Source organism: Saccharothrix sp. CB00851 (genome assembly GCF_001905065.1).
In the GTDB taxonomy this organism is placed as follows: domain Bacteria; phylum Actinomycetota; class Actinomycetes; order Mycobacteriales; family Pseudonocardiaceae; genus Actinosynnema.
Genome location: NZ_LWLC01000025.1, coordinates 1 through 57,671 on the forward strand (window position 1 = coordinate 1; position 57,671 = coordinate 57,671).

Consider the following 57,671-nt stretch of genomic DNA (forward strand, 5'->3'; position numbering starts at 1 on the left):
GATCACCCACCCCAGGGTTAAAACGCCAGCGTCCGGCGAGGACGCTTTTCAGGGCTTTTGATCTTTCTCCCCCCGCCCTCATCGCCCAAGCTCAACCTTGAGGATGCTCTCGTTGCTGTTGTTGGCGATGCTGTCCTTGTCACCACGAGTGCTCGTCGTCAGCCACAGCCCACCATCGGCCGACGGCTCCACCGTGCGCAACCGCCCATACGTACCGGTCAGGTACTGCTGAACGTTGGTCAAGCTCTCCCCGACGATCTCGGCCCGGTACACCCGCGCACCGCGCAGGCAAGCGATGTAGAGGGCGTCCCGGACCACCGCGATCCCACTGCACGAGGCCTCGGCGACAGGGTAGGTCCGCTTCGGCGCAACGAAACCAGCCTCGTCACAGCTACCGGTGGTGCCTTCACACCGAGGCCAGCCGTAGTTGCCACCCCGGACGATCAGGTTCGTCTCGTCCATGACGGAGTTGCCGAACTCCTGCTCCCACAACCGACCTCGCGAGTCGAAGGCCAGCCCTTGCGGGTTGCGGTGGCCGTAGCTCCACACGGCGTTGCCGAACGGGTTGTCCGACGGCACGCTGCCGTCGGGGTTGATCCGCAGGACCTTGCCGGCGAGGTTGTCCCGGTCCTGGGCCCACTCGCCGTTCTGCCCGTCACCGGTGGCGACGTAGAGCTTGCCGTCCGGGCCGAAGCGCAGCCGGCCGCCGTTGTGGTACTTGTTGCGCGGGATACCGGTGAGCAGCACCTGCGGTGTGCCCGCGAGGGTGCCATCGGTGTAGCGGATGCGCACCACCCGGTTGTCGGTCGCGCTGGTGTGCATCACGTACACCCACGGGTCGGCCGTGAAGTCCGAGGCCACGGCGACGCCAAGGACCCCGCCCTCGCCGTCCGTCCCGTCCGCGTTCGGCACGCGCCCGAGGACGGTCTTCGCGCCCGTGGCCGGGTCGAGGCGGACCAGTTCGAAGGTGTCGCGCCGACCGAAGATCACCTGCCCATCCGGCAACGTGGTCAGGCCCCACGGCAGGTCGGTCTCGGTGGTGACCCTGGTGACCGAGCACAACGCCGTGGCGCACGAGCTGCCCGTGGTGACCGCGACCGCCGTGCTCGGGGCCGAGCGGTTGGCCTGGGCGTCGCGCGCCTGCACCTGGTACTCGTAACGGGTGTTCGCGGCCAGGCCGCTGTCGGTGAACGACGTCGTGGTCGCGCCGCTGGTCGAGCCGACCTGGACGCCGTCGCGCAGGACCTCGTACCCGGTGACGCCGATGTTGTCGGTGGCCGGTGACCAGCGGACGGTGACCGAGGTGCCCGAGGCGGTCGCCGTCACGCCGGTGGGCGTGCTGGGCGGTGTCGTGTCGGCCTGGCACTGCGGCACGGTGATCGTGACCGTGGGGCTGGCCTGGGAGACGTTGCCTGCGGCGTCCCGGGCGTTGACGTACAGACCCCACGTGGCACCCGGCGCGACGGTCAGGTCCGCCGACAGCGCCGTGCCCGGCACCGACGTCATGAGCTGCCCGTCGTGGTAGACGTCGTAGAACGCCACCCCGACGCCGTCCGTGGACGCCGACCACGAGAACGTCACCCCGGTGCACGTCAGGTTCGAGGTGCGCGGGTTCCCAGGTGCCGTCGGCGGCGTGGTGTCCGCGCCCAGCCTGACCAACTGCCACTGCTGGTTGGCGCCACCCGTGTCCGGCAGCTGCACGATCCGCGCACCGTTGGCAGTGGAGGAGTTCAGCACGTCCACGGCCTTGCCGCTGGCCCGGTTGAGCAGGCGCACGTACCCGCCGGCGGAGTCGGCCAACCGGAACTGCTGACCGGCGAGCTGGGCGTCGGTCGTCTGCACCAGGCCGGCACCGTCGGCGGTGGACGAGAAGCTCAGGACCTTGTTGCTGTGCCTGGACCTGATCCGGTAGTAGCCGCCGCCGGAGTCGACGAACTGCCACTGCTGCCAGGCGCCGTCGTTGCGGGTGTACTGGGAGATCCGGGCGTTGTTCGCGGTGCTGCGCCCGTAGACGTCCAGCACCTTGCCGCTGTTGCGGTTGACCAGCACGTACGAGGCATTGGTGTCCACGGTCGCGGCCGACGCGGCGGGAACCGGAAGAACGACCGAGACGACCGACAGCGCCACCACCCACACCGCTCGCAGTCGCGCGCGGTGGACGGCGTCTTTCCTGGTCGCGAGGGGATCTCGCATGGTCTTCCTCTCACGGAATGCAAGGCCAATCGCATTGTTATCGCTAACAAATTGAGGCGGCGGAATGCCGCGTCGATGGCGGTCGACGTGCACCGAAAGGGGTTTTGGCCAGACGTGTCAGCCGGTGGTCGCAGAGAGGGCCGAGCCGGGTCTCAAACGCAACGCGAACGACGTGGACGTTCTACGCACACGTGGATCCATGCTTCGCCTCCTTGCGAGCAGGGCGCGTTGCGGTGGCCGCCGGATGCCGGGTCAGGGCGACTGGGAGCGTTCCCAGAAGCACCGTAGCGCAGGCCGTTCACGGTGGACAAGGCCCGCCGGGTCGGTACCCAGACCTCGTTAGCGCTAACACCGCGAACTGAGCGTTGGCCATCGAGGGCGACTTGACCTCTACCGCGGTCGAGGTCGCACGCTCGAGATCCACGTCGTCGAACGGACAGGAGCGAGCGGATGCGGGTGATTCGGGTTGTGCGGTTCGGAGGTCCGGAGGTGATGGTCCCGGGTGAGGCTCCGGACCCGGTGGCCGCGGCGGGCCAGGTTGTGGTCGAGGTGGCGGTGGCGGGCATGTCGTTCGTCGAGACGCAGATCCGACGTGGCGTCGACCAGTGGCACGCCAAGCCGTCGCTGCCCTACGTGCCGGGCAGCCTGGTCGCCGGGCGGGTGAGCGCGGTGGGGGCACGGGTGGATCCGGCCTGGCTGGGGCGGCGGGTCGTGGCCGACACCGGGGAGACCGGCGGCTTCGCCGAGCGCGCGCTGGCCGGGGTCGAGGACCTGTTCCCGGTGCCGGACGGCTTGGGCCTGCCGGAGGCCGTCGCCCTGTTCAGCGACGGCAGCACCGCGTTGGGGCTGGCGGAGAAAGCCGGGATCGGTGCCGGTGACCTGGTCCTGGTCGAAGCGGCGGCCGGTGGCGTCGGCAGCCTGCTGGTGCAGCTCGCCCGTGCCGCGGGTGCCCAGGTCGTCGGGGCCGCCCGCGGAGCGCGCAAGCTCGACCTGATCCGGGAACTGGGTGCCGATGCCGCGGTCGACTACTCCGAACCGGACTGGACCGGGCGGGTGCGGGAGGTGACCGGCGGCGCGGGGCCGGACGTGGTGTTCGACGGGGTCGGTGGACGGATCGGACGGGCCGCGTTCGAGGTCACGGCCCGCGGTGGCCGGTTCTCGGTGCACGGTGCCTCCAGCGGTGAGGTCACGTCCATCGACCCCGCGGAGGCGCGCGACAGAGGCGTCGACGTAACCGGCATCGAGCAACTCCTGGACTTCGGACCGAACGTGGCGCGGTGGGCGACGCGGATGATGGCCGAGGCTGCCGCCGGGGTGGTCCGGCCGGTGATCGGGCAGACCTTCCCGCTGGAACGCGCCGCCGACGCCCACGCCGCGATCGAGAACCGCACGGCCGCGGGCAAGACCCTGCTGCTGATCTGACGGAATCCACGCCCAGAACAAGGTCATGCCACGTCGCACCCCACAGGCAGCGGCACGGTGCCCGTCGTCACCGCCCATCCGCCACCGCCTGCCCGTCACCGCCCGTCCGACGTGTCGCTGACCGTCCCGACAACCGGGACCCGCACAGCACCCGGCGAGAGCGACGCGAGGTCGAAGCGGACCCGCTCGACCGGTTCGGTCTCCGCGTCGATCACCGTCAGCACGGACACCTCCCGGCTCACCTCCCCGCGCGGGAAGTAGGCCACCACCTGCACCCCGGTGGTCGACAACGGTCGTGAAGGCAGCGGTTCCTCCCGGGAAACGCGCTGGCGGAACCACGTCTCGTCGACGTCGGTGGTGGACAGCTCGACCCCTTCCGGTGCGACCGCCCGGCCGAGGACCGTGAAGTTCGAGTCGGTCGGCGAGGACAGCGTCACGCGCCACGTCAAGGTGCCTCCCTCTGCGACCGCGTCGGTGACCGGGGTGGCGGTGACGGTCGGTTCCGGGTCGTCGTTCGGCACCGTCAACCGGTCCGAGTAGTGGCCGACGACCGTGCCCCGCACGGCCTTGACGAGCACCACGCGCCTCGCACCGTGGCTGAAGCGGGTGTTGCCGGTGATCTCGATCGGGATCTCGACCTCGTGCCGACCCGGCTCGATCACCGCCAACCGCTCGGTGTACGCGCGGCCGTCCTCGTCCTGGACGAACACCCGCACCGAGCCCGCGCCGTCACCGGTGACCGAGGCCGGGAACCGGACGGTCCGCGTGCCGCTGTCGCCTTCCTCGACGGTCAGCGCGCCGAGGTCGACGCGCGGCAGCGCCACCGGCCGCGATTCAGGCAGGCCAGGCGCCCAGCCGTGGGCGTCGATCAGCCACGCCTGCCCGGAGCCGCCGTGCGGGACGAGTTCCAGCTCGGCGACGTGCCGCAGGTTGATCCCGCGCGCCGGCAGCGGCACGCGGACCTCCTGCGCCCAGTTGGCGGACAGCCGTTCGGTGGCGGGCAGCCCGTCCAGCGCCACGGTCCCCAGCTGCGCGCGCCGCCCAGCCGCGTCGGTGACGGTCACGGTGAAGCGGTTCGCAGTGGTGTTGGGCGGCACGGCCAGCCTCAACGCCAACTCCCGCGCACCCACCAAGGACACCGGCGCGGCGGGGCGCACGGTCGCCGCCTGGCCCTCGGCGGTCCACCGCAGCGCCACGGCGAACCGGCCGGATTCCGGCACCACGCGGTTGAACCGGACGAAGTGCGGTGACGGCCGGGTGACGGCCGGGTCGACGCACGCCGCCGCCGGGTCGGCCGAGACCTGCGCGCACACCCGCGCCGACCCGCTCGCCGAGGTCGTCCCGTCGAGCACGGCGAACGGGGAACGCGCGCCGCCGACGGCGTGGGCGAGCACCCGCGCCGGGTCGGCCGAGGGCGCGCGGACGCCCGACCCGTCCAGCAGCGGCAGGACCCGCTGGTCACCGGCGACGAACAGGCGTGCCGCCGCGGCGATGTAGGTCGCGCCCGCGGTCTGCTGCTGCGCGGCCGTGAGCCTGGTGGCGGTCCCCGGCGAGCACACCGCGTCGACCCACGTGTCGCGGAAGTCGTCCTGCGCCGGGGCTTCCGCCTGGCCGGGGGTCCACTCGGTGTTGAAGAAGTTGTGGTTCGCGCCGACCAGGTACAGCGCGCTGTGCAGCGCGGTTCCCCGGCTCACGCCGCGGGTCGCGTCCACGAAGAGCTGGCCCTGGAGGTCGGACACGTCGCCGTCGCAGCCGGGCAGGATCGTCACCGACGGCACGTCCGGTGCCGGGTTGTGCCCGAAGATCGTCGGACCGATCAGCAACTGGCCCTTGATCCTCCACCGCACCGGGACGTCGTGGCCGGTGCCGGGAGGCGGCGGGACGAGGCTGTCGATCACGGCCCGGTTGACGCCTTCGCCGCCGCGCGAGTGCCCGACCAGGAACACGTTGCCCAGGTCGGCGACGGGTGCGGCACGGACGATCTCGGGTGCGGAGCCCCGACCGGAGCCCGCCCAGTCCGCCCACTTCGCCAGGTGGGCGCGGACCAGCGCCGACCGCGCACCCGCGCCCGCTTCGACGTCCAGCTCGTCGTGGGCGTTGACCGCGTTGGCCGACACGGACACGGTCACGTAGCCCTGCGAGGCGAGCAGCCGTTGTGCCTGGAGGTAGCCGCGGTGGCTCGGCACCGGTTTCGCGGGCGCCGGGCAGGGCCACTCCAGCAGCATCTGGGTGCCCTGGTAGCAGGTGATGTGCCTGCCGTGCAGGAAGAGCGCCAGCGGGCGCCTGCCCGGCGCACCGGTCGGCGCGACGACGACCGCCTTCACCTCCAGCGGTACCGCGTACCCGGGCACGGTGATCGGGTCGAGCTCGTACTCCCCGGTGCGCGTGGCGAACGGGCCGGGCCTGCCGGGGTCGACGTCCCCGGCGGGCGACAACGCGGGCGGTGCCGCGACGGCCACGGTCGACGGTGGTGTGGGCTCCTCGACGTCCAACCGCCGGCCCGACGCCCGTACCTGGAGCCCGTCGACGGCGTCGACCCCGACCGCGTCCAAGGTGTAGGTGCGCAGGTCGGCGGACGGGCGTGGCACACCGAGCAGCCGGTCGCCGTCCCAGAACTCGATCGCGGCGCCGCCCGGCGGGATCGGACGGGGCGCCGTCCACGCGAGCCCTTCGCCACCGATCGTCCACCCCGGCGGCGGCGCGTCCGGCCCCTGCCGGGCCTGGGCCGCCCCCTCGATCGGCGTGATCAGCACCCCGACCACCAACGCGGGTAACAGGAGTTTCAGCGAGCGCATGTGCGGCCTCCCCGATCGACCGGCGGGCGACCAGTTCTAGCGGTGCCGGGAGACCGGCCACAAGCGTTGTCGAAACTGTTGCGTGCCAACAGCGACAACACTGCCCGAAAGTCCCTGCCGGGCGCGGCGCGTGGTCAACCCGCCCGCAGGGGCAGGACGGCCAGCACGGTGCGCTGGATCGCCACGGCGGCGGCGCCGCGGGCCCACAGCGTGGGTTCGTCGTTGATGAACCGCAGGTCGATCGGGGATGCCTCGGGGTGGCGTGCCTGCGCGATGGTCGTCCGCACGCGTGCTTCGGCGACTTGGGCGAGGCGGATGCCCTCACCGGTGAGGATGATCCGCTCGGGTTGGGCGATGTTGGCGACGGCCGCGATCAGCGTGCCGAACGCGTGGGCGGCCCGGCCGACGATCTGGTCGGCGACCGCGTTGCCCGCTTCGGCAAGGTCGAGCACCTCGTCGTAGGTGACGGGCCGACCGAGGGTCAGCGCGGCCTGCGACTGGATGGCGTCGGTGGTGAGCAGGGCTTTCACGCAGCCGCGGTGCCCTTCGGGGCAGATCGGGCCGAACGGGTCGACGGGGAAGTGGCCGAGCAGCCCGAGCCCGGAGTCGGGGCCGCCGACGAGGCGGTCGTGGATGACCAGGCCGCCACCGACGCCGGCGCCGATGGTGAGCACGGCGAAGCTGTCCACGTCCCGCCCGTCGCCGAACCAGTGCTCGGCCTCCAGCAGGGCGTCGAGGTCGTTGGACACCACCGTCGGCCTGCCGGTCGCCCGGAAGACCTCCGCGCCCAGATCGACGTCCTTCCAGTGCAGGAACACGGCCCTCTGCACACGCGCGAACTCGTGGACCACACCGCCGATGCCGAGGCCGACGGCGGCGACCGGCCGTCCCGGGTCGTCCAGTGACGCGACAAGTTCGGCGATCTTGGCGACGACCGCTTCCACGTCGTGCTCGGTGATCTCGACCGAGGCGCTGTCGAGGATGTCCGCGCGCAGGTTGGTCAGCACGCCGTAGGCGCGGAACCCGGCGAGCTTGATGCCGATGAAGCGCTGCACGTCCGGGTCGACGTCCAACGGCTGCAACGGCCGCCCGCCGCCGCGCAGGTTCGGCGTCTCCACCTCGCGCAGCAGGCCCGCGTCCATCAGCGGCTTGGTCAGCCGGGTCAGGCTCGCCGTCGACAGGCCCAACCGGTCCGCCAGCTCCGACCGGGCCAGCGGGCCGTGGAGCAGCACCTCCAGCGTCACGCGGCGGGCGGAGGGCAGCAGGGGTGCCCAGGGTGAGGCGGCGTCGAGCACCGTGCACTCCTCGTCGAGGTCGGGGTTGACGGGAGGCAATAGTACCGCCGCGAAACTGCCAGGCAAGACCTCCTGTGTGACGAAAACGTGACTAGTTGCGGGTTGACGCGTTACAGTGACATCGCCCTTAATGTTGCGACAAAGAAAACCCCGGTAGGCGACGCCGCCGTCGCGACTCTGGAGGATCGACATGCGCAAGCACCCCCTACGGCTGGCCACCGCGGTGGCCGCCGCCTTGGCGCTGGTGATGACCGGGTGTTCGAGCGGAGGTGACTCCGGGGATCCCGACACGCTCAAGGTGTGGTGGTGGGAGACCGACGACAGCGCGCTGTCGGCCGCCTGGAAGCAGGCTGTCTCGATCTTCGAGAAGGAGCACCCCGGCGTCACGGTCAAGCAGGAGCTCAAGACCTACGAGCAGATGCAGCAGTCCGGTCAGCTCATCCTGGACTCCAACGACACGCCCGACGTGCTGGAGTACCTCAAGGGCAACGCCACCGCCGGCGTCGTGGCCAAGGCGGGCCTGCTCACCGACCTGACCGAGGTGGCCACGACCCGCGGCTGGAAGCTCGACAACAGCGCCCAGGACGTCGGCCTGTACGACGACAACGGGCTGATGGGGTCGGGCAAGCGGTACGGGATCACGAACTACGGCGAGTACGTCGGCGTCTGGTACAACCAGGACCTGTTCGCCCAGCACAACGTGCAGGTGCCGACCACCCTGGCCGAGTTCGAGAACGCGCTGAAGGCCTTCGCCGACAAGGGTGTCACGCCGTTGGCGCTCGGCTCGGCCGACTACCCCGGCCCGCACCTGCTGTACTCGTTGGCCCTGGCCCACATGGACGAGCAGTCCCTCGCCGCGTACCAGCGGTTCCAGGGCGAGGTGGACTGGTCGGCGTGGGAGAAGGCCGCCACCACCATGCGCCAGTGGGTGGAGCGCAAGTACATCAGCACCGACTCCACCGGCATCCCGGCCCAGGACGCGGGCAACGCGTTCATCGCGGGCCAGTACCCGATGTTCGTCTCCGGCACCTGGTGGTCCGGGCAGATCGCCGAGCAGCCCACGTTCAAGACCGGGCAGTTCCTGTTCCCCGGCAACGAGCTGCACGCCGGCTCTGGCGGCAACCTGTGGGTCGTGCCCGCGAAGGCCAAGAACAAGGACCTCGCCTACGACTTCCTGGAGATCACCCAGCGGCCCGAGGTGCAGAACTTCCTGGCCGACAAGGGCGGCGTGCCGGTCGCGGCCGAGCCCGGTTCGGCCAGCTCGGCGATGGGGCTGCTGGTGAGCGACCGGTTCACCGAGCTGCTCTCCGGTGAGAAGGGCGGGCTCGCGCTGTACCCGGACTGGCCGGTGGCCGGGCTGAACGACGTGCTGCTGGCCAACACCACCAACCTCGTCGGCGGTGACGCGACACCGCAGCAGGTGGTGGAGGCGATCAAGGCCGCCTACGACGCCGGCAAGCCGTCCGCGTAACCGCCCGGGAAGGGATCGCCATGTCCTCGCTCACCGCCGTGCGGCGCAGGAGCACGTCCGAACGCCGCAGCGGCTACTGGTGGTACATCCTGCCGGGCGCGGTCGGGTTCCTCGCGGTCGTCGCCGTGCCGTTCGGGATGAACCTCTGGTACAGCCTCACGTCCTTCCGGGGCGTCGGCGACCCGGTGTTCATCGGGTTCGAGAACTACCAGCGGCTGCTGGGCGACCCGCTGTTCTGGGCGTCGTTCCGGCACAGCGTGGCGTTCATCGTGGCCATGGCGATCCTCCCGACCGCCATCGGGGTGGTGGTCGCGGCCGTGCTGTTCAACTACATCTCGCCGAAGTTCGGGTCGAAGGTCGCGAGCTTCCTGCGCGCCACCTACTACCTGCCGCAGATCCTGCCGATCGCGGTCGCGGGCGTGCTGTGGAAGTGGATGTACCAACCCCAGTACGGGATCATCAACACCACCCTGCGCGACCTGGGGCTCGGCGGTCTCGCGCAGAACTGGCTCGGCGACTCCGACCTGGCCATCTACGCGGTGATGAACGTGCTGGTCTGGCTCCAGATCGGCTACACCGTGGTGGTGTTCATGGCCGGGCTGTCCCGGGTGGACCCCGCGCTGTACGAGGCCGCCGAGCTGGACGGCGCGAGCTGGTGGCAGCAGTTCCGCACCATCACGCTCAACCAGCTGCGGCCGGAGATCGCGGTCGTGCTGATCACCACGTCGGTGGCCGCGTTGAAGGTGTTCGCGCCGATCTTCGTGCTCACCCGCGGCGGTCCCGGCACCAGCACGATCGTGCCCGCCTACTTCTCGTTCTCCAACTTCTTCACCACCACCAAGGTCGGCTACGGCGCCGCGGTGGCGTCCGTGCTCGCGCTGATGATCTCGGTCGTCGCGGTCGCGCTGCTGCGCTACCAGACCCGCAACTCCGAAGGGTTCGAAGATGGCCGTTGACAGCCTGGAGAAGACGGCCGTGAGCCCGACGACGCCCGCCCCGCCCGCCGTGCGCAAGGTCAAGCGACGCAAGCGCGGCGTCAGCGGCTGGGTGGTGCTCGCCCTGGTCGCCGGCGTCGGCCTGCTGATGCTGTTCCCGTTCTGGATCGCGCTCATCAACGCGTTCAAGCCCGCGCCCGACTACATCGCCAACGGGCCGGTTTCCGTGCCCACCGAGCTGGACTTCTCCGCCCTGGTCGACTTCTGGGGCGGCGTGGACTTCAACCGCAAGCTGCTCAACAGCGTGGTGATCAGCGGCAGCGTGGCCCTGATCGCGGTCGCGCTGAGCCTGCTGTCGGCGTTCGCCATCGGTATCGGCCGCATCCGGGGCCGGGTGTGGATCCTCGCGCTGTTCATGCTCGCGTTCACGATCCCGCAGGAAGCCCTGGTGTACCCGCTGTTCGTGCTCACCCGCGACCTCGGGCTGTACGACACGATGACCGGTGTCGTGATCATCCTGGCCGTGCTCCAGAGCGCGTTCGGCACCTACATGCTGTCCTCGGTGCTCGGCACGTTCCCGCCGGAGGTGCTGGAGGCCGCCCGGCTGGACGGCGCCACCCGCTTCCAGGTGCTGCGGCTGGTGGTGTTGCCGCTGACCAGGCCGACGATGGCCGTGCTGATGACGTTCTTCTTCATCTGGACCTGGAACGACTTCTTCCTGCCGCTGGTGCTGCTGCCCTCGGCTGACAACCAGACGGTGTCGGTCGCGCTCGGTGCGTTGAGCGGGCAGTACACCAGCGACCCCACCGCGCTGGCCGCCGCCTCGCTCGCCGGCATCCTCCCGGCACTGGTGTTCTTCCTGCTCTTCCAACGCACGCTCATGCGCGGCGTGAACCTCGGCGCGGTCAAGTAACTCCCCACGAAGGACATCCATGACTCTCGAACAGACGGTGACCACGACCGTGGACACCACCCCGTGGTGGACCACGGCCGTGGTCTACCAGGTCTACCCGCGCAGCTTCGCCGACTCCAACGGTGACGGCGTCGGCGACCTCCCCGGCCTGATCACCCGGCTGGACCACCTCGAAAGGCTCGGCATCGACGTGCTCTGGCTGTCGCCGGTCTACGCCTCGCCGCACGCGGACAACGGCTACGACATCTCCGACTACCAGGCGATCGACCCCGCGTTCGGCACGCTGGACGATTTCGACCGGCTGCTGGCCGAGGTGCACGCGAGGGGGATGAAGCTGGTGATGGACCTGGTGGTCAACCACACCTCCGACGAGCACCCGTGGTTCGTGGAGTCCCGGTCGTCCGAGGACAACCCGAAGCGGGACTGGTACTGGTGGCGTCCACCGCGCGAGGGGTTCGAGGCCGGGCAGCCCGGCGCGGAGCCCACCAACTGGGAGTCGTTCTTCTCCGGCCCGGCGTGGACCCTGGACGAGGCGACGGGGGAGTACTACCTGCACCTGTTCGCACCCAAGCAGCCGGACCTGAACTGGGAGAACCCCGAGGTCCGCCACGCGGTGTACGAGATGATGCGGTGGTGGCTGGACCGGGGCGTGGACGGCTTCCGGATGGACGTCATCAACCTGATCTCCAAGGACCCGGACCTGCCCGACGGCACCACCACGGGCACGAGCGGCCTCGGCGACGGGTTCCCGCACTACGGCACGGGACCGCGCATCCACGAGTTCCTCCAAGAGATGCACCGCGAGGTGTTCGAGGGACGGTCGGGCGAGCTGCTGACCGTGGGGGAGATGCCCGGCGTCACCTGGGAGGACGCCCGGCTGTTCACCGACCCCGCGCGGCGCGAGCTGGACATGGTGTTCCAGTTCGAGCACGTCTCGCTCGACCACGGCCCCGGCGGCAAGTTCGACCCGAAGCCGCTGGACCTGCGTGACCTGAAGGCGTCGCTGGGCCGGTGGCAGACCGCGTTGGGCGAGGTCGGCTGGAACAGCCTCTACTGGAACAACCACGACCAGCCCCGCGTGGTGTCCCGGTTCGGCGACGACAGCCGGTACTGGCGCGAGTCCGCCACGGCGCTGGCCACCGTGCTGCACCTGCACCGCGGCACCCCGTACGTCTACCAGGGCGAAGAACTCGGCATGACCAACGCGCCGTTCGCCGGGGTGCACGAGCTGCGCGACGTCGAATCGCTCAACCACTACGCCGAGGTCGTCGCCGCGGGCGGTGAGCCCGAAGCGGTGTTGCGCGGTCTGCGCGCGATGGGCCGTGACAACGCCCGCACGCCCGTGCAGTGGGACGCCTCCCCGAACGCCGGGTTCACGACCGGCGAACCGTGGCTCGCGGTCAACCCCAACCACACCTGGCTCAACGCCGAAGCGCAGTACGACGACCCGGAGTCCGTCTTCAACCACTACCGGCGGCTCATCGAGCTGCGCCACTCGCTGCCGGTGATCGCGCGGGGCGACTTCCGGATGCTCCTGGCCGACGAACCGTACCTCTACGCCTACGAACGCACCCTGGACAACGACCGCCTGCTCGTCGTGGCCAACCTCAGCGGCACACCGCAAACCGCCACCCTGGACGGCGGTTGGTCGGCTGCCGACCTGCTGCTGACCAACGTCGACGAGCCACCGGTCGTGAACGGCCGAATCCCCATGGAGCCGTGGTCGGCACACGTCTTCATGAAGTAAGGCCGCGGTAGTACGACGCAACCCTTCCCAATGACGAGAAGAGGATTCGCCATGCCCGCAGCAAGACTGAGTCGACCGGTGGCACTCGCCGCCGGTCTGGCCCTGGCCCTGGTCGGCGTCGTCGCGCCGGCCTGGGTGGGCGCGGGGATGCCACCGGCCCAGGCCGCGGTGTCCGACAGCGAGCAGCTCAAGACGTGGTGGCACGACAACCACGAGTTCAACACCACCAGCCCGGTGGCGAGCGACAAGGTCAGGCGTTCGTCGTTCTACGACGTCCAGGTCGCCACCGCCGCGGCGCCCGCGACCAGGTACGACTCGTTCACCTACCTGAGCATCGCGCGCAGCGGCAAGGGGAAGATCGGCTACACCAAGGAGGACGGCGCCGAGTTCTCCTCGGCGGCGAACCTGACGATGAGCTGGTCGACCTTCCAGTACGCCACCGACGTGTGGGTGGACGTCTCGCTGCGCACCGGCCAGAGCATCTCCTCGGCCGACCAGGTCAAGATCAAGCCCAGCAGCCTGAACTTCGCCAAGCAGCTCGTCGACGGCGACACCGTGCGCATCAACGTTCCCTACAGCGCGGCGGGCTACCGCTTCTCCGTCGAGTTCGAGCCGCAGCTGTACACGGCGTACAACGACATGTCCGGTCCGGCCAACGACGCGGGCAAGCTCACCACCTCATCGGGCAACGGCAACCGCGCCATCCACACCGAGCCGCGCAACTCCATGATGGTCTTCGCCGAACCGGCGCCCACCGGGGCGGAGCGGGACCGGCTGATCCCGACCTCGGCCTCGGGCAGCACCTACTACCCGCCGCAGGGGCAGGTCACCAACCTGAACACGATCAGCGAGGAGATCGTGTACTTCCGGCCCGGCACCTACTACATGACCTCGAAGTACCACGCGCTGCTGCCCAAGCAGGTCAAGTGGGTCTACCTGGCACCCGGCGCGTACGTGAAGGGCGCCATCCGGTTCCCCGACGACAGCCAGGGCCTGTACAAGGTGACCGGCTACGGCGTGCTCTCTGGTGAGCAGTACGTCTACGAGGCCGACACCGCCAACAACTACGACCACCTCTCCGGTTCGTCCAACTGCCACTCCACCTGCGTGAAGATGCTGCAGTTCCAGTCGGCCGGCGGTCGGCAGCAGCACCTGGACCTGCAGGGCGTGACCATCAACGAGCCCCCGTACCACTCGTTCGTCGTCTACGGCGACGAGCAGACGTTCAGCATGCGGGTCGAGAACTACAAGCAGGTCGGCTCCTGGTACTGGCAGACCGACGGCATCGAGCTCTACCGCGGCAGCACCATGAAGAACACGTTCTTCAACGCCAACGACGACGTGCTGAAGATGTACCACAGCGACGTCACCATCGATAACACCGTCATCTGGAAGAACGAGAACGGCCCCGTCATCCAGTGGGGCTGGACGCCGCGCAACATCGACAACGTCCGCGTCAGCAACACCCACGTCATCCACAACCGGATGTACTGGAAGGACGTCAAGTACAACACCTGCATCCTCAACTCCTCCTCGCACTGGGAGGACATGGGCTCGACCACCAAGGCCGATCCCAACGCGTGGGTGAAGAACATGACCTTCGAGAACATCACCGTCGAGGGCATGACCAACTGCGCGATCCGCGTCTTCGCCCTGTCCAGCACCGAGAACATCCACGTCAAGAACCTCAAGATCGACGCCTGGAGCCACCTGGACCCGTCATCCCAGGTCAGCCTCCTCAAGCGGTACAGCAACAGCAGCGGCCAGAAGGTCGCCCTGGGCAACGAGACGCGTGACAGCCGCGGCCTGAAGCTGGAGAACTACACCGTCGGCGGCACCGTCATCGACAAGGCCGGCACCAACTGGGCCGCCGACCAGCTCGGCCGGATCGGCTTCGACGCCGAGACCTGGGACAACTGGAACGCCTGGGGTCCGGGCGGCGACAACCCTGACCCGGGCACCGGCGGCAGGATCGTCAACGGTGCGACCGCCAAGTGCGTCGACCGCGCGGGCGGCGGCACGGCGAACGGCACCGCGATCCAGCAGTGGTCCTGTGCCGAGGTGGCGTCCATGACGTGGGCGCTCGACGGGCAGCAGCTCAAGTCGGGCGGCAAGTGCCTGGACGTCGAAGGTGGCGCCACCGCCAACGGGACCAAGGCACACCTGTGGGACTGCGGGCCTTGGGACAGCCAGAAGTGGGCTTTCCAGTCGAACGGCACCCTGAAGAACCTCAAGTCCGGCCGCTGCCTGGACATCGAGGCCCAGAGCGCCGCGGACGGCGCCCGCCTGCACCTGTGGGACTGCGGCACCTGGAACAGTCAGAAGTGGACCCTCACCCGCTGACCGGAATCCCCCCGGCACTGCCCGCGCGCACGCGCACGGACCGTCGGTCCACAATGGACAGTCCTATTGGTCCGAACGGGTAGCACCGTAATGTCGTTTGTTGACAACAAAAAATCCGCACCGCTAATCTGAAGACGCCGCCGCCACGGTGTACCGAGCCCCGGTGGAGAGACTCGTTCTCCCGGGCGCTTCCTTCCGATCCTGACGGAGGCACACCATGAAGAAATCGGCCAAGGCGGCCTGGTCCGCCACCGGAGTCGCCGGCCTCGCGCTGTCCGCGGCGTTCGTCGCGTCCTCGCTGCCCGCGAGCGCGAACGTCGTCGCGGTCACGTCCCCCGTGAGCGCGGGACCGGCGGCCCACGGCCAGCAGTACCCGGACGGGCCCTCCTCGGTGGACGGCTCGCCCCTGGAGCGGTGCCGGGTCGGCACGGACTACCCCGTGCCGAGCCGCAACCCGATCCTGGACGAGCCGCTGACCACGGGCTTCACCAGCAACGTCGGCCTGTCGGTCAAGGTGCAGCTCGAAGGCGGCACGTTCTACGGCAACCGCAAGCTCATCTTCACCAACACCAGCAACGCGGCCGTGCACACCGACTGCCTGGTGCTGAAGTTCCGGGCGCCCTCGGGCTCGGTGGACCACCACTACCGGGCGTCGGTCCAGTACGGGCACCCGCAGCAGGACTACGTCGAGGTCCCGCGGGGCAACGGCGAGTCGCACTACATCATCCGGCTCGGCTTCCACGACGTGCCACTGGCCGACCGCAACATCCCGGTCGGGCAGACGTGGACCTACGAGCTGGCGGGCTCCAACCAGGGCTCGATGAGCCTGGAGGCCACGCGTGACTCCGTCGAGGTCCTGGCGGACCTGAACGTCGGCGGCAACCACTGGATCTCGAAGTACGGCACCAAGCGCCTGGGCAACTGACGCCAGGAGACGGCGGCGGTCCCGCAACGACGCGGGGCCGCCGCCCGGCAACCGGAGGATCCTGGTGAAAACCCTTGTCTGCTTGGCGTTGGCCATCACCGTGCTGACCGGCTGCACATCCGCCGGGTCCGGGCACGAGCACCACCAGCACCACCCTATGACGGCGGAGGAGGCCGCGCGGCTGCGCGGGGTCGCCACCACCTACCTCGGCCTGCTCTCGGGCGGTGACCCGACCACCGCCTGGGACATGTGGACCGCGGACGCGCAGCGGCGCGACCCGCGCGAGGCGTTCGTCGACCGGCTCGCCCACTGCGCGCCCGGAGTCCCCTACGAGGTGCTCGGCGTGGTCACCGACGGTCCGGACCTGGCCCGGGTCACCTGGCGGCGCGGCGAGCGCACCGGCGAGCACCTGCTGCGCCTGCACGACGGGCACTGGCGCGTCGACCCCGTCGACACCACCACCTGCGGTGCGCCATGAGTGCCCGCGCGGTCACGTTGTTGCGCGGCTCGCTCGGCCTGGTCTTCGTGTGGTTCGGCGCCCTCAAGGTCGCCGACCTGACACCGGTCGCCGACCTGGTCGCCCGAACCGTGCCGTGGCTGGACCGCCACCTGCTGCTGATCTCCCTGGGCGTGGCGGAGGTCGTGCTCGGGGCGGCGCTCTGGCTGGGCCGACGGCTGCGGTGGGTCGCCGCGGTCGCCTTGGCCCACCTGCTGGGGACGTTCCTGGTGCTGGTGGTCCAGCCACAGGCGGCGTTCCACGAAGGCAACCCGCTGCTGCTCACCACCGAGGGCGAGTTCGTGGTCAAGAACCTGGTGCTGATCACCGCGTGCCTGGTGCTCATGGCCGCGGACCAGCCACAACCATCCGAAGAACCGGTCGTCCGGCGGTGAGGGCCACAACGCCGACCGCGTTCGTGGTCGCCTGCGCCTGAGGCGTCCAAGACACCCCTGCCAGGCCCGACCAGCGCAGGGGTGGGCGGGGTCGCCGGTGGCGGCCTGCGGCTCCGCTCCCGCAAGAGCGGTGGCGTCGTCACGAACCATCCGGGGACGACGCCACCGTGGGCGGCCGTGCCACCTCTTTCGCCCAGCCGTCGCACGCCGCGAGGGCGGGCGCCGTCAGGCAGAGCTCGTGCCGGGGAAGGTGGCCTGGACGGTGGTGCCCTGGCCGGGCGGCGTGCGCAGCTCGTGGCCCGCGTCGGCGACGAAGCTGCGCAGCCGGTCCTGGGTCCGCCGCTGGGCGTCGAACGCCTTCCGGACCCTGGCGGTGAGCAGGGCGGCCTCCGGGCCGGCGACCAGCGCGACGAGGGCGAGCCGCCACCGCGAGCGCCGGTTCACGGCCGAACCGGCCGCAGGCTGTACCTACCCGAAGCTCCAGCGGGTCGAGGCACGCTGGGACCCGGGCGACGTGTTCCACCATCCATGTCGATCAAGCTGCCGTCAGGTCGTCCGACCGCGTGAACGGCGGGGTTTCGCGGAGCGCGGCGGCGTGGCCCGGATGTGGTCGCGGACGCGGCCCAGCACCTGGCTGAGGGTGTCGAGGTCGCGGCGGACGACTCAGGGGAGAGGCAGGTCGGGTGGGATCTGGAGGGCGACGGTGATGAGGGAGTGGACGCGGGTGGCGACCGCGGCCAACAGGCCTTGGACCTCCGGGGACGCGGCCTCCGCCGCGGTCTGGAGGGTGCGCAGGTCCTCGTCGATGCGGTCGAGGATGGCGGTGACGTCGGCGTTCTGGTTGGTCAGCGCGGTGGCGATCTCCTCCAGGGGAACTCCTTGGACCTCCAGGCGTTGTACGAGGTGGATGCGGTCCACGTCGGAGGGGTCGTAGAGGCGGTAGTTGCTCGCAGTGCGCTTGGCGGGCGTGAGCAGGCCGAGGCTGGTGTAGTAGTCGACGGTGCGGGGGCTGACCTGCGCGCGGGCGGCCAGTTCGCCGATCTTGAGGAGGACGACGGTCACTGTCGGCTTCACCTCCGTTCACTCAGTGCCAACCGTACAGCGCCACGTGCTACCGTGAAGTATGCCTGATAGCGCTGATACGGACGGCTGTAGTAGTGGGCCGGGTGGGACCCGGCTGATCATGATCTCTCCGCGTCTGGCGGGTGCGCCGTGTTGATCCTCGCCGGCTTGCTCGCGATCGTGGCCCTCACCGTGGCCACGGGGTACTTCGTGGCCCAGGAGTTCGCCTACATGGCGGTGGACCGGGGTCGGCTGCGGCAGATGGCCGAGGGCGGCGACAAGGCCGCGGGCCGGGCACTGCGGGTCACGCAGAAGTTGTCGTTCATGCTCTCCGGCGCCCAGTTCGGCATCACGGTGACCGCGCTGCTCGCGGGTTACGTGGCCGAGCCGCTGCTCGGCACCGGGCTGGCCGACCTGCTCGGGTTGACCGGTCTGTCGACCGCGGTGTCGGTGTCGCTGTCGATGGTGCTCGCGCTGGTGTTCGCCACGGTGGTGCAGATGGTGCTGGGCGAGCTGTTGCCCAAGAACTTCGCCATCGCCCGACCGGAGCCGCTGGCCAAGGCGTTGAGCGCCTCCACCCTGGTCTACCTCAAGATCGCCGGTCCGGTGATCCGGCTGTTCGACGCGACGGCCAACCGCATGCTGCGCGCGGTCGGGATCGAGCCGGTGGAGGAGTTGCCGCAGGGTGCCACGCCGGAGGACCTCAAGCAGATCATCGGCGACGCGAGCAGCGAGGGTCACCTGAACCCGGAGCTGTCGCACCTGCTGGAACGCGGACTGGGCTTCCGGGAGCTGGTCGCCGAGCAGGCCATGTCCCCGCGGGTGGTGGTGCACTCGGTGCGCGCCGACGAGCCGGTCGCCCGCGTGGTGGAGCTGCTGGACACCGGTCACTCGCGGTTCCCCGTCTTCGGTGACGACCTGGACGACCTGCGGGGCGTCGTCGGGTTGGCCGAGGTGCTGACCGTCGAACCCGACAAGCGCTCGGTGACCCCGATCGGTGACGTCGCCTCACCCGCGTTGGTGGTGCCCGCCACGCTGCCGCTGCCCGCCGTGCTGGAACGGCTGCGCAGCGAACGGCGGCAGTTGGCGTGCGTGGTGGACGAGTTCGGCGGGTTCGCCGGTGTCGTGTCGCTGGAGGACCTGGCCGAGGAGCTGGTCGGGGAGATCCACGACGAGGACGACGTGGTCGAGGCCGTCATCGAGCCGTTGGCCGAGGGGGTGTGGCGGGTGCCCGGCCGGATGCGGGTGGACGAGATCGCCGACGCCACCGGCGTGGAGCTGCCCGAGCACGACCTCTACGACACCGTGTCCGGGCTGGTGCTGAGCCGGCTGGGACGGACCGCCCGGGTCGACGACGAGATCAGCTTCGACGGCGTGTCGGTGCGGGTGACCGAGGTCGCGCGCAACGTGCCCTCGTCCGTCGTGCTGGCCTCGGCCACGGCGGTCCGGGAGGACGCCCGATGAGCACCACCTGGTCGTTGCTGATCTCCCTGGTGTTGCTGGTGGCCAACGCGTTCTTCGTGGCCGCCGAGTTCGCGCTCATCGCCGCCAAGCGGCACCGCTTGGAGCAGGACGCCGAGACCAGCCGCGCCGCCCGCGCGGCCGTGGCCGGTATCCGCGAGCTGTCGTTGATGCTCGCCGGGGCGCAGCTGGGCATCACGCTGTGCACGCTGGGGTTGGGTGCGCTGGCCAAGCCCGCGGTGGCCGACCTGGTCGACCCGCTGCTGCTGGCCACCGGCCTGCCCTCGGGGGTGTCCTACGGGATCGCGTTCACGCTCAGCCTGGTGCTGGTGGTGTTCCTGCACATGGTCGTGGGCGAGATGGCCCCGAAGTCGTGGGCGATCAGCCACCCCGAGCGCTCCGCGGTCCTGCTGGCGCTGCCGTTCCGCGCGTTCGCCCACTCCGTCCGCTGGCTCCTCAGTGGACTCAACCGCACCACGAACGCGTTGCTGCGGCTGGGCAAGGTCGAGCCGCAGGACGAGCTGGCCCAGGCCCACCGGCCCGACGACCTGCGGATGCTGGTGCGCCAGTCCGCCGAGCACGGCCTGATCCCGGAGGGGCAGCAGAGGTTGCTGACCCGGATGCTGCAACTGCAGAACACCACCGTCGCGCAGGTCATGGTGCCCATCGAGGACACGCTGAGCGTGTCGGTGCACAGCAGCGCACTCGCCATCGAACGGCGAAGCCGTGAGTCGGGGCGTTCCCGGTTCCCGGTGATGGACGTGGACGGTCGGTTCCTCGGCCTGGTCCACATCCGTGACGCGGTGCGCGCCATCGCCCAGGGGCGTCGCACGACCGCCCGGGAACTGATGGCGCCCGCGGTGACGCTGCCCGCCGCCATGCCGGTCGCCGGCGCGGTCACCGCGATGCGCGCCGAACGCGCCCAACTGGCGCTGGTGTCCGACCCGGAGGACCGTGTGATCGGCATCGCCGCGTTGGAAGACCTCCTCGAAGAGCTGATCGGCGACTTCGAGGACGAGACCGACACCTTGCTCCGCACGTGAACAACCACCCCTCCCGGAGGAAGCACAGATGTTCAAACGGATGCTCAGCGCGTTCGGCGTCGGCGGACCGTCCGTCGACACCGTCCTGGACACCCCGCACGCCACACCCGGCCAGGTGATCACCGGCCAGGTCCGCATCCAGGGCGGTAGCAACGACGCCAACATCGACCAGATCGTGCTGTCGCTGGTGACGCGCGTCGAGGTCGAGCACGGCGACCACGAGTTCGCCGGCGTGTCGGAGTTCCTGCGCGTCGTCGTCGCCCAGGGCGTGCGGGTGCCCGCCGGTCAGCCGATGGCGGTGCCGTTCCAGCTCCCGATCCCGTGGGAGACGCCGATCACCGCCGTGGGCGGGCGGCAGCTGCCCGGCATGACCGTCGGCGTGCGCACCGAGCTGGTCATCTCCGGCGCCCCGGACAAGGGCGACCTCGACCCCGTGCTCGTCGGCCCGCTGCCGTCGCAGGACCGGGTGCTGGACGCGTTCGGGCAGCTGGGCTTCCAGTTCCGCAGCGCCGACGTCGAAGCCGGCCGCATCCACGGCGTCCACCAGGAACTGGGCTTCTACCAGGAGATCGAGTTCTTCCCGCCCGCCCAGTTCGCGGGCCGGGTCAACCAGGTGGAGCTGACCTTCGTCACCAACCCGCACGAGCTGGTGGTGGTGCTGGAAGCCGACAAGCGCGGCGGCATGTTCTCCTCCGGCTCCGACGCCTTCGGTCGCTTCCACGTGTCGCACGCCGACGCGATGAACACCGACTGGGTCGGTGCCATCAACCAGTGGATGGCCCAGATCGCCGAACGCGGCGGCCACTCGGCCTTCGGTGGTCACGCACCCGGCTACGGCCAGCCCGGTTACGGCCAGCCCGGTTACGGGCACCACGGCCACTACGACGACGACCACCGCCACGGGCACCACCGCGGTCCCGGCATGGGCGCCGTGGTCGGTGGTGTCGCGGCCGGTGTGGTCGGCGGCATGGTGATGGGCGAGATCGTGGAAGAGGTCTTCGAGGACGACGGCGGCATGGACATGGGCTTCGAGGAGTGAGCACCTCGGTCGACTGACCGCACGAGCAGCACGAGGCCGTGGCACCACGAGGTGCCACGGCCTTCGCGCGTTGTGCGACTACCCGACGCCGAGCGGCGTCACGGCGCAGGCGGACTCCGCCGTGACCGTCAGGGCTGCACGGTGAAGGTGTAGGTCTTCTGGCCGGTGGTGACCGCGCCCCCGGCGGCCTTGGTGGCGGTGACCTCGAAGACGGCGGTGTAGGTGCCCGCCGCCTCGAACGCCCAGTTGGCGTGCAGGTGGCCGCCGGGGGTCAGGTCGATGCGGTCGGGCAGGCCGTTGCCGCTGTCGGCCAGCACGTTCGGCGCGCCGACCGCGTCGGTGGTGAAGATGCTGAAGTCGTCGGGCCCGCAGACGTTCACCACGCGCAGGCGTAGCGAGCCGTCGGCGAACACGCCGGGCTCGACCTCCTCGGCGGCGATGCCGGGCCACAGCAGGTTCGGGTCCTCGACCTCGGGCAGCACCCAGACCGGGGCGCCGGGTGCGCCGAGGAAGGCGTAGGCGGGGTCGGCGGGGACGGTGGTCTTCGCCGCGGACTTGACGCCCAGCAGGACGTCGGAGGGTTCGTACTCGGCCTCGGAGGCCTCGTCGTGGACGTGCAGGTGGAACTCGCCGTCCTCGTAGGCGACGCCGAAGACGTCGACGTGGCCGGTGTCGAGCGTGACGACCGGTGCGGCCGTCGCGGGTGCGGCGGCGAGGCCGGACAGACCGGTCACCGCTGCCATGAGCAGGGCGATGCGTGCGGTGGTGCGCAAGGTGGGTGCACTCCAATCGTGCGGTTGGCGCGGTCCGGTAGGACCACGAGTGGAGCGTTGCACATGGCAATCATTGTCAACATCGGCCGGATGGTCTATTGAAAACGGTTGTCGTTCGGAATAGGTTCGCGGTGCACCCACCGGTCGGGTGACGGGTGTCTGGAGGTTCGAGAACACATGCGAGTGCGTGCGCCCTCACGGGCCGCCGCGTCCCTGTGCGCGGTTCTGCTCGCCGTGACCGCGTGCACCTCGGCAGGGGGCCAACGGGATGGCGACGGCCTGTCCGTGGTCGCCACCACCGAAATCCTCGCCGACCTGGTGCGCAACGTCGGGGGAGACCGCGTCCGGGTCGACTCGCTGGTGCCGCCCGGTGGTGACCCGCACTCCTACGAGCCGACCCCGGCCGACGCGAAGAAGGTCGCCGCGGCGGACGTCACGTTCACCAACCACCTGCTGCTGGAAGAACAGCGGCTGATCAAGGCGATCGACGCCAACGCCCGCGAGGGCACGCCGAACGTCTCGCTGGCCGAGGCGTCGGAAACCTATGGCGCGCACGTGATCCCGTTGGTGGAGAACGTGGGCCTGGACGTGCTGTGGCTGGGGCTGCGCGTGCGCGGCGACGGCAAGCAGCGCGGGGCCACCCGCACGTCGGAGGTGCGGCTGACCGCGACCGCGGTGCAGGGGCCGGGCAAGCTCGTGGCCTACCTGACCGAGTCGTTGGGCAAGCCGGTGGTGTACTTCGACTCCGGCGACGGTGTGTCCGATGTGGACTCCACCACGCTGCCGCCCGCCGCGCACACGCACCTCAACTGGGCGTTCACCGCACCCGGCACCTACCGGTTGACGCTGCGCGCGTCGCTGGCCAACGGTGGTGACCAGGTGCCGCTGGGGGAGAGCACGTTCACGTTCGCGGTGGGCGTCGACCCGACCGGTATCGCGAAGACCGTGCTCAACGAGGGGCACACGGACCTGACGGTCGACCTGGACACCGGTGAGCTGTACACGTTCAACGACCGCGCCGGCGGCACCACCCAAGAGGTCGTGCCCGCTTCGGAGGCCGTCATCGAGGTGCCGAACAAGGCGATCACGACGGTGCCGGACGACGCCCGGTTCGCGTTCCTGGGCGCGGGCGGCGCGTCGGTGCACCAGCTGCCGCAAGCGGTGCTGGGCAAGCACGTGCACGGCGAGATCGACCCGCACCTGTGGCAGGACGTGCGCAACGGCCGTGCCTACGCCGAGCTGATCCGCGACACCCTGCGCACCGCCGACCCGGCAGGTGCGGCGGACTACGACCGCAACGCCCGCGAGTACCTCGCCCGGCTCGACGAACTCGACAAGCGGGTCCGCGAGACCGTGTCGGCCGTGCCCCGCAACCGTCGCCACCTGGTCACCACGCACGACGGTTTCGGCTACTTCGCCAGCGCCTACGACCTGACCGTGGCCGGGTTCGTGGTGCCCAACCCCGCGCAGGAACCCAGCGTCGAGGACGTGCGCAAGCTGACCGAGACCATCCGCAACCTGAAAGTGCCCGCCGTGTTCATGGAACCCAACCTCGCCCAGCGCGGCTCGGTGCTCACCCAGGTCGCCCGCGACCAGGGCGTCCAGGTGTGCCTGCTCTACGGCGACTCCTTCGACGAACGCACCCGCAACTACGCGGACATGATGCGCCACAACGCGGAGGAGATCGCCCGGTGCCTCGCCTGATCCGGGTCGTGCTCGCGACCGCCGCCGCGCTCCTGCTCGTCCCACCGGCCGCGCACGCCGACGCGCCGGTCGTCATCGCCGACGGCCACGTGGACCTCGGTCCGCGGCTGGTCGACGGTCGGTGGACCCTCCAGATCCGTGACGACACCGGTGACGGTCCGGTGTGGCGCGAGCCCGCGCACGTGGTGCTCCAGGTAGTGGATGCGGCGAAGACCACCGTGCCCGACGACCCCGCGTACGCGTTCCTCGGCGAGCCCGGCGCCGACGTCTGGGTGCTGCCGCAGGTCCAGGACCAGCGGGTGGTGTGGCCGGGGTGGAACACCCAGGACCCCAGCATCGCCGAGGTCGTCGGCCGGGAGGTGGACTGGCGCCTGCACGGCGTCGAAGGCCCCGGTCGCTTCGAGCTGTTCCTCACCGGCAACTTCGGCGCGCCGGAGACCATCTTCAGCAGTGACCGCCCCTACCCGCAGGAGACCGGCGTCGAGGCGGGCACCCACGTGCACGGCAACTGGGTGTTCACCGCACCCGGCGCCTACTCGCTGGACGTGGAGATGGCCACCGCCGACGGCCGCGCGGACCGCGCGACGCTGCAGGTGCACGTCGGGCCGGGCGATCCGGCGACGGCGTTCACCACCGAGCCCGGCGCACCGCCGTCCGCCACGACACCGGCACCGCCCGCCGACGGCCCGCCTTGGCTGTGGATCGCGGTCGGTGGCGTGCTCGTGGCCGGCGTGGCGGCAGCACTCGTCGCCCGTTCCCACCGGAGGACTCATGACTGACCCGGCGCTGGACATCACCGGCGTGACCGTGCACCTGGGCGGACGCGAAGTGCTGTCCGATGTGGACTTCCGACTGCGGTCCGGCGAGCTGGTCGGCTTGATCGGTCCCAACGGCGCGGGCAAGACGACGTTGCTGCGCACCGCGCTCGGCCTCGTCCCGGTCCACCGGGGCACGGTCGTCGTCAGCGGCCGTACCCCGCGCCAAGCGCAGGGAACGCTGGGTTACGTGCCGCAACGCCACGAGTTCGCCTGGGACTTCCCCATCACGGTCGAGGGCGCGGTCGCCACCGGCCGCACCCACCTGACCGGCTTGCTGCGCCGCCGCACCGCACAGGACCGCGAAGCCGTCGCCGATGCCCTGGGCCGCGTCGGCATGGCGGAGCTGCGGACCCGACCGGTCGGCGAGCTGTCGGGCGGTCAGCGGCAACGGGTGCTGGTCGCGCGGGCACTGGCCCTGCGGCCGCGGGTGCTGCTGCTGGACGAGCCGTTCACCGGTATCGACGCACCCACGCAGGAGTTGCTGAGCGCGTTGCTGGCCGAACTGCGCGACGAAGGCGTGGCGGTGCTCATGACCACCCACGACCTCGCCGCCGCCACCGCGCTGTGCAGCCGGCTGTGCCTGCTCAACCGCACGGTCGTGGCCGACGACGAGCCCGCGGCGCTGGCCGACACCGACATCTGGCTGCGCACCTTCGGCCTGGACCGGGCCGAGCAGCTGCTCAAGGCGTTGGGGGTGACCGGGTGAGCGCGGCCTTGGAGTTCCTGACCGCGCCGTGGGAGTACGACTTCTGGCGGCGTGCGCTGCTGGTGGCGTTGATGTCGGGGTTGGTCTGCGGGGTGATCGGCAGCCACGTGGTGCTGCGCGGCATGGCGTTCATCGGCGACGCCGTCTCGCACGCGGTCTTCCCCGGAATCGCGGTCGCGTTCGTGCTCGGCTCGAACCTGGTGCTCGGCGGCGCGGTCGCGGGCGTGATCACCGCGCTGCTCATCGCGGTGTTCACGCAGAACCGCAGGCTCAAGGAGGACTCGGTCATCGGGATCTTCTTCGCCGCCTCGTTCGGCCTGGGCATCGTCATCCTCAGCACCGCGCCCGGCTACGGCGGGTCGCTGGAGTCGTTCCTGTTCGGGTCGATCCTGGGCATCAGCGACTCCGACGTGGTGTCGGTGGCGGTGATCGGCGCGGGAGTGCTGCTGTGCACGGCGCTGTTCAACAGCCGGTTCGTGGCCGCGACGCTGGACCGCGAACAGGCTCGCGCGGTGGGTCTGCCGGTGTTCTGGCTGGACGTGGTGCTGCACGTGATGGTGACCCTGGCCATCGTCATCTCGTTGCAGGCCGTGGGCAACATCCTGGTGCTCGCCCTGCTGGTCACCCCGGCTGCCGCGGCCCGCCTGCTCACCGACCGCCTCGGCGCCATGATGCTGCTGGCACCGTTGATCGGCGCGGGCGGCAGCGTGATGGGCCTGTACCTGTCCTACGCGTTGGACCTGGCCGCCGGCGGCCTGATCGTGCTGACCCTCACCGCGATCTTCCTGCTGTGCTGGCTGTTCGCACCCCGCCACGGCCTGCTCACCCGAACCCGCGGCACCGCCGCCACCGCCACGCCCGCCGTGCTCGCCGAGGAGAAGTCGTGACCCCGAACCGGACCGGCGCGCTGCTCGGCGTGGCCGCCGCACTGCTGATGACCGCGCCCGCCGCGATTGCCGAACCCGAACCGAGCACCCCGCCCGACGTGCCCACCGCGGACGCCGTGCTGGACGTGGAAGCCGGCTCCCTGGAGTTGGACGCGCCGCCCGACGCCCTGGCGGTCACCGCCGAGGCCGCACGGGTGGAGCTGACCTGGGACACCACCGCCATCGAACCCGGCTCCGTGTTCGGCGACCGGGTCGAACTGCGCGTCTTCCTCACCGCGTCCGAAGTGGAGACGCCCCACGGCGAGCCGGTCACGGTCCCCGTCGCCGCGAGTGGAACGTTGAGCGTCGACGTGCCTGCTCCGGGCGAGCACCTGCTCCACGTCGAAGCCTCGGCCCACGCGCTCGACGGCCGGCCGCTGGCCGTCGAGCGCGACTACCGGCTGGTCGTCACCGAGGTGGCCCGGCCGGAGGTGGTCCGGCCCGAGGTCGCCGTCGAACCCCGGGCGCTCCCGCAACTCCCGGCACTCGCCGCACCACAACCGCAGGTCGCCGCCGTCGCGCAGGAGCCCACCGCCACCGGTCGGGTGACCCTGGAGCGCGGCCACGTGGACGCCGTCGCCCCCCGCCTGCTCCCGGACGGCCTGCACGTCCAGGTCAAGGACGGCACCGCCACCGGCGTCACGACCTGGCGCGAACCCGCCGACGTCGAGTTCCGCGTCACGGCCGCCGCCCGCACCGAACTCCCGGCGCAACCGGCGCTGTCCTTCCTCGGCGGTGCGGGCAAGCAGATCTTCCTGCTCCCGCAGACCCAGAGCGCGGACCTGCTGTGGACGGGCTGGAACACCGAGGAACTGCGCCCGGCGGACGTCGCCGGCCCGGTGACGTGGACGCTGACCGCGGTCGACGGACCCGGACCGTTCGGCCTGTTCACCACCGGCTCGTTCGGCGCACCGCAAGTCATCTTCAACAGCACCGACGGGCTGCCCGACACCCTGTCCGTCCCGCTGGGCACCCACGCCCACGCCAACTGGGCGTTCGCCGAACCCGGCCGCTACCGGCTCACCTTCGCCGTCACGGCGACCGGTGCGAACGGCGCCACGCTGACCGACACCGAGACCCTCACCTTCGTCGTCGGTGACGGCACCGGTGCCCCGGCCCAGCAGCAGCCGGGCAACACCGGCCGACAGACCGGCACGCCCAACCGCCTGGCCTCCACCGGGCCCGAAGCGCTGCCCGCCACCGCCGGTCTCGCGCTCGTCCTGGTCGCGACGGGCACCGCCGCCCTCGTGCTCGCCCGCCGCCGCCCCGCCAAGGAGACCCCGTGACCACCCCGACCCGCGTGAGAGCCGCCGCGGCCGCGCTCGCGGTCACCGCCCTCGCCGCGCTGTCCCTCGCACCGGCCCTCGCCCAGGACTCCACGACCGTCGTGGACGTGGGGCACGTGGACCTGCTCGCACCGGTCATCACCGACGGCGTGCTGGACATCCGCTACAAGGACGGCAACACCACGCCACCGACCGTCCGCGATCCCGAACAGGTCGTCACGCACGTCAAGCCCGAGTCGCGCATCCAGGTGCCCGAGCTCCCCGACTACGCCTTCCTCGGCCCGGTGGGCAGCGACCTGTGGCTCATCCCCGAGATCCAGGACCCGAACGTGGTCTGGGCGGGCTGGAACACCGAGTCCCTGACCGACGACCAGGTCGACCCGGACTCGGTGCGCTGGACCCTCGACGCGATCGGCGGCGACCTGCCCGACAGCGCCGCGCCCGGCAAGCTCACCGTGTTCCAGAGCGGACCGGTCGGCGAACCGCTGCCGCGCGTGTTCGACACCGCGAACCCGCTGCCGCAGCAGTACCCGCTGGTGATCGGCACCCACGCGCACGCCAACTGGACGTTCTCCGCCGAGGGCGTCTACCGGCTCACCTTCACCGTCACGGCCACCACCCCTGACGGGACGCCGCTGAGCGACACCACGACCTACGCCATCGCCGTCGGCGCGGTCGACCCCACCACCGTGAAGCCCGGCACCGGGACCGGTCCCTCGACGACGACCACCACGACTACGACAACAACGACCACCACGACGACGACGACCACCACCACCACCACCACGGGCACGACGACGACAACAACCGCGCCGCCCACGTCGTGCGTGGTCCTCAACGACGGCCACGTGGACCTCATCGCCCCACGGCTGCTCGACGGCACCCTGACCACCCAGGTCAAGGACGGCACCGCCGGTCCCGACCGGGCCGTGTGGCGCGACCCGGCCGACGTCGTGCTGCACCTGGTCCCCGCCGCGCGCAACACCGTGCCCACCGATCCCGCCTACTCGTTCCTGGGCACGCCGGGCGCACCGGTCTGGCTCATCCCGCAGACCCAGATCCCCGGCATCGTGTGGGCCGGCTGGAACACCGAGTCGCTGAGCCCGCAGGACGTCACCGGCGGCGTAGACCTTCGCATGACCGCCGTGGACGGTCCCGGCCGCCTGGGCATCTTCCTCACCGGCATCGCACCGGTCGTGCTGGTCGACTCCGGCGACGGCCTGCCCGACACCACCGCCGTCCCGCTCGGCACCCACGCGCACGCCAACTGGGGCTTCGGCGCGGAGGGCACCTACCGGATCACCATCGAGGTCACCGCCACCCTCGCCGACGGCCGCACGGTCACCGACAGCGACGTGTTCACCATCGCCGTCGGCGACGTCGACCCCACCGCCAACGGCGCCTGCACACCCCCGACCACGACCTCTGCCACCACGGCCACCGCCACCGGCCCGACTTCGACCACGTCACTGGTGGCCGCCGCACCGAAGACCGGCCTGGCTTCCACCGGCGTCGGTTCAGCGGGCACGGCCGTGCTGCTCGCTCTGCTGCTCACCGCCGCCGGCCTCGTCACGGTGCTCCTAGCCCGCCGCAAGCGAGTAAGCTGACGCGGGAGAAGGCACGAGGCCTTGGCCCATCGACGCGCTCGACGCGCTCGGCGACCCACTGCCGGCCTCCGGGATTCACCCGGTCGAGCGATCAACTCCGGCAACTTTTCTGCCGACGATTTCGTTGCCGGGAAAGAAGGAGGCGGCGGCGCGGCACCCGAACCGTCGACTTCGGCCGAGCCCCAGCCGGTTCCGGTGTCCGCCGGGTACGTCGCCGCTCGACCACGGGTCACCGAGTGCGCTGCACCTCGCGCAGGTCGATGATCCGCTCGCAGCGGGCGAGGGTGGCGGGGCAGGGTGGCGGGGCGGTGGGCGATGACCAGGACACCGACGTGGTCACCTGCCGAGGTGAGCGCGGCGGTGATGGCGGCGTCGGGGTCGAGGTTGGCGGTGGCCTCGTCCAGGATGAGCACGCGGGGTCGACGTCCAGGATGAGCACGCGGGGGTCGACCGGCAGCGTGCGGGCGACGGCCACCCGTGCCCGCTGGCCACCGGCCAGGCCCGCGCCGGCCTCACCGACGACCGTGTCGAGTCCGGCGGAGAGCCCGGCGCGCGGACGACCGCGGACGAACAGCGATGACGAAACCGATCACTCCGGGAGCACGGGGCCGCGAGAGCGTAGGGAGCAGAGGGCCGCGAGAGCGTAACCGCATCTGGTAACCGTTCTCAATAGTGATGCTGGTCGTGATCGCGGTGCCTGGCCTGCCCCGTCGTCCCCGCTGCGGGGACGGGCCGCCGGGAAGTGGCGGCCCGTCCGGTCAGCGTCCCTGGCTGGGGTAGGGCAGCAGGGCCATCTCGCGGGCGTTCTTGATGGCCGTGGTGACCTGACGCTGTTGCTGCGGTGTCAGGCCGGTGACGCGGCGTGAGCGGATCTTGCCGCGGTCGGAGATGAACTTGCGCAGCAGTGCCGCGTCCTTCCAGTCCACGTCGGTGATGCCCTCCTTGTGCAGGAGGTTCGCCCGGCGCTTCGGTGCGCGTTCGATCCTGGGCATCCGGCTCACCAGCTCGACTTGTTGACGCCGGGCAGCTCGCCGCGGTGCGCCATCTCGCGGAGTCGGATGCGGGACAGGCCGAACGCGCGGTTGAACGCCCTGGGGCGGCCGTCCACGGCGTCGCGGTTGCGCAGCCGGGTGGGGCTGGCGTCGCGCGGCAGCTTCTGCAGCGCGCGCAGGGCTTCGTCGCGGCGCTCGGGGTCGAGTCGGATGATCTCCTTCAGCTCGTGGCGCCGCTCGGCGAACCGGGCGACGACCTCGCGTCGCTGCCGGTCCTTGGCGATCTTGGACTTCTTGGCCATCAGCGCTCCTCCTTGAAGTCGACGTGGCGGCGCACGACGGGGTCGAACTTGCGCAGCACCAGGCGGTCGGGGTCGTTGCGGCGGTTCTTGCGGGTGACGTAGGTGTAGCCGGTGCCCGCGGTCGACCTCATCTTGATGATCGGCCGGACGTCGGTGGACTTGGCCATCAGACCTTCACCCCCTGGCGGCGCAGCTCGGCGACCACGGACTCGATGCCGCGCTTGTCGACGGTCTTGATGCCCTTGGTCGACAGGGTCAGCACCACGTACCGGTTCTCCGAGGCCAGCCAGAACCGGCGGCGCTGGGTGTTGGGCAGCCAGCGGCGCGAGGTGCGCCGGTGGGAGTGCGAGACCTGCTTGCCGAAACCGGGTTTGCGCCCGGTGACCTGGCAGTGCCGTGCTGACACGCTACCTCCAGTGTGAAACGACAATCGTTTCCGTTAGGCTAGCCCACATGGGAACCGAGGTCCTACTGGTGGCCGGGCTCGCGCCGCACGACGTGGCCGAGGAGGTCTGGCGCGCGTCGCCGGGTTCGGTGTTGGTGCGCCACGACCTGCGCGACCTCGCGCACGGTGTAGTGCGGCGGTGGGTGGACGGCGATCTGACGGTGTTGGAACTCGCGCACGGGTGCGTGTCGTGCACGCTGCGCCTGGAACTGCTGCCGCTGCTGGAGCGCCTGGGCGGTCGGGTGGTCGTGCACCTGGACCCGGCGTTGGAGCCGGAAGCGGTGTGCTTCGCCCTGCGCGAGGTGGACATCCGGGTCGAAGCCGTGGTCACCGTGGTGGACCGGGAGACGTGGTTGGCCGACGCGACCGGTGACGACACGCTGGACGACCGCGGTCTGGGTGCGGCCGAGGCTGATGACCGCACGGTGGCGCAGGTGGTCGTGGGGCAGGCGGAGTTCGCCGACGCGATCGTGCTCACCGGTGCCGGTGCCGACCCGGTGCTGGACGCCGTGCTGGACCGGCTCAACCCGCTCGCGCCCCGACGCCGCCGGGAGGCCCTGGACGTGGCCGAACTGCTGACCGCGATCCCCGAGGGCTCCCGCCGCGGTCGTTTCGACGACGGCTTCGGGCCGTTGTTGCCCGGTCAGCCGCCGCTGGAACCGGCGCACGGCGCGTCCGTCGTGCACTTCACCGCGCGGCGCCCGTTCCACCCGATGCGGCTGCACCGGGCCGTCGACGTGCTGCTCGACGGTGTCGTGCGCACGCGCGGCCGGGTGTGGGTCGCGAGCCAACCGGACGTCGCGCTGTGGCTGGAGTCCGCCGGAGGTGGCCTGAACATCGGCAACCTCGGTGGGTGGCTCGCGGCGGTGGAGGACTGGTCCGACGTGCCCGCCGAGCGCCGGGCGATCGCCGCCGCGACGTGGGACGCCGAGTTCGGCGACCGGTCGCAGGAAGTCGTGGTCATCACGGCCTCGGCGGACCCGGAGGAGATCACGACGGCCCTGCGCGAGGCGCTGGTGACCGATGAGGAACTGGCGTTGGCCGACGAACTGGAGTTCGTCGACCCGTTCGCCGAGTGGCACGACGAGATGGAGGAGTTGTGAAGCAGGGCATCCACCCCGACTACCACCCGGTGGTCTTCCAGGACCAGGCGACGGGCAAGGCGTTCCTGACCCGGTCCACGGCCACGTCCACGCGCACGGTCGAGTGGGAGGACGGCAACACCTACCCGCTCATCACCGTCGACATCACCTCCGACTCCCACCCGTTCTGGACGGGCAACCAGCGGGTCATGGACACCGCCGGCCGCGTCGAGAAGTTCAACCGCCGCTACGGCAAGAGGAACCGCTGACATGGCCGTCCCCAAGCGCAAGACCTCCCGCAGCAACACCCGCCACCGCCGCTCCCAGTGGAAGGCCACCGCTCCCGACCTGGTGCCGGTGACCACTCTGGACGGCCGCAAGCTGATGGTGCCCCGCCGCCTGGTGCCCGCCTACCGCCGCGGACTGCTCTGATCCGACGACCGTGGCGTGGAGGAGGCCCCATCCCCGGCTTCCTCCACGTCGCCGGATCACGCTCGCGCCCGGAAATTCCGTTGACCGGCGGTCGGCGGGCTGAACATCATGGCCGCCATGCAGCAGTGACCAGTGACGCTCGGAGAGGTTGACGGCGGGTTCGACTCACGTCCCGCCGCCCTCCGCCGTGCCGCTCGAAGCCCGCACCGCCTGATCGGCGCGGGCCGTTCGCCACTGGTTCCGAGGCGATGGACCCGCACCACGCCTCCTGCACGAGCACTGGAGTCCACCGCAGCCATGAGCGACCTCCGCCGTACCTTCCTGCCCTTCGAGCTCGACGGCTCCGGCATCCACCCCGAAGCGCTCTGCGACCTGGGTTCGCGCGCCGTCCGCACACCGAAGGCGCCCGTCCGCATCCACGTTTCGCTGCTCGAACGCGACCGGCGGCGGATGTTCGAGGGCGACGAGCACGTCCACGGTCCGTCGTCCGGCCGCGGGCGTCACGCCACCCGCCAAGGCCGCGTGCGGGCCCGCCGGGAGCGGCACCTGGGCACCGGCACCCGGTATGCCGTGCTCCGCGCTCGTCTGCGGGGTCGGGGTCGCCGTCAACTGTGAACGTCCGAACGTTCGGGGGTTGACGGGTTCGGACGGCCTGATTACGTTCGCTCGGGCTCTGGGCGGCCGTGTGTCACGATCGTTCGCCCTCGATCGGGGGATTGGCGTCAACGGCAGTGAACGCGGCCAGTGATCAGACCGGCAACCAGGCGGAGTCCTCGATCGCACCGGGTGGGCGGTTCGCCTGGCTGGTGGCCGCCTACGGGGTCTCCACCTGCGGCAACTACCTGAACTTGGTCGCCCTCGCGCTGTTCACCTACGAGGTGACCGGCAGTGGGCTCGGGGTCGGGTTGGTGGCCGCCCTGCGCCTTGTCACGGGGAGTCTCGCCGGGTTCGCCGCCGGTGCGCTGGCCGCGAGGTTCGACCGGCGTCGGCTCATGATCGGCGCGGATCTCGCGCAGGTCGTGGCGATGACGGTCCTCGCGGCCACCACCCGCGCCGCCGACGTCGTGGTGCTCGGTTGCGCGGTCGCCGTGCTCGGCGCGGGCAACAGCCTGTTCACCGTGGCACTGCGCTCGGCGGTGCCGGACGTGGTGGGTGCGGCGGCGAGGGTCCGGGCGAACGGCATGCTCGTCACGGCGAAGTCCGTGGCCATGGTGTGCGGTTTCGCCGGTGCCGGTCCCCTGATCGGCATCGGCGGTTTCGCGGCCGCGTTCGCCTTCAACGCGGCGACGTTCGTCGTGTCGGCCGTCGCGCTGGCCCTGATCCGGTTCCGCGCCCACGAACCGGCGGACGTGGCACCGGCCACCGCCGGGGCCGGGCTCACGCTGGCGGGTCTGGCGCCGGTCGTGCTGTTGATGCTGGTGCTGCGAGGGGTCGACGCGTTCGCGTCGTCCTCGCACAACACCGCCCTCCCGGTGTTCGCGGCCACCACGCGACCGGACGGGGCCGCGACGTTCATGAGCTACTTCTGGGTTGCCTGGGCGGTGGGTGTGTTGTGCGCCCACCGCGTCGTGACCCGGTGGGGTGGCCTCGGCACCGCCCACCGCCTGGAGCGGGCTTTCGGCTTGGCCACGTGCGCGATGGCGGTGTCGTTCACCCTGGCGTTCACCGGGCTGCCCGAGATCGCGATGGCGCTCGTCGTCCTGGTCGCGGGCCTGGCCGACGGCGTCACCGAGATCGCCTACGTGTCACGCCTGCAAGAAGCGCCCGACCACCTGCGCACGCGGCTGTTCGGCCTGTCCGCGACGATCGAGACCTCCGGTTTCGCCCTCGGCATGGCGGCGGCGGGCGCCTTGCTGGAAGTCCTCCCCGCCCTCGCGGTCGTGGGCCTGCTGCACGGGCTGGCGCTGTGCGCGGCGACGGCTTTTCTGTTGTTCACAACCCGCTCGTCGGCCCACGGGTCGAGCGGTGGTACCAGGAGGCGGGAACGTGCCCGTGCGCACCACTTACCAAGGTCCTGAGCTCGAACCGACCGAGGACGACCCCGGCTCCGCGGTGGCGGCGCTGACCCGCGCCGCGCGGACGCGACCGGACGCCGGGGTGGTCATCGTCGGCGCGGACGGCACGGCCGACCTGCTGACCTACCCGCGGCTGCTGGACCGGGCACGACGAATCCTCGGTGGCCTGCGGGCGCACGGCGTGAGGCCGGGGGACCCCGTCCTGCTCTGCGGACTGCCGCTGGACGACTTCTTCCCGTCGTTCTGGGCGTGCGCACTCGGCGGATTCCGACCAGCCATGATCGCCGAGCCCGTCGAGGAAGGCTCGCCCGTCGCGGAACGGTTGTCGCACACCTGGACGTTGCTGGGGGAGCCGCTGGTGCTCGCCGGTCCTCCGACGGCACGGTCGCTGGCCGGGTTCGCGCCGGACGTCCGAGCGGTCACGGCGGACGAGTGCGCGGAGCACGAACCCGCCCGCGAGCACCCGGAGGCGGCGCCGGACGACGTCGTGCTGCTGATGCTGTCCTCCGGCAGCACGGGCGCGCCGAAGGCGATTTCCCTGACCCAGCGGGCGTTGGTGCTGTTCGCGGCCAGTTCGAGGCGAGTCCTGGACGTGCGGCCCGAGGACGTGACGCTGAACTGGTTACCGCTGGACCACAGCGGGTCCTTCCTGCTCTACCACCTCATGGCGGTGTTCGTGGGCTGCACGAACGTCCACGTGCCCACCGAAGTCGTGTTGGCCGACCCGCCGCGCTGGCTCGACCTGATGGCGGAGCACCGCGCGAACCACAGCTGGGCGCCGACCTTCGCCTTCCAGCTGATCGCCGACGCGGTCGCGGACCGGGAGCCGGACTGGGACCTCTCCGGCCTCAAGTCCCTGATGTGCGGTGGAGAGCAGATCCTGTTACCGGTGTTGCGACGGTTCCTCACCGCGTTGGCGCCGTGCGGTGTCGAGGAACACGTCGTGGTGCCCGCGTGGGGCATGGCGGAGACCACCACGGCCATCACCTACGGCAGGCTGGACCGGCCGGGCACCGTGCTGCGCGTGCTGACCTCCAGCCTCGCCGGCCCGCTGGTGCACGCCGACGACGCGGCGCCCGACCAGGACTGCACCACCTTCGTCGCGGTCGGGGAACCGGCGCACGAGACGAGCCTGCGCGTGGTGGACGAGCACGGCTCGGCGCTGCCCGAGGACCGGATCGGCAGGCTCCAGGTCCGGTCGGCGCGGGTCACCCCGGGCTACCTGAACAACCCCGAGGCGACCGCGGCGGCGTTCGTGGACGGTGGCTGGCTGGACACCGGCGACCTGGCCTTCCTGTCCGGAGGACAGCTCGTCATCACCGGGCGGCACAAGGACGTGATCATCCTCAACGGGCACAACCACTTCGCGCACGAGATCGAGAGCGTGGCCGCGACGGTCCCCGGTGTCCGGATCGGCGACGTCGCCGCCTGCGGGATCCCGGACGAGCGCACCGGCAGCGAATCGCTCGCCGTCTTCTTCGTCAGCGTCGGCACCGACGACGCGCGGATCGCCGGTGAGGTCAAGCGCGCCCTGTACGGCAGGCTGCGGTTGACCGCGGCGCACGTCGTCCCGGTCGCGGACTTCCCGCGCACGCCCGCGGGCAAGGTGCAACGCGCGAAGCTCCGCCAACGCCTGCTGTCCGGTGGTCCGAGGCGCGACGCGGTCGGGTTTCGACGGGTGGTGGCCGATGCCGTCGCCAAGGCGGCCGGGCGACGGGTCGGTGACCGGGAACCGTTCTACGAAGCCGGGTTGTCGTCGGTGTCCCTCGTCGCGCTCCGGCAGCACCTGGAATCCGAGTTGGACCGGGGAATTCCGCCGGCGCTGCTGTTCGAGCACCCGACGATCGCCGAGCTCGCCGAGCACCTGACCGGTGACCGGCCGTCGGTGCCGCCGCCCGCACCGGACGCGCCGCCGGACACCAGGATCGCGATCATCGGGATGGCGGCGCGGTTCCCCGGAGCGGCCACGGTCGAGCAGTTCTGGGCCAACCTGCGCGCGGGCGTGGACAGCACCCGCACCTTCACCCCCGACGGGGCCGCAGCGGCGGGTGTGCCGCCGGAGCTGATCGCCGACCCGGACCGCGTGCTCGCCATCGGGGCGCTCGACGACATCGACGCCTTCGACGCGGAGTTCTTCGGGATGACACCGCGTGAGGCGGAGTTGACGCACCCGGCGCAGCGGCTGTTCCTCCAGTGCTGCTACCACGCGTTGGAGCAGGGCGGTTACGCGGCCGGCACGGATGCCCGGATCGGCGTGTACGCGGGCTCGGGCATGAACCTCTACGGACACCAGAGCGCACCGGCGACCGGGACGGGCTTGCAGGCGACCATCGGCCGGGAACCGGACTTCGTCGCGACGAGGGTGGCCTACCGGCTCGGGTTGACCGGACCCGCGATCGGCGTGCGGACCGCGTGCTCGTCGTCGCTGGTGGCCGTGCACCTGGCGGTGCAGGCGCTGCTGAACGACGAGGCGGACCTGGCGTTGGCGGGCGCGGCCGCCGCGCACGTACCCCAGGAGGCCGGTTACCGGTGGGAAGCGGGCTCGATCCTGTCGCGCTCCGGGCGTTGCCGGCCGTTCGACGCGCGTGCCGACGGCACCGTCGGCGGCAACGGCGTGGCCGCGGTGCTGCTGAAGAGGTTGGACCGGGCGCTCGCGGACGGCGACACCGTCCACGCGGTGATCCTCGGGTCGGCGGTCAACAACGACGGCGCGAGCAAGGTCGGTTTCGCGGCACCCGGTGTGGCGGGCCAGGTCGACGTCGTGCGGCGCGCGCTGCGTCGCGCCGGGGTGCCGGGTGACTCGCTCTCCTACGTCGAGGCGCACGGCACGGGCACCGAGCTGGGCGATCCGGTGGAGTTCACCGCGTTGTCACGGGTGATCGGCGCGGACACCGAACGCCGCGGGTTCTGCGCGCTGGGATCGGTGAAGGGCAACGTCGGCCACCTGGACAGTTGCGCGGGCATGGCCGGGCTCGTCAAGACGGTGCTGATGCTGAAGCACGGCGAACTGGTGCCCACGCTGAACCTCGAACAGCCCAACCCGCAGCTGCGCCTGGTGGACAGCCCGTTCGTGCTCGGCACCGCGCTGAGGAAGTGGACGACCGAGGGCGTGCCACGACGGGCGGGCGTGAGCGCGCTCGGCGTGGGCGGGACCAACGCGCACGTGGTGCTGGAGGAACCCCCGGTCCGGGAGGAACCGGCGCCGTTCGCCGATCCGGTGATCGTGCCGCTGTCCGCCCGTGACCCCCAGTCGCTCGCCGTGCTGGCCGACCGGTTGCGCTCCCACCTCGCCGCCCACCCGGAGCTCCGCGCGGTCGACGTGGCCACGAGCATGGCGCTGGGCCGCCCGCACCTGCCGCACCGGCTGGCCGTGGTCGGTTCCGACGCGGCCGGGTTGGCGAACCGGCTCGCCGAAGCCGGACGTCGGGGCGAGCGCGAGCCGTTGGGGGAACTCGTGTTCGCGTTCCCGGGGCAGGGCGTCGCCCGGTTCGGCATGGCGCGTGAGCTGTACTCGGCGTTCCCGGTCGTGCGCCGGGTGCTGGACGAGTGCGAGCAGGTGTACGTGGCCGAGTTCGGGGCCGGCCTGATCCGGCTTCTCCTCGACCCGGACGCGCGGCCCGACGAGGTGTGGCCGACCGAGACCGCGCAACCGGCGCTGTTCGCCTTCCAGGTCGCGCTGGGCCGGCTGTGGGAGAGCTTCGGGGTCCGGCCGGCCCTCGTCACCGGGCACAGCCTCGGCGAATACGCGGCGCTGTGCCTGGCCGGTGCGCTCTCCCTCGCGGACGGCGTGCGGCTGACCGGGGCGCGTGGCCGGCTGGCGGCGCGGTGCGAGCCGGGTGGCATGCTCGCGGTGTGGGCCGACTCCGCGGTGGCCGAGCGGATCGCCCGTGCCGGCGGCGTGGAGGTCGCGGCGGTCAACGGTCCGCTCGCGCACGTGCTGGCCGGTTCGGTGGACGGCCTGCGCCATGCTGAGCAGCTGCTCGACCGGGAAGGGCTGCAACGGCGGCGGTTGCCGGTCGACGGCGCCTTCCACACCGCCCTGCTCGAACCCGTGCTGCCCGCGTTGCGGGAACGGGTCCGGTCGGTGTCGCTGGGGCCGACGCGGATCCCGTTCGTCAGCGGTCTCGACGCGCAGGTCCGCCCGGTGGGGTGGCGACCCGACGCCGACTACCTCGTGCGGCAGGCCAGGAACCCGGTCCGCTTCGACCTCGTCCTGTCCACTGTGGACGAGTACTCGTGCCTGGAGATCGGACCCGGCGCGGTGCTCACCAACACCGCCGAGAACGACCGCTGGTCGGCGGGTCTGCGCGTCGGCGAGCACCCGGTGGCCGCGCTGTTGGGTGCACTGGGCGAGCTGTACGTCCGGGGTGTCGACGTGACGTGGCCCGAAGTCGTGCGCGGTGGCCGTCGCGTGCCGCTGCCTGGGTACCCGTTCACCTCCACGCGGTTTCCGACCGTGGCAGCGGGCGAGCGGCCGGTCCCGGCGCGCGAACCGGTGGCGACCGAGGCGCACGACGCGGTGCGCGAGGTGGTGGCCGAGGTGTTCGGGATGCGCCGTGAGGCGGTTCCGCCCGACCGCTCGTTGTTCGAGCTCGGTGCGGACTCCCTGACGTTGATGAACCTGAGCAGGGAGCTGGACCAGCGGTTCGGCGTGCGCGTGCCGATGCGGACCATGTTCACCGGCGCCGACACGGTGCGCAAACTCGCGTCGCTGGTCGAACCCGACCCCGAGGAGGGTCCGGTGCCCGAGCCCGCACCGACGACCGACGCGCGGGACCTCATCGCCCGCCAGCTGTCGCTGAGCGAACGGCTGGTGGGTCTGATGGAACGGCAACTGGCCCTGTTGTCGGTCTCTGACACGGGCGTGGCGAACACCCCGGCTCAGGCACCTCCGGTGAAACACCCGGCGTCACGCACTCGGCCGGAACCGGAACCGGAGCCGGAGCCGGTGCGGGCCCCGCGGCCGGGAGTGACTTGCGACTTCAGCCTCTACTTCTTCGGCGACTACCCCGAGCAGCACGAGCGCGACAAGTACGCGCTGATCAACGCGGCGACCGAGTTCGCCGACCGGCACGACTTCCACGCGGTGTGGTTGCCGGAACGCCACTTCCACTCCTTCGGCGCGTTGTTCCCCAACCCGTCGGTGCTGGCGGCTTCGCTGGCGGCGCGGACCGAGCGGATCCGACTGCACGCCGGTTCGGTCGTGCTGCCGCTGCACAACCCGATCCGGGTCGCCGAGGAGTGGTCGGTGGTCGACAACCTCTCCGGCGGACGGGTGGGCCTGTGCGTGGCCAGTGGTTGGCGTGCGACGGACTTCGCGTTGGCACCGCAGAACTACGGGCAGCACCGGGAACTGGTGCACACGCAGCTGGACACCGTTCGCAAGCTGTGGGCCGGTGAGGCGGTCACGACGACGTCCGGCAGCGGCGACGAGGTCGACGTGCAGCTGTACCCGCGACCGATCCAGTCGAGCCCTCCGCTGTTCCTGGCGGTCGTCGGCAACCCGGACAGCTACCGGCGTGCTGCCGAGGAAGACCTCGGCGTCGTCACCAACCTCATGGCCCAGACCGTGGACGAGCTGGCGGACAACATCGCGCTCTACCGGCGAACCCGAGCCGAGCGGGGACTCGATCCCGCGGCGGGCCGGATCGTGGTGCTGGTGCACACCTACCTGGGCGCCGACGCCGAGCAAGCGCGCGCCGAGGCGTTCCAGCCCTTCTGCGACTACCTGCGCTCGTCGCTGTCGCTGTTCAACCAGGTGACCAACAGCCTCGGCTTCGACATCGACCTGGACGACGCGCCCGCCGAGGACGTCGACTTCCTGTTGGAGCAGGCGTACCGGCGCTACTGCGCGTCACGGGCGTTGATCGGCAGCGAGCGGACCGCCGCCGAGGTGGTCGACCGGCTCGTGGCCGCCGGTGTGGACGAGATCGCCTGCTTCGTGGACTTCGGTGTGCCCGCCGACGACGTGCTCGCCGCGCTGCCCGCGCTGGACCGGCTGCGGATCCGGTACCGGTCACGGCCGTTGCCGCTGTCACCCGCGCAGCGCCGGATCTGGTTGCTGGAGCAGATGTACCCGGACAGCAGCTCCTACCACGAACCGAAGGCCATCCGGTTCGACGGTCCGCTGGACGTCGACGCGCTCGTCGGAGCGCTGGGCCGTGCCGTGAACCGGCACCCGGAGCTGCGCACGACCTTCGGTGACGTCGCGGGGGAACCGCACCGGCTGGTGCTGCCGGAGATCGACCTCGACTGCCCGGTCCTGGACTTCACCGGCTGTGACGAGCAGGACGCGTTGCGCGCGGTGCTGGACACCGAGGGCAAGCGGGTCTTCGTGCTGTCCGAAGGACCTCTCATCCTGGCCCGGCTCCTGGAGCTGGGGCCGGAGCGGCACCTGTTGTTCCTGTTGGTGCACCACATCGTGTTCGACTCGTCGTCCACCGCGGTGCTCGTGCGCGACCTCGCCGCCTACTACCGGGCCTGGCCGGAGCACCCCGCGGACCTGCCCCCGGTGGCCGTCCGGATACCGGTCGAGGCCGACCCTGCGGCCCGCGAACGCGATCTGGCGTTCTGGCGGCGGGAGCTGGCCGACCTCCCGGTGCTGCGGCTGCCGACCGACCGACCCCGGCCCCGGCTGCGGACCGGTGCGGGAGCGAGCACGACGCGGGAGTTCGGGCCGGACCTGCTGCGCGACCTGCGCCAGTTCGGTGCCGAACAGCGCACGACGGTGTTCATGTCGCTGCTCGGCGCGATCGGCGTGGTGCTCGGCACGTTCAGCGGCCGGTCGGACGTCGTGGTGGGCACGGCGGTGGCGAACCGGCCGCCGGGTGCCGAACGGGAGGTCGGACTGTTCCTCGACACGGTCGCGGTTCGCCTGGACCTGTCGGGGGACCCGGCGTTCACCACCCTGCTCCACCGGATCCGGGAGCGCACGACGGCCGCCTACGAACACCGGGAGGTGCCGTTCGACGAGCTGGTCCGTGCGCTGAACCCGGAACGTGACGCGGCCGGCAACCCGCTGTTCCAGGTGATGGTGGAGTTCGAACAGGAAGGCGAGGTGGAGTTCGACCCGCCCGGGTTGTCGGTGCGGCTGCTCGACGTGCCCAGCGACCGCGCGCCGTTCGACCTCTCCCTCTACTTCACCCAGCACAGCGGTGGCGTCCGGTGCGCCGTCGAGTACGACACGGACCTGTTCGACGCGAGCACCGTGACGCGGCTGCTGGACTACGTCGACCAGGTGCTGCGCCACGCGCTGAGCGCTCCGGCGAGCCGGCTGTCCGAGTTGACCACGCTCACCTCGGCGGACCGCGCGGCCGTGAGTTCCTGGCAGGGCGCCCCGGTCGAGCCACCCGACGTGTGCCTGCACGAGCTGGTCGAGCGCCGAACCGACCGTGCCCCGGACGCCGTCGCGTTGCTCGGCGACGGCGTGGAGGTGCGATACCGGGAGTTGGACGAGCGCGCCAACCAGATCGCGCACCGGTTGCGTGCGCGTGGCGTCGGGCGTGGTGACGTGGTCGCGGTTCTCCTGCCACGTGGCCACGACCTCATCACGGCGGTGCTCGGGGTGCTCAAGAGCGGCGCGGCGTACCTGCCCCTCGACCCGGGCCTGCCCACCGCTCGGGCGGCCTTCTACGTCGAGGACAGCGCGGCGAAGCTGCTGCTCACCACCGCGGCGATGTCGGCGGCACACCCGGCTTTGGCCGAAGTGCCGGTCCAACTGGTCGAAGACGTCGACCGAGGGCTGCCCGTCGGCCCGGTCCCCGGCCGCACCGGCCCGGACGATCCGGCGTACTGCATCTACACCTCGGGCTCCACGGGTCGACCCAAGGGCGTCCTCGTGCCGCATCGAGGTCCGGTGAACCTCGTGCGTTGGCACCTGGGCAGGCACGAACCGCTGCGCACCGCGCAGTGGACCTCGCTCTCCTTCGACGTGAGCGTGCAGGAGGTCTTCACGACCCTCGCGGCCGGCGCGACGCTCGTCCTGGTGGACGAGGAGGCGCGCCACGACTTGGCCACCGTCGTGGCCCGGTACCAGGTGGAACGGCTGTTCCTGCCGTTCACGCCCCTGAAGTACCTGGTGGAGGCACAACCCGAACTGCCTTCGCTGCGCGAGGTCTGCTCCGCGGGAGAACCGCTGGTCCTCACCCCCGCGCTGCGGCAGTTCCTGGCCAGGCACCCCGAGTGCCGCCTCTACAACCAGTACGGGCCGACCGAGGCGTCCGTCATCGTCACCTCGCACCGCGTGGACCCGGAGGGCGAGCCGCACCCGCCCATCGGCACGCCGATCGACGGCGTTCGGCTGAGGGTCGTGGACGCGTCGGGGAGGGACGTCCCGGTCGGCGTGGCCGGTGAGCTCCACATCGGTGGCCTGCCGGTCGCCCTGGGGTACGTCGGCCAGGACTCGACGGCGTTCGCCCCCGACCCGGACGAACCCGGTGCGCGGGTCTACCGGACCGGCGACCTGGCCCGGTGGCGGTCCGACGGGACGGTCGAGTTCCTCGGCAGGCTGGACGACCAGGTGAAGATCCGCGGCCACCGGGTGGAGCCCGGCGAGGTGGAAGTCGTGCTGGCGGGCCTCGACGGCGTCGCGAACGCCGCGGTGGTGGTCCGGTCCGACGTCCGGGGTGAGCCGGAGTTGGTGGCCTACGTCGTGCCGGAACGTGAGGCGACCGACGTGGCCGCGTTCGGGCGGGAACTGGCGCGGGTCCTGCCGGACTACCTCGTACCGCGGCGGTGGGTCGCCCTGGACCGGTTGCCGTACACGGTGAACGGCAAGCTGGACCGCGACCGGCTGCCCGGTCCCGGGTCCGACACCTCCGACGAGGGTGACGCCCCCGCCACCCGTGCCGAACGCCTGTTGCACGACCTGTGGCAGGCGGAGCTGGGCGTGGCCGCGGTGCCGGTCACCCGGTCGTTCTTCGAACTGGGCGGGCACTCGCTGATCGCGCTGCGCGTGGTGAACCGGATGGCCCGGGAACACGGCGTCGAGGTGTCCATGACCGAGTTCTTCCGCACCCCGACCGTCCGCGGCTTGGCACGTCGCCTCGAAGCGCACCAAGGCGCCGCGGTGGTCGACACCGCCCCGATGCCGTCGAGCATGCGTCGGCTGTGGCGACGGCACCACGAGCGGACGGACCCCTCGGTCTACAACGTGGTCCAGCGCGTCGACATCGACGGCGAACTCGACCCCGCCGCGTTGGCGCGGGCGTTCCGGGAACTGGTGCGCAGGCACGCCGCGTTGCGCGGCCGAGCGGTGCGACGCGACGGTGACCTCCTGGTCGAGGTGCTCGACACCGTGGAGGTGGACCTGCCGGTCACCGACCTCGCGGGCGGTCCGCGGGAGGCCGACCGGTGGTGTCGGGCGCAGGGTGACGCCGCGTTCTCCCTCTCCGAGGCTCCGCTGTTCCGGCTGCGGCTCGCCAGGCTCGACGGCGCGCAGTGGGTGCTGGTGGTCGTGCTGAACCACGCGATCTGCGACGGGTGGTCGCTCGGCATCCTGTGGCGTGAGCTGACCGAGCTGTACGCCGCGGCACGGTCCGGTTCCGAGGCGGCCCTGCCGCCGGCGGGCCTCCCGTACACCGACTACGCGCGTTGGGAACACCAGCGGCTGAACGGAGAACGCCGGGCTGAGCTCGAACGGTTCTGGCGGACCGAGCTCGACGGCGTACCACTGCGACCGGCGTTGCCGGTGGACCGGCCGCGCCCGGCACGGTTGTCCGGCCGCGGGGGACTGCACGAGTTCGTCATCGGCGGCGAGGTTGCCGATCTCGTGGGACGAGTCGCCGTCGACCTCGGCACCACCCCGTACACCGTGCTGGTCAGTGCCTACGCCGTGTGGTTGGCCGCGTTGTGCGAGCAGCCCGAGGTGGCCGTGGCGGCGTCGAGCGCGAACCGGTTACGGCCTGAACACGAAGACATCGTCGGTTTCATCGGCGACGCGGTCCTGCTGCGGGCGCGCGTGTCCGAGGCGGCCGACTTCGCCGAACTGGTCGCGCAACTGCGGAGCACCCTCTACCGGGCGCTCGACCACCAGGAGCTGCCGCTGACCGAGGTCGTCCGGCTGCACGACCCGGACGCGGCGGACTCGCTCTTCCCGACCACGCTGTTCACCGTCGTGACCACACCGCCACCGACGTTCCCGCACGCGACCTCCGTGGTGACGACGCCGACGCGACCAGGACTGGCGCGCAACGAGCTCTACGTCGTCCTGGTGCCGTCGGACCACGGGATCCACGTGGTGATCGAGTACTCGACGGACCTCTACGACGACGCGACCATCGTGTCCATGGGTGCCACGTTCAGGGAAACGCTGACGTCGCTGCTCAGCGACCCCGGACAACCGCTGAGGTAGGAACGCGCGGGCCCGAGGGGTTTCCGCCGGATCCCGTGCCGAGGCGGGCGATGACGTCCGCCTCGGGGGTCCGGCGTCCACTGCTGCCGGCCGTACTCGGCGGCGGAAGATCCGATCCACCATTGCGCTCGCCGCCGGCCGGGATCCGCCGAAGCGGGCCACCGGGTGCCGGCCGGCTTGGCGTGGATCGAGGCCGCGAAGCTGGGCAGCCTCGACGGGGCGAACGCGGTCAGCCGGGTCGCGGCACCGCACATCAGCGACCAGAGCGAGGTCCTGCGCCAGTTGACCGGCCCGATCGCTGTGCTCGGCAGAGAGGTGTTGATCACCGGTTCCGCGCCTGGCTGACTGGGGAGGCGCCACCACATGAGGATCAAGTGAGGAACCCATGACAACCGTCTCCGTCGTCGTCCACTCGCGGCATGGCCGCGGACTGGCACTTGCCGGGCACATCGCCGCCGGCGCGGAGGAGGTCGACGGAACGCTCGTCCACCTCCTGCCGCTGAGCCCGGAACAGGTCACCAACGGCCGCTGGGCCGACGCCGACACCTCGGCGCGCCTGGCGGAGTCCGACGCGATCATCTTCGGCTCGACCACCTACATGGGCAGCGTGTCCTGGGTCTTCAAGGCGTTCATGGAGGCCGCCTTCGACGAGTGGCTCGTGCAGGGCTGGAAGGACAAGATCGCGGGTGGGTTCACCAACTCCGCCTCCCAGAGCGGCGACAAGCTGCTCGCGTTGCAGCAACTGGTCGTGTTCGCCGCCCAGATGAACATGCTCTGGGTCCCGGTCGGCGACCCGCCGGGCAACAACTGGAGCGGCGGTAGCCGCGACGACGTCAACCGGCTCGGCTCCTGGCTCGGCGCGATGAGCCAGAGCAACGTCGACCAGGGCGCCGACCTGGCCGGCAGCCACGGCGACATGGTCACCGCCCGCCGCTATGGCGCCCGCGTGGCGCGGGTGGCCGGCCGCTGGGCACACGGCGAGCCATACGTCACCGAGCGCATCACCGAGGTCGAACTGCGCGACCTGAACGCCCGCGTGCGCGCGGACGCACCCGCACGCTGACCGGCTTCGCCGGGCGGGCCGGTCGGCCGCGGTGGAGTCGAAGTGTTCGCCGCGGCCGACTTCTCGCTGTTCATCGCCTTGACCCACCCGGACGCCGACGCCGACGAGTTGGACCTGGTGACCGCCTGGCACGTCGCGCTGTGGTTCGTCGACGACCTGTTCCTGCCGCTGTTCCGCCGTGACCACGACCGGGCGTCGGTCGCGCAAGGAGTCGACGATCGTGGTGCGGGGTTCGCGAACCCCGCACCACGCGCCGATCAGGCGGTCCCGCCGGTGACCGCGTTGCCGGTCTTGGTGAGGTGGTAGGTGGTCGTGGCCCCGCTCCAGAAGTGGAAGGTCAGCGTGACGGGACCGTCGTCGACCTCGGCGAAGAACCCGGGTTTGAGGATGATCGCGTCGGCCGCGTAGTCGGGCTGGAAGTGCTGCCAGAACTCCTTGAACGGGGTCCAGTCGGCGGGTCCGGCGGGGCTGCCGTCGGCGTACTTCGCCTCCATGGTGGCCAGCTGGTCACCGTGGAACCGGGTAGGGATCGCGAACGACGCGGTGGTGCCGGTAGCGCCGCCCTGGATCGGCTGGTCGGCGGTGATGACGTCGATCTGCCACGGCACCCCGGCGGAGAACCTGGCCTCGATCGTGGCGTTCACGCCGTAGGCGCGGCTACCCGCGAGTCGGGTGAGGGCGGTGGGCGTCAGGGTCAGGGTGTTGCCGGACACCGCGTAGTCGGCGCCGTTGGCCAGTTCGGTGGTGCCGTGGCGCAGGCCCCGGAACGTCGTGCCGTTGAGGTTGAGCGTCAGGGACTTGGCGGTGATGGCGCCGGTGCGGGGCAGGTAGACCTGGTCGGAGGAGGCGGTGCCGGAGCGCGTGGTCCAGCTCGTCTTGATCAGGTCGTGCAGGCCCTGGTCGCGCCAGCGCAGCGCGCGGCGGTCGAGGAACTGGCCGGCGTCCCAGATCATGGTGGTGAGCTCGCGGGTGCGGGCGTGGTAGCCGACCGCTTCGAGGAACTTGAGGAACTCACCGCGTTCGATGACGCCGGGACGGTTGTGGTCGTAGTTGAGCAGGGCCCACTCGCCGATGATCACCGGGATCCCGCGGGCGACGAACGTGTTGTGCACGCGGTCGAAGGTGCCGATGAGGTCCTGTTCGACCTCGGCGTTGTAGCGGGTGAAGCCCGCGATGTTCACGCTGAACGGCCAGAAGCCGTAGAAGTGCACCGTCGCGGCGATGTTGGTGTCGCGCTACTGCTGGTAGCTCTGGAGGAACGCGTCCAGGCGGCCCTGGTCGGCGTTGGTGTGCAGGGTCGGCAGCACGAGCAGGCGGGTGGCGTTGCCTCCGCCGGAGCCGCGCACGACGCGGTGGAACTCGGCGTTCAGCTCGTGCAAGACCTGGTAGTTCTGCTCGTCGTTCGCGGTGCCGGCGAACTGGGGTTCGTTGATGTTCTCGAACACCAGCCTGGGGGAGTGGTCGCGGAAGGCCGTGGCGATCTGGGCCCACAGGGCGTTGTAGCGGGCCAGCACGTTCGCGCGGTCGGTGGGGTAGGTGTTGATCCACTGCCACGAGTCGTGGTGCAGGTTGACCATCACGTAGAGGCCCTCGTCCAGCGACCAGTCCACGATGTCGCGGACGCGGTTCAACCACGTCGGGTCGATGGTGTAGTCCGGTGCGGGGCCGTGGTGGTTGCTCCACGTGATCGGCAGGCGGATGCTCTTGTAGCCCTGGGAACGCACGTGGCGCAGCAGCTCGCGGGTGGTGAGCGGGTTGCCCCACGTGGTCTCGTCGGGGATGGCGTCCAGCGTGTTGCCCAGGTTCCAGCCGGGCTGCATCGCGGCCACGGTCGCCATCGGGCTGTCCGGCTGCGGCTCCGTGCTGCCCGTGCACGTGACGCCGTTGAGGGTGAACGTGGTCGGTGCGGAGTTGTCGCCGGTCCACGACCCGTTGAAGCCGAAGGGAACCGAGGCGCCGGTCGCGATGGAGGCGTTGTAGCTCGCGTTCACCGCGGTGGTCCGGCTGCCGGACGAGGTGACCGTGGCGTTCCACGACTGCGTGACCCGCTGCCCGGACGGGAATGCCCACCCCAGGCGCCAGCCGCTGATCGGGTCACCCAGGTTGGTGACCCGCACGGTGGCGGTGAAACCGCCCGGCCACTGGGACGGGACGGCGTAGTCGACGCGGCAGCCGGTGGCGGCTTGGGCGTTGGTGGCCACGACCGTGCCCGCCACCGCCAGGACGGCCAGGACCCCGGCGACCACGCCGAGGCGCCGGGGTGTTGTTCGTGTTCGGTGCGAGCTCAAGACGTCACTGTCCCTTGCTGTAGTGGGGATTCCGTGCCGGACGGCCCGGACGGCGACCGCGTGGCGGTGGGGTGCGGTTGCCGACCGGGTGGGGTCACCTCGTGGCGACGCAGCTCAGGGGCGGGGGTCGCACCGAGAAAACTTTCGCGACGGCGTAGAGATACTTTCTGTGGCCGGACACTACTCAGTCGCTCGGCGTGGCGTCAATCAGCGCCGGCTCACCTCTGTGGGTGTGGTTCGAATTTCCACCTGCGAATCATCGAATGCTGTGGTCGAAGGACAATCGAACACGGCATTCCGTCGGCGGCAGTTGACCTCTCGCCGGTTCGGACGATAGAAAATTTCTGATCAACTGTGAGAAACTTGCCCAGCGCGGCGGTGTCGATCGGAGACGGCGTCATGAACAGCCCGATCATCCCGGGGTTCCACCCCGACCCGAGCATCTGCCGGGTGGGCGAGGACTACTACCTCGCCTGCTCCAGCTTCGAGTACTTCCCGGGCGTGCCGATCTTCCACAGCCGCGACCTGGTCGACTGGGTCCAGATCGGCAACGCGCTGGACCGGCCGAGCCAGCTGCGCCTGCCCGCGGCGACGACCTCGTCCAGCGGCATCTACGCACCCACCTTGCGCCACCACGACGGCCGGTTCTGGCTGGTCGTCACCAACGTCACCGGCGACGGCAACCTGCTGGTGCACACCGAGGACCCGGCCGGCCCCTGGTCGGACCCGGTGCCGCTGACCGGCGTCGCCGGCATCGACCCCGACCTCGCCTGGGACGAGGAGGGCAACTGCTGGTGCACCGTCGCCGGGATGACGCAGTTCCGCATCGACCCGGCCACCGGCCAGACCTCGGGCGAACCCGTCAAGCTCTGGTCGGGCACGCCCGGTGCCCAGGCACCCGAAGCGCCCCACCTGTACCGGATCGGCGACCACTGGTACCTGCTGATCGCCGAAGGGGGCACCGAACGCGGCCACGCCGTCTCCATCGCCCGCGGCCCCTCGGTGAACGGGCCGTTCGAACCCTGCCCGGACAACCCGGTCCTGACCCACCGGGGCACCAACCACCCCGTCCAGAACACCGGGCACGCCGACCTCGTCCAGGCGCCCGACGGCTCGTGGTGGATGGTGCTGCTCGGCGTGCGCCCGCGGGGAGGCACGCCCGGCTGGCACGTGCTGGGCCGGGAGACCTTCCTCGCGCCGGTGCGATGGGTCGACGGATGGCCCGTCGTCGGCGACTTCACCCCGGGTTCGACCGACTCGGTCTTGCCCGTCCGGGACGACTTCGACAAGGCCGACCTGCACCCCCGCTGGATCTCGCTGCGCCACCGCCCCGAAGGCTCGTGCGCCACCGACACCCGGCCCGGGTGGCTCACCCTGCGCGCCGCCGGTGGTTCGCTCGACGACCTCGACCTCACCTTCGTCGGTCGCCGCCAGCAGCACCTGTCCTGCCGCGCCCGCACCGCGATCGACGCGGGTGGAGGCAGCGGTGGACTGGTGGCGCGGCTGGACGAACGGCACCACTGCTCGATCGAGGTGGACGACGGGCAGGTCAACGCCTACGCGCGCATCGGACCGCTGCGCTCGTCGCTCGGGACCGCGACCGCCGAAGGCGAGGTGGTGCTGGAGATCTCGATGACGGCGACGGGCGAACCCGGCGATCCCCGGACCGGCCCCGACGTGGTGACCCTCGCGGTCATCGAGCCGGACGGCGCCCGTACCGAACTGGGCTCACTCGACGGGCGCTACCTGTCCACCGAGGTGGCGGGCGGCTTCACCGGACGGGTGATCGGCATGTACGCCACCCGCGGCACCGTCCACTTCGACTGGTTCGACTACGAGCCGGTCGACTCGGACGGGCGCTGACGCGCCTACCGGGCGCGGGGCGGGGCGGTGCTCTGCCGAACGGTCAAGGTGGTCGCGAGTTCGAGCCCGACCTGCGGAGGCGTCTCGCCACGCCCCAGGGACAAGGCCAGCTCGGTCGCGGCCACCGCCATCTCCACCAGTGGCTGGTGGACCGTGGTCAACGGCGGGTCGACCAGGTCCGCCACCGGCAGGTCGTCGAAACCCACCACGCTCAGGTCGCCCGGGATCCGCAACCCGGCCTCCCGGGCGGCCTGGTAGACCCCCAGCGCCTGGAGGTCGTTGCCCGCGAAGATCGCGGTCGGGCGGTCCGGCCGCTCCAGCAGCTCGCGCGCCGCGACGTGACCGGCCTCCCGGGTCACCTTCGCGCGCACCACCAGCGCGGGATCGACCGGGAGGTCCGCGGCCTCCAGCGCGGAGCGGTAGCCGTCGAACCGCGCGCGGAAGCACAGCACGTCGTCCGGACCGCCGACCATCGCGATCCGGCGGTGACCCAACCCGGTCAGGTGACGAGTGGCCGACCGGCCACCCGCCCAGTTCGTCGCGCCGACGAACGGAACGTCGTCGGGCAACTCGACCGTGGGGTCGAACACCACGAACGGGATACCTCGCGCCCGGAGTCGGTCACGCTCCTCCTGCGACAACTGCGCCACCGTCACCACACAGGCCGGCTTGCGGTCCAGCGCGTCGTCGATCCAGTAGCGGATCGCGTTGCCCTGCGGCCCGAACTCGGACAGCACGACACCCACCCGGTGCTTGCGCGCCGCCCGCTGCACCCCGCGGATGATCTCCACGCCCCACATGCTCTCCAGCTCGTCGAACACGAGGTCCACCACCGGACTGCGACTCGGCGAACTCGACTTCTGGTAGCCGTACTCGTCGATGAGCGCCTCGATGCGCGCCCGCGTGTCCGCCGACACCCCGGAACGCCCGTTCAACACCTTCGACACCGTCGGCACCGACACCCCGGCCGTCTCCGCGATGTAGGAGATCGTCACCGGTTTGGCGGGATCCGCCTGCGGGCGCTGCCCATCGACCACCGGTTCGCCCGAGGTGTGCGACAAGCTCCCACTTCCTTTCCGACGTGTCCACCATCCTATCTTTCGGCACCGATCCACGAAAGTTTCCGACAACCGGGCTCAGGCGAGGGGGATGTCGTGCCCCGGTCCTCGCTCGTCCTGCGGGCGGGGGCCGGCGTAGCGGCGGTCGGCTTCGTCGATGCGCACGTCGTTGATGCTTGCTTCGCGGCGGCCCATCAGGCCGTTGTCGGCGAACTCCCACAGCTCGTTGCCGTAGGAGCGGAACCACTGACCTGCCGCGTCGTGCCACTCGTACTGGAAGCGGACGGCGATGCGGTTGCCCTGGAAGGCCCACAGGCTCTTGCGCAGGACGTAGTCCAGCTCGCGCGCCCACTTGTCGGTGAGGAACCCGACGATCTCGTCGCGGCCGGTGAGGAAGACGTCGCGGTTGCGCCAGACCGAGTCCTCCGTGTACGCGAGGGCGACCCGGTGCGGGTCCCGGGTGTTCCAGGCGTCCTCGGCGGCCTGGACCTTGGCCAGGGCGCTGTCGAGGTCGAACGGCGGGAACGGTGGGCGGGCGTCGGTCATGGCCGGGCTCTCCTTCAGGGTGCCGTGAGCGGCGGGTTGTCGTGGGCAGGGGTCACGGAGTCGGCCCGCAGCGGCAGCAGTCGGCCGGCGACCACGTGCCGAGGGGTGAAGCGGACGCGGCGGCCGGTGCGGTCGTCGTCGCCAGGGGCTCCCGGGCTGGTCCACTCCACCTCGGCCCGGCCGGACAGTTGCAGCGTGCGGCCGGTGGCGAAGTCGAAGAAGAGCAGGGCGGCATCCGGGTCGGCGTGGATGTTGCCGAGCGTGGTGAACATGTTGTTGCCCGCGTAGTCGGGCCACCACAGCGACCCCTCCTCGGCGCGGACGAAACCGGGCGCCCCGCCGCGGTGCGAGGCGTCATTGCCGCGGGTGGGGTGGGTGGTGCCGACCAACAAGGTGTCGGAACGGCGGATCAGCTCGACGTCGTCCGGTGTCAGGGCTCTCCCGCGGCGGACCGGCGCGGGGCTTCGGGTCGCGTCAGGTGCGGCCCGGAGGCGTCGGACCTGGATGTACTGGGGGCAGTTGCCGAACGCCTGCGCCACCTCGACGCGCAGCCCGTCGTCACCGGCGGAGGTCACGGTGCCGTTGACGCGCAGCCGCCTGCGCGCGGCGAACTCGACCGCGATCATCCCCACCGGCTGGTCCGCGGGCAGGCCGCGGAGCGGATCCCCGTCAGCCGGTGACGTCCGCGCCGTGAGAGCGGTCGGGGAGTCGACGTGGAGGAATCCCGGTGGGCCGGTGAGCGGGGAGATCCACAGCGTGCCGTCGGTGTCGCGTGCGGTGATCGCCGCGAACGTCCGGTCCGCGAGGAACCGCGCCGCCCCGACGCCCAGCCCGGCGGGCGCGACCATCGCCGAGAGCCGGGCGGCGTCCCGGGAGACGCCCGCGCGGCGCTGCACGGCCAACTCGCCCTCGTGGAAGCCGGCGGTCTCGGTGCGTGCCAGGTCGGTCATGCGGGCCGCACTCCCTTCGGACATCATTCTGACACTTGGACGTGCCAGTAATCGTTAGAACCAGCCTGGCACGCCGCTACGGCTGCTGTCAACGGATGGAAGCCGCTGCAACCGTTAGAAGTGCGGTAGCCTCGACGGCGTGGACACGGACGCGCCACTGCTCGGCGAGCCGCTGCCGGTCGAGCTGATGAACACAGTCTGGGCCGACCGGGACGGCGTGCACGACGCGCTGCGCGACCGCGACGGCGCCCGAGCCTGGCTGCACGCGCTCTGCCCCAGAACGGACCTGCTGACCCCGAACGACCTCGACGAGCTGACCGCGTCCGACCTCGACCACCTGATCGGTGTGCGGGACGCGCTGCGCCGACTGGCCGCCGAGGTCACCGAGGACCCACGCCCGACCGCGGCCTCCGACCCGCGCGAACTCGAAGCGGCCGTGACCGTGCTGAACGAGGCCGCGGGCAACACACCCCGCTGGTCCGCGCTGTCCTGGACACCCGGCCGACCACCCGCACGGCACACCCGCACCGGCGGTCGGGCCGTCGCCGCAACCGTCTCCGCCATCGCCGAGGACGCCATCGCGCTGTTCAGCCAGGACACCCGCCACCAGTTGCGCGCCTGCCTCGGACCGGGCTGCGTCCTGTACTTCCTCAAGAACCACCCCCGCCGGGAGTGGTGTTCGGCGGGCTGCGGCAACCGCGCCCGCTCCGCCCGCCACTACCAACGCCACCGGGGCACGACGGCCTGACCGCGCCGGCCACCCCCGGCCGACCGGGTCTCGGTAAACCGCGACGAAAGCGGCCGGTGCCACGATGCCGGGGCCGTTGGGCGGTCGAGGGATCGGCCGGGGTTGGCCAGGGGGATCACATGGGGCGTTGGCGGCGTGCTGTCGCGGTTGTCGTGGTGACCGCACTGGCATCGGGGACGGTCGTGGATGCTGTCGAGGCCGTTCCGGGAACGAGACCCGACCCCGTGACCGCCCTGCCCCAGCAGCGGTGGGAGTCGGATCCGGCGGCGTCCCGGGTCGACCGGGCGGACGTCAACCGGCACCTGCCCCCCTCGTTGCGGTCCTCCTACCCGGCGCATCCCGTGCCGGAGGTGCCGAAGGGCGGCAACAAGGCCGAAGTGGCTCCGGTGGTGTCGGAGTTCTCGGCTGCCGCCGTCGGGCTGCCGGTCGGTTCCGGCACGGCCGACACCAGCACGTACGTCCACGGCTCGTCGTCCGCGGGCGGTGGCGCCGAGCTGCGGGTCGGACGGCTGGGAGGGCAGGCCGCGGCCTCGTACGTGAAGTTCGGCGGGCTGGTCGACCGGTTGCGGTTCCACACGATCTACGGGGTTCAGCTCCAGGTGGTGAACTACGACTCGGCCTCCTGCACGCCCAAGGCGATGACGGTGCACCCGGTCACCCAGTCGTGGTCCGCGGGGGCGGGGTACTCGTACCCGGGACCGAGCGTGGGTGGTGCGCTCACGTCCAGCTCGTTCGCCCACGGGTACGTGGCCACCGGGCAGTCGACGTCGAACTGCCCGGCCTCGACGCGGCTGATCGACCTCGGGGTGGCCGGACGGGACCTGGTGCAGCGCTGGGTCGACGGCCGACAGGCCGACCACGGGCTGTCGTTGCGCGCGTCCGCCACCGACGACTCCGCGTGGAAGAGGCTCGGCGGCAGTTCCACCGCCAACCCGCCCAAGCTCTTCGTCACCCATTCGCCCTACAACGCCGGCTACGGCATCCCCAAGCCCGTCCCGGAGCCGCCGGTCCTGCAGAACCAGGCGGGCAAGGTCAAGGTCACCGTCACGAACCGGTCGGCGGAGGCGTGGGCGCCCGGCACGTACTACCTGGCGTACCGCGCCTACCGCACGGACACCGGCGCACCGGCGGGCCAACAGCGGTCGGCGGACCTGACCGCCTCCGTGGCCCGCGGTGCGACCGTGACGCTCGACGCGACCATCCAGCCCTTGCCGCCGGGACGCTACTTCCTGGACTTCACGATGGTCCGCACCGGCGGTGTCGTGTTCACCGACCACCAGGTGCCACCGGGCCGGATCGTGCTGGAGGTCTTCGACATCCCGCCCGTGGTGCGCGAACTGCACCCGCCGAACGGCTACCAGGCACCTACCCTGACCCCGCAGCTTTGGGCACGGGCACTCGACATCGACGCACCGCCCGGCTCGTCGCTGCGCTACCGGTTCCAGGTGTGCGAGCGAACCGCGTCGGGCGACCCCACGGCGTGCTTCGACTCCGGTGACGTGACGAGCACGGCGTGGACGGTACCGGCCGCGAAGCTCAGGTGGAGCAGGGCCTACCTGTGGCGGGTCTTCGTCAAGGACGCCGGCAACGAGGTCTCCTCGCCCTACTCGGCGGTCCTGACCAGCGTGCCGCAGCCCGCCGTCACCTCACGGGTGGCGGGCTCGCCGTACGGCACCCGGGACAAGGAGTACGACGCCCAGATCGGCAACTTCACCACCGCCGCCCTGGACGCGCCGGTCGTCACGGTCGGACCCGACCTGAACGTCCTGCGCACCTACAACAGCCTCGACCCGCGCCGCGACTCGATGTTCGGCGCGGGCTGGGTGACCCGGTACGACATGCGGGTCCGCCCGGACGACGACGGGTCCGGCAACGTCGTCGTCACCTACCCGGACGGCCAGGAGGTCCGCTTCGGCCGCGACCCGGACGGCACGTTCGTCCCACCGGACGGCCGCACCGCCTCCCTCACCCTGGCCGCCGACGGCTGGCGGCTGCGGGACAAGAGCAACACCACCTACCAGTTCTCCACCGCCGGTCGGCTGTCCCGCATCACCGACGCCGCCGGACGCGCGATCGTGCTCACCATCGACACGACCAACGGACGGCTGATCAAGGCGCACGTCGCGAACAGCCAGTCCAACCAGAACGGGCGCGCGCTCCGCTTCACCTGGACCGGCAACCACGTGACGAGCGTGTCGAGCGATCCGGTGGACGGCGTCACGGCCACCTGGAACTACACCTACACCGGTAACCTGCTGACCAAGGTCTGCGCCCCGGGCAACGCGTGCACCACCTACGACTACACCCGGGGCTCGCACTACCGCACCGCCGTGCACGACGCCCGACCCGAGTCGTACTGGCGGCTGGGCGAGGCGCAGGGCACGTCAGCGGGCAGCGACGTCGCGGTGAACCTCGGCAAGGACGCCGCGACCTACCGGGACGTCACCCCGGGCACGGCGGGCATCGCCGGGGACAACGCCGCCCAGTTCAACGGCTCCTCCTCGGTGGTGGACCTGCCGAAGGGCGCGGTGAAGAAGAGCCGCGACCTGGCGGTGGAGCTGTGGTTCAAGACCTCCGCCACGACCGGCGGCCCGTTGATCGGCTACCAGGACCACGCGACGAACCCGACCACGGCCGTGCCGATCCTCTACGTCGGCGCGGACGGCAAGCTGCGCGGCCAGTTCGCGACCGGCGCGATCGACCCGATCACGTCCGCCCTGCCCGTGAACGACGGCCAGTGGCACCACGTGGTGCTGTCCGCGATGGGCGACACCCAGACCCTCTACCTGGACGCCGCCCGGGTCGGCGCCCGCACGCGGACCATCGACCACAGCCTGCTGACGATCAACCAGGTCGGCGCGAGCCACGCCACCGGCACGTGGCCGCAGTGGGGCACGGGCGCGCGCCGCCACTTCTCCGGCGTCATCGACGAGGTCGCGGTCTACTCGCACCCGGTCGGACCGGGTGCCGTCGCCGACCACCACCGCTACGGCAGGACGCCGTCCGACCTGGTGACGAAGGTGACCCTGCCCAGCGGCAAGGTCTCCGCCGAGGCGAAGTACGCGAACGAACGCATCCACGAGTACACCGACCGCAACGGCGGCACGTGGAAGGTCGGCGCGCCGGCGGTGTTCGGCGGCGACCGCGACCTGCGCCGCTCCGTGCAGGTGCTGGACCCGGCGAACCGGCCGCACCTGTTCGAGTACGACGCCCTCGCCGGGCGGCTGCTGCGCTCCGGCCTGCCCGCGGGCCTGGAACTGCGCGAGGAGGACCGCCCCGGCGAGCCGGTGACCCCGCCGGAGCCGCCGGAACCGGTGTGCAGCGCGCCGGACCCGGGTGACCCGCGGTTCTGCACGATCATCCCGGACGACGCGGGCGGGCCGGTGTTCGTGCGGCACCCGTTGGACGGCATGTCCATCCGCACCTACGACTACGACGAGCGCGGCTACCAGAAGGAGGTCCGCAACGAGAACGGCGACCCCGTCCGGATGACCTACGACGAGCGGGGCAACGTCACCTCGCACACGACGTGCCGGACGAACACCGAGTGCCACACCGCGTACAGCAGCTACCGGACGACCGTCACGGACCCGTTCGACCCGACGAACGACCTGCCGCTGGAGACCCGCGACGCCCGTTCGTCCGGCCCGACGGACAACACCTACCGAACCACCTACACCTACACCACGCGCGGAGACCTGGCGTCCCAGACCGGACCGGGCGGCGCCAGGGTGGATCACACCTACACCACCGGCGGTGAGGTCGCGGTCGGCGGCGGCACGATGCCCGCCGGCCTGGTCGCGACCACCACCGACCCGCGCCGCCAGGTGACGCGCTACCTGTACTACGCCAACGGCGACCTGGCGCGCGTCACCACACCGAGCGGCTTGATCACCGACCACACCTACGACGCCCTCGGCAGGCGCGTCACCGAGAAGGTCACCTCGGACGCGTTCCCGTCCGGCGTGATCACCCGGTACGCCTACGACACCGCGTCCCGCCTCACGTCCACCACCGAGCCGCCCACCACCAGCGCCGTCGACGGCACGCGCCACCAGCGCAGGACCGCCTACCGCTACGACGTGGACGGCAACCAGGACCGCGTCGAGGTGAGCGACCTGCTCGGCGGCGACCCGACGCGCGTCACCACGACCGACTACGACGACCACAACCGCCCGAAC

The 57,671-nt window shown here is 71.1% G+C and carries 44 protein-coding genes and 2 pseudogenes (1 of these 46 running past the window's edge); 30 read left to right on the plus strand and 16 right to left on the minus strand.

All coding sequences use genetic code 11. The features are described 5' to 3' along the window. Positions 1-78 precede the first annotated feature (78 nt). A complete protein-coding gene (locus A6A25_RS24335) occupies positions 79-2,193 on the minus strand; it encodes a PQQ-dependent sugar dehydrogenase (RefSeq protein ID WP_073893572.1) in 2,115 nt (704 codons plus the stop codon). A gap of 450 nt (positions 2,194-2,643) precedes the next feature. Here A6A25_RS24335 and A6A25_RS24340 point away from each other — a divergent pair, with 450 nt between their 5' ends. Continuing rightward, positions 2,644-3,615, plus strand: coding sequence for a zinc-binding dehydrogenase (locus A6A25_RS24340; RefSeq protein WP_073893574.1), 972 nt, complete (start codon positions 2,644-2,646; stop codon positions 3,613-3,615). 95 nt (positions 3,616-3,710) lie between these two features. On the opposite strand, the gene A6A25_RS24345 is transcribed toward A6A25_RS24340, so the two are convergent. Together A6A25_RS24345 and A6A25_RS24350 are read right to left on the minus strand one after the other, a co-directional pair. Next, on the minus strand, positions 3,711-6,410 hold the full coding sequence (locus A6A25_RS24345) for a hypothetical protein (RefSeq protein WP_198932842.1): 2,700 nt from the start codon (positions 6,408-6,410) through the stop codon (positions 3,711-3,713). A 134-nt stretch (positions 6,411-6,544) separates the two neighbouring features. After that, entirely contained in the window at positions 6,545-7,771 is a 1,227-nt protein-coding gene (locus A6A25_RS24350; protein WP_198932843.1) for an ROK family protein, read from the minus strand. 124 nt (positions 7,772-7,895) lie between these two features. Here A6A25_RS24350 and A6A25_RS24355 point away from each other — a divergent pair, with 124 nt between their 5' ends. From A6A25_RS24355 to A6A25_RS24390, 8 genes are all read left to right on the plus strand, one after another. Then, positions 7,896-9,176 (plus strand): ABC transporter substrate-binding protein, encoded by a 1,281-nt coding sequence (locus A6A25_RS24355; protein WP_073893575.1) that lies wholly within the window; start codon positions 7,896-7,898, stop codon positions 9,174-9,176. 20 nt (positions 9,177-9,196) lie between these two features. Next, a complete protein-coding gene (locus A6A25_RS24360; RefSeq protein WP_073893577.1) occupies positions 9,197-10,132 on the plus strand; it encodes a carbohydrate ABC transporter permease in 936 nt (311 codons plus the stop codon). Then, positions 10,122-11,024 (plus strand): carbohydrate ABC transporter permease, encoded by a 903-nt coding sequence (locus A6A25_RS24365; RefSeq protein WP_083668629.1) that lies wholly within the window; start codon positions 10,122-10,124, stop codon positions 11,022-11,024. Before A6A25_RS24360 ends, A6A25_RS24365 begins: the two co-directional genes overlap by 11 nt. A gap of 19 nt (positions 11,025-11,043) precedes the next feature. Next, positions 11,044-12,771: a glycoside hydrolase family 13 protein gene (locus tag A6A25_RS24370; RefSeq protein ID WP_073893579.1), complete on the plus strand. Its 1,728-nt coding sequence runs from the start codon at positions 11,044-11,046 to the stop codon at positions 12,769-12,771. A gap of 51 nt (positions 12,772-12,822) precedes the next feature. After that, positions 12,823-15,114 carry a family 49 glycosyl hydrolase gene (locus tag A6A25_RS24375; protein ID WP_198932844.1) on the plus strand — a complete coding sequence of 764 codons (2,292 nt, stop codon included), beginning with the start codon at positions 12,823-12,825 and terminating at the stop codon, positions 15,112-15,114. A gap of 217 nt (positions 15,115-15,331) precedes the next feature. Then, positions 15,332-16,039, plus strand: coding sequence for a hypothetical protein (locus A6A25_RS24380; RefSeq protein ID WP_073893580.1), 708 nt, complete (start codon positions 15,332-15,334; stop codon positions 16,037-16,039). A gap of 64 nt (positions 16,040-16,103) precedes the next feature. Next, positions 16,104-16,517, plus strand: coding sequence for a hypothetical protein (locus A6A25_RS24385; RefSeq protein ID WP_143193364.1), 414 nt, complete (start codon positions 16,104-16,106; stop codon positions 16,515-16,517). Beyond that, positions 16,514-16,930: a DoxX family membrane protein gene (locus A6A25_RS24390; protein ID WP_073893584.1), complete on the plus strand. Its 417-nt coding sequence runs from the start codon at positions 16,514-16,516 to the stop codon at positions 16,928-16,930. The genes A6A25_RS24385 and A6A25_RS24390 overlap by 4 nt, the downstream gene beginning before the upstream one ends. Positions 16,931-17,155: 225 nt before the next feature. Here A6A25_RS24390 and A6A25_RS24395 read toward each other — a convergent pair whose 3' ends face one another. Further along, entirely contained in the window at positions 17,156-17,374 is a 219-nt protein-coding gene (locus tag A6A25_RS24395) for a cell wall metabolism sensor histidine kinase WalK (RefSeq protein ID WP_241828888.1), read from the minus strand. Positions 17,375-17,593: 219 nt separating this feature from the next. Continuing rightward, positions 17,594-17,992 carry a helix-turn-helix domain-containing protein gene (locus A6A25_RS24405; protein WP_073893586.1) on the minus strand — a complete coding sequence of 133 codons (399 nt, stop codon included), beginning with the start codon at positions 17,990-17,992 and terminating at the stop codon, positions 17,594-17,596. Between the two features lie 168 nt (positions 17,993-18,160). Here A6A25_RS24405 and A6A25_RS24410 point away from each other — a divergent pair, with 168 nt between their 5' ends. From A6A25_RS24410 to A6A25_RS24420, 3 genes are read left to right on the plus strand one after another with little or no spacing between them, the layout of a single operon-like run. Beyond that, positions 18,161-19,456 (plus strand): hemolysin family protein, encoded by a 1,296-nt coding sequence (locus A6A25_RS24410; protein ID WP_241828889.1) that lies wholly within the window; start codon positions 18,161-18,163, stop codon positions 19,454-19,456. Beyond that, complete coding sequence (locus tag A6A25_RS24415) at positions 19,453-20,496, plus strand: hemolysin family protein (RefSeq protein WP_073893590.1); 1,044 nt, start codon at positions 19,453-19,455, stop codon at positions 20,494-20,496. Before A6A25_RS24410 ends, A6A25_RS24415 begins: the two co-directional genes overlap by 4 nt. 28 nt (positions 20,497-20,524) lie before the next feature. Then, complete coding sequence (locus A6A25_RS24420; protein WP_073893592.1) at positions 20,525-21,535, plus strand: sporulation protein; 1,011 nt, start codon at positions 20,525-20,527, stop codon at positions 21,533-21,535. Between the two features lie 128 nt (positions 21,536-21,663). On the opposite strand, the gene A6A25_RS24425 is transcribed toward A6A25_RS24420, so the two are convergent. Continuing rightward, on the minus strand, positions 21,664-22,308 hold the full coding sequence (locus A6A25_RS24425; RefSeq protein WP_073893594.1) for a choice-of-anchor M domain-containing protein: 645 nt from the start codon (positions 22,306-22,308) through the stop codon (positions 21,664-21,666). Positions 22,309-22,485: 177 nt separating this feature from the next. On the opposite strand from A6A25_RS24425, the gene A6A25_RS24430 reads away from it, so the two are divergent. The 6 genes from A6A25_RS24430 to A6A25_RS24455 are packed head-to-tail and all read left to right on the plus strand — an operon-like array spanning position 22,486 to position 29,355. After that, positions 22,486-24,012 carry an anchored repeat ABC transporter, substrate-binding protein gene (locus tag A6A25_RS24430; RefSeq protein ID WP_073893596.1) on the plus strand — a complete coding sequence of 509 codons (1,527 nt, stop codon included), beginning with the start codon at positions 22,486-22,488 and terminating at the stop codon, positions 24,010-24,012. Next, on the plus strand, positions 24,000-24,791 hold the full coding sequence (locus A6A25_RS24435) for a choice-of-anchor M domain-containing protein (RefSeq protein WP_198932845.1): 792 nt from the start codon (positions 24,000-24,002) through the stop codon (positions 24,789-24,791). Before A6A25_RS24430 ends, A6A25_RS24435 begins: the two co-directional genes overlap by 13 nt. Next, positions 24,784-25,536: an anchored repeat-type ABC transporter ATP-binding subunit gene (locus tag A6A25_RS24440; protein ID WP_073893598.1), complete on the plus strand. Its 753-nt coding sequence runs from the start codon at positions 24,784-24,786 to the stop codon at positions 25,534-25,536. The genes A6A25_RS24435 and A6A25_RS24440 overlap by 8 nt, the downstream gene beginning before the upstream one ends. Further along, positions 25,533-26,423: an anchored repeat-type ABC transporter permease subunit gene (locus tag A6A25_RS24445; protein ID WP_073893600.1), complete on the plus strand. Its 891-nt coding sequence runs from the start codon at positions 25,533-25,535 to the stop codon at positions 26,421-26,423. Before A6A25_RS24440 ends, A6A25_RS24445 begins: the two co-directional genes overlap by 4 nt. Beyond that, on the plus strand, positions 26,420-27,748 hold the full coding sequence (locus A6A25_RS24450; protein WP_073893602.1) for a choice-of-anchor M domain-containing protein: 1,329 nt from the start codon (positions 26,420-26,422) through the stop codon (positions 27,746-27,748). The genes A6A25_RS24445 and A6A25_RS24450 overlap by 4 nt, the downstream gene beginning before the upstream one ends. After that, positions 27,745-29,355, plus strand: coding sequence for a choice-of-anchor M domain-containing protein (locus tag A6A25_RS24455; protein ID WP_073893604.1), 1,611 nt, complete (start codon positions 27,745-27,747; stop codon positions 29,353-29,355). The genes A6A25_RS24450 and A6A25_RS24455 overlap by 4 nt, the downstream gene beginning before the upstream one ends. A gap of 484 nt (positions 29,356-29,839) precedes the next feature. Here A6A25_RS24455 and A6A25_RS46675 read toward each other — a convergent pair. From A6A25_RS46675 to rpmB, 5 genes and pseudogenes are all read right to left on the minus strand, one after another. Next, a pseudogene (locus A6A25_RS46675) lies at positions 29,840-29,929 on the minus strand (hypothetical protein); the annotation flags it as partial. Positions 29,930-30,113: 184 nt separating this feature from the next. Further along, a complete protein-coding gene (gene rpsR, locus A6A25_RS24465; protein ID WP_143193365.1) occupies positions 30,114-30,347 on the minus strand; it encodes a 30S ribosomal protein S18 in 234 nt (77 codons plus the stop codon). 5 nt (positions 30,348-30,352) lie between these two features. Next, positions 30,353-30,649 carry a 30S ribosomal protein S14 gene (gene rpsN, locus A6A25_RS24470; protein WP_073893610.1) on the minus strand — a complete coding sequence of 99 codons (297 nt, stop codon included), beginning with the start codon at positions 30,647-30,649 and terminating at the stop codon, positions 30,353-30,355. Then, complete coding sequence (gene rpmG / locus A6A25_RS24475; protein WP_053715063.1) at positions 30,649-30,816, minus strand: 50S ribosomal protein L33; 168 nt, start codon at positions 30,814-30,816, stop codon at positions 30,649-30,651. The genes rpsN and rpmG overlap by 1 nt, the downstream gene beginning before the upstream one ends. Then, positions 30,816-31,055 carry a 50S ribosomal protein L28 gene (gene rpmB, locus A6A25_RS24480; RefSeq protein WP_073893612.1) on the minus strand — a complete coding sequence of 80 codons (240 nt, stop codon included), beginning with the start codon at positions 31,053-31,055 and terminating at the stop codon, positions 30,816-30,818. The genes rpmG and rpmB overlap by 1 nt, the downstream gene beginning before the upstream one ends. Before the next feature lie 47 nt (positions 31,056-31,102). On the opposite strand from rpmB, the gene mrf reads away from it, so the two are divergent. From mrf to A6A25_RS44875, 9 genes are all read left to right on the plus strand, one after another. Beyond that, positions 31,103-32,197 (plus strand): ribosome hibernation factor-recruiting GTPase MRF, encoded by a 1,095-nt coding sequence (mrf, locus tag A6A25_RS24485; RefSeq protein ID WP_073893614.1) that lies wholly within the window; start codon positions 31,103-31,105, stop codon positions 32,195-32,197. Further along, the gene (locus A6A25_RS24490; RefSeq protein WP_073893616.1) at positions 32,194-32,445 is read left to right on the plus strand and encodes a type B 50S ribosomal protein L31; all 252 of its coding nucleotides are present in this window, start codon (positions 32,194-32,196) and stop codon (positions 32,443-32,445) included. Before mrf ends, A6A25_RS24490 begins: the two co-directional genes overlap by 4 nt. A gap of 1 nt (position 32,446) precedes the next feature. Further along, on the plus strand, positions 32,447-32,608 hold the full coding sequence (rpmF, locus tag A6A25_RS24495) for a 50S ribosomal protein L32 (protein ID WP_073893618.1): 162 nt from the start codon (positions 32,447-32,449) through the stop codon (positions 32,606-32,608). 297 nt (positions 32,609-32,905) lie between these two features. Further along, positions 32,906-33,223: a hypothetical protein gene (locus A6A25_RS24500; protein WP_073893620.1), complete on the plus strand. Its 318-nt coding sequence runs from the start codon at positions 32,906-32,908 to the stop codon at positions 33,221-33,223. 101 nt (positions 33,224-33,324) lie between these two features. Continuing rightward, positions 33,325-34,626, plus strand: coding sequence for an MFS transporter (locus A6A25_RS24505; RefSeq protein WP_198932846.1), 1,302 nt, complete (start codon positions 33,325-33,327; stop codon positions 34,624-34,626). Further along, positions 34,595-44,974, plus strand: a complete 10,380-nt coding sequence (locus A6A25_RS24510; RefSeq protein ID WP_198932847.1) for a non-ribosomal peptide synthetase/type I polyketide synthase — start codon at positions 34,595-34,597, stop codon at positions 44,972-44,974. The genes A6A25_RS24505 and A6A25_RS24510 overlap by 32 nt, the downstream gene beginning before the upstream one ends. A gap of 177 nt (positions 44,975-45,151) precedes the next feature. Beyond that, positions 45,152-45,319, plus strand: a complete 168-nt coding sequence (locus A6A25_RS44235; RefSeq protein WP_158073806.1) for a hypothetical protein — start codon at positions 45,152-45,154, stop codon at positions 45,317-45,319. A 40-nt stretch (positions 45,320-45,359) separates the two neighbouring features. Continuing rightward, a complete protein-coding gene (locus A6A25_RS24520) occupies positions 45,360-46,037 on the plus strand; it encodes a flavodoxin family protein (RefSeq protein ID WP_073893624.1) in 678 nt (225 codons plus the stop codon). A 42-nt stretch (positions 46,038-46,079) separates the two neighbouring features. Then, positions 46,080-46,343, plus strand: a complete 264-nt coding sequence (locus A6A25_RS44875; protein WP_073893626.1) for a hypothetical protein — start codon at positions 46,080-46,082, stop codon at positions 46,341-46,343. On the opposite strand, the gene A6A25_RS45720 is transcribed toward A6A25_RS44875, so the two are convergent. Then, entirely contained in the window at positions 46,295-46,990 is a 696-nt protein-coding gene (locus A6A25_RS45720) for a X2-like carbohydrate binding domain-containing protein (protein WP_241828895.1), read from the minus strand. The two genes, A6A25_RS44875 and A6A25_RS45720, sit on opposite strands and share 49 nt — an antisense overlap. After that, positions 46,985-48,283, minus strand: a pseudogene (locus tag A6A25_RS45725) (cellulase family glycosylhydrolase); the annotation flags it as partial. The pseudogene A6A25_RS45725 and the gene A6A25_RS45720, both read right to left, overlap by 6 nt. A 441-nt stretch (positions 48,284-48,724) precedes the next feature. Between A6A25_RS45725 and A6A25_RS24535 the strand changes: the two are divergent. After that, positions 48,725-50,188 carry a glycoside hydrolase family 43 protein gene (locus tag A6A25_RS24535; RefSeq protein WP_073893716.1) on the plus strand — a complete coding sequence of 488 codons (1,464 nt, stop codon included), beginning with the start codon at positions 48,725-48,727 and terminating at the stop codon, positions 50,186-50,188. Between the two features lie 5 nt (positions 50,189-50,193). On the opposite strand, the gene A6A25_RS24540 is transcribed toward A6A25_RS24535, so the two are convergent. The 3 genes from A6A25_RS24540 to A6A25_RS24550 form a co-directional block, all read right to left on the minus strand. After that, entirely contained in the window at positions 50,194-51,249 is a 1,056-nt protein-coding gene (locus A6A25_RS24540) for a LacI family DNA-binding transcriptional regulator (RefSeq protein WP_241828890.1), read from the minus strand. 75 nt (positions 51,250-51,324) lie between these two features. Continuing rightward, positions 51,325-51,792: a nuclear transport factor 2 family protein gene (locus A6A25_RS24545; RefSeq protein WP_073893628.1), complete on the minus strand. Its 468-nt coding sequence runs from the start codon at positions 51,790-51,792 to the stop codon at positions 51,325-51,327. A 14-nt stretch (positions 51,793-51,806) separates the two neighbouring features. After that, on the minus strand, positions 51,807-52,742 hold the full coding sequence (locus A6A25_RS24550; RefSeq protein WP_073893630.1) for a pyridoxamine 5'-phosphate oxidase family protein: 936 nt from the start codon (positions 52,740-52,742) through the stop codon (positions 51,807-51,809). Positions 52,743-52,881: 139 nt separating this feature from the next. On the opposite strand from A6A25_RS24550, the gene A6A25_RS24555 reads away from it, so the two are divergent. Together A6A25_RS24555 and A6A25_RS24560 are read left to right on the plus strand one after the other, a co-directional pair. Next, complete coding sequence (locus A6A25_RS24555; protein ID WP_073893632.1) at positions 52,882-53,490, plus strand: CGNR zinc finger domain-containing protein; 609 nt, start codon at positions 52,882-52,884, stop codon at positions 53,488-53,490. Between the two features lie 224 nt (positions 53,491-53,714). Beyond that, positions 53,715-57,671, plus strand: partial view of a polymorphic toxin-type HINT domain-containing protein gene (locus tag A6A25_RS24560; protein ID WP_073893634.1) — the 5' portion only. The gene runs 4,887 nt beyond the window's last position; the window shows 3,957 of its 8,844 coding nt (coding positions 1-3,957); the start codon lies at positions 53,715-53,717; its stop codon lies off the right edge, out of view.

What these genes read in the sequence shown, in the direction of transcription:
- A6A25_RS24335 (WP_073893572.1), bottom strand. Translation starts at nt 2,193, where the DNA reads ATGCGAGATCCCCTCGCGACCAGGAAAGACGCCGTCCACCGCGCGCGA.
- A6A25_RS24340 (WP_073893574.1), top strand. Translation starts at nt 2,644, where the DNA reads ATGCGGGTGATTCGGGTTGTGCGGTTCGGAGGTCCGGAGGTGATGGTC.
- A6A25_RS24345 (WP_198932842.1), bottom strand. Translation starts at nt 6,410, where the DNA reads ATGCGCTCGCTGAAACTCCTGTTACCCGCGTTGGTGGTCGGGGTGCTG.
- A6A25_RS24355 (WP_073893575.1), top strand. Translation starts at nt 7,896, where the DNA reads ATGCGCAAGCACCCCCTACGGCTGGCCACCGCGGTGGCCGCCGCCTTG.
- A6A25_RS24360 (WP_073893577.1), top strand. Translation starts at nt 9,197, where the DNA reads ATGTCCTCGCTCACCGCCGTGCGGCGCAGGAGCACGTCCGAACGCCGC.
- A6A25_RS24365 (WP_083668629.1), top strand. Translation starts at nt 10,122, where the DNA reads ATGGCCGTTGACAGCCTGGAGAAGACGGCCGTGAGCCCGACGACGCCC.
- A6A25_RS24370 (WP_073893579.1), top strand. Translation starts at nt 11,044, where the DNA reads ATGACTCTCGAACAGACGGTGACCACGACCGTGGACACCACCCCGTGG.
- A6A25_RS24375 (WP_198932844.1), top strand. Translation starts at nt 12,823, where the DNA reads ATGCCCGCAGCAAGACTGAGTCGACCGGTGGCACTCGCCGCCGGTCTG.
- A6A25_RS24380 (WP_073893580.1), top strand. Translation starts at nt 15,332, where the DNA reads ATGAAGAAATCGGCCAAGGCGGCCTGGTCCGCCACCGGAGTCGCCGGC.
- A6A25_RS24390 (WP_073893584.1), top strand. Translation starts at nt 16,514, where the DNA reads ATGAGTGCCCGCGCGGTCACGTTGTTGCGCGGCTCGCTCGGCCTGGTC.
- A6A25_RS24415 (WP_073893590.1), top strand. Translation starts at nt 19,453, where the DNA reads ATGAGCACCACCTGGTCGTTGCTGATCTCCCTGGTGTTGCTGGTGGCC.
- A6A25_RS24420 (WP_073893592.1), top strand. Translation starts at nt 20,525, where the DNA reads ATGTTCAAACGGATGCTCAGCGCGTTCGGCGTCGGCGGACCGTCCGTC.
- A6A25_RS24430 (WP_073893596.1), top strand. Translation starts at nt 22,486, where the DNA reads ATGCGAGTGCGTGCGCCCTCACGGGCCGCCGCGTCCCTGTGCGCGGTT.
- A6A25_RS24440 (WP_073893598.1), top strand. Translation starts at nt 24,784, where the DNA reads ATGACTGACCCGGCGCTGGACATCACCGGCGTGACCGTGCACCTGGGC.
- rpsR (WP_143193365.1), bottom strand. Translation starts at nt 30,347, where the DNA reads ATGCCCAGGATCGAACGCGCACCGAAGCGCCGGGCGAACCTCCTGCAC.
- rpsN (WP_073893610.1), bottom strand. Translation starts at nt 30,649, where the DNA reads ATGGCCAAGAAGTCCAAGATCGCCAAGGACCGGCAGCGACGCGAGGTC.
- rpmG (WP_053715063.1), bottom strand. Translation starts at nt 30,816, where the DNA reads ATGGCCAAGTCCACCGACGTCCGGCCGATCATCAAGATGAGGTCGACC.
- mrf (WP_073893614.1), top strand. Translation starts at nt 31,103, where the DNA reads ATGGGAACCGAGGTCCTACTGGTGGCCGGGCTCGCGCCGCACGACGTG.
- rpmF (WP_073893618.1), top strand. Translation starts at nt 32,447, where the DNA reads ATGGCCGTCCCCAAGCGCAAGACCTCCCGCAGCAACACCCGCCACCGC.
- A6A25_RS24500 (WP_073893620.1), top strand. Translation starts at nt 32,906, where the DNA reads ATGAGCGACCTCCGCCGTACCTTCCTGCCCTTCGAGCTCGACGGCTCC.
- A6A25_RS24520 (WP_073893624.1), top strand. Translation starts at nt 45,360, where the DNA reads ATGACAACCGTCTCCGTCGTCGTCCACTCGCGGCATGGCCGCGGACTG.
- A6A25_RS45720 (WP_241828895.1), bottom strand. Translation starts at nt 46,990, where the DNA reads ATGATCTGGGACGCCGGCCAGTTCCTCGACCGCCGCGCGCTGCGCTGG.
- A6A25_RS24535 (WP_073893716.1), top strand. Translation starts at nt 48,725, where the DNA reads ATGAACAGCCCGATCATCCCGGGGTTCCACCCCGACCCGAGCATCTGC.
- A6A25_RS24545 (WP_073893628.1), bottom strand. Translation starts at nt 51,792, where the DNA reads ATGACCGACGCCCGCCCACCGTTCCCGCCGTTCGACCTCGACAGCGCC.
- A6A25_RS24550 (WP_073893630.1), bottom strand. Translation starts at nt 52,742, where the DNA reads ATGACCGACCTGGCACGCACCGAGACCGCCGGCTTCCACGAGGGCGAG.